General features: G+C 60.9%; 55 protein-coding genes, 1 tRNA gene and 1 other RNA gene (1 of these 57 only partly in view). 23 read left to right on the top strand and 34 right to left on the bottom strand.

The window, feature by feature from the left end; translation table 11 throughout:
• Together AC1DTQ_RS11450 and AC1DTQ_RS11445 are read left to right on the top strand one after the other, a co-directional pair.
• Window positions 1-924, top strand: the 3' portion of a protein-coding gene (locus AC1DTQ_RS11450; protein ID WP_477849755.1) for an electron transfer flavoprotein subunit alpha/FixB family protein. Its footprint begins 15 nt before the window's first position; 924 of the gene's 939 nt are visible here — the last part of the coding sequence; its start codon lies beyond the left edge, outside the window; the stop codon is at window positions 922-924.
• 115 nt (window positions 925-1,039) lie between these two features.
• The gene (locus AC1DTQ_RS11445) at window positions 1,040-2,446 is read left to right on the top strand and encodes a mannose-1-phosphate guanylyltransferase/mannose-6-phosphate isomerase (RefSeq protein WP_477849754.1); all 1,407 of its coding nucleotides are present in this window, start codon (window positions 1,040-1,042) and stop codon (window positions 2,444-2,446) included.
• Window positions 2,447-2,467: 21 nt separating this feature from the next.
• Here the strand turns inward: AC1DTQ_RS11445 and AC1DTQ_RS11440 are convergent, their stop codons facing one another.
• The 8 genes from AC1DTQ_RS11440 to AC1DTQ_RS11405 all read right to left on the bottom strand — a co-directional run bounded on the left by AC1DTQ_RS11440 (window position 2,468) and on the right by AC1DTQ_RS11405 (window position 11,562).
• On the bottom strand, window positions 2,468-4,054 hold the full coding sequence (locus AC1DTQ_RS11440) for an FAD-binding protein (RefSeq protein WP_477849753.1): 1,587 nt from the start codon (window positions 4,052-4,054) through the stop codon (window positions 2,468-2,470).
• Complete coding sequence (locus AC1DTQ_RS11435) at window positions 4,051-5,301, bottom strand: NAD-dependent epimerase/dehydratase family protein (RefSeq protein ID WP_477849752.1); 1,251 nt, start codon at window positions 5,299-5,301, stop codon at window positions 4,051-4,053. The genes AC1DTQ_RS11440 and AC1DTQ_RS11435 overlap by 4 nt, the downstream gene beginning before the upstream one ends.
• Window positions 5,294-5,692 carry a GtrA family protein gene (locus tag AC1DTQ_RS11430; RefSeq protein ID WP_477849751.1) on the bottom strand — a complete coding sequence of 133 codons (399 nt, stop codon included), beginning with the start codon at window positions 5,690-5,692 and terminating at the stop codon, window positions 5,294-5,296. The genes AC1DTQ_RS11435 and AC1DTQ_RS11430 overlap by 8 nt, the downstream gene beginning before the upstream one ends.
• 3 nt (window positions 5,693-5,695) lie before the next feature.
• Window positions 5,696-6,493 carry a class I SAM-dependent methyltransferase gene (locus AC1DTQ_RS11425; RefSeq protein ID WP_477849749.1) on the bottom strand — a complete coding sequence of 266 codons (798 nt, stop codon included), beginning with the start codon at window positions 6,491-6,493 and terminating at the stop codon, window positions 5,696-5,698.
• A gap of 42 nt (window positions 6,494-6,535) precedes the next feature.
• Window positions 6,536-7,570 (bottom strand): glycosyltransferase family 2 protein, encoded by a 1,035-nt coding sequence (locus AC1DTQ_RS11420; protein WP_477849747.1) that lies wholly within the window; start codon window positions 7,568-7,570, stop codon window positions 6,536-6,538.
• 122 nt (window positions 7,571-7,692) lie between these two features.
• A complete protein-coding gene (locus tag AC1DTQ_RS11415; RefSeq protein WP_477849746.1) occupies window positions 7,693-9,765 on the bottom strand; it encodes a glycosyltransferase family 39 protein in 2,073 nt (690 codons plus the stop codon).
• A gap of 228 nt (window positions 9,766-9,993) precedes the next feature.
• Window positions 9,994-10,542 (bottom strand): hypothetical protein, encoded by a 549-nt coding sequence (locus AC1DTQ_RS11410; protein WP_477849745.1) that lies wholly within the window; start codon window positions 10,540-10,542, stop codon window positions 9,994-9,996.
• Between the two features lie 93 nt (window positions 10,543-10,635).
• Entirely contained in the window at window positions 10,636-11,562 is a 927-nt protein-coding gene (locus AC1DTQ_RS11405; protein WP_477849744.1) for a class I SAM-dependent methyltransferase, read from the bottom strand.
• 208 nt (window positions 11,563-11,770) lie between these two features.
• On the opposite strand from AC1DTQ_RS11405, the gene AC1DTQ_RS11400 reads away from it, so the two are divergent.
• From AC1DTQ_RS11400 to AC1DTQ_RS11385, 4 genes are all read left to right on the top strand, one after another.
• Window positions 11,771-12,571 carry an ABC transporter permease gene (locus AC1DTQ_RS11400; protein WP_477850066.1) on the top strand — a complete coding sequence of 267 codons (801 nt, stop codon included), beginning with the start codon at window positions 11,771-11,773 and terminating at the stop codon, window positions 12,569-12,571.
• Window positions 12,561-13,934, top strand: a complete 1,374-nt coding sequence (locus AC1DTQ_RS11395; RefSeq protein ID WP_477849743.1) for an ABC transporter ATP-binding protein — start codon at window positions 12,561-12,563, stop codon at window positions 13,932-13,934. Before AC1DTQ_RS11400 ends, AC1DTQ_RS11395 begins: the two co-directional genes overlap by 11 nt.
• Before the next feature lie 4 nt (window positions 13,935-13,938).
• Entirely contained in the window at window positions 13,939-18,621 is a 4,683-nt protein-coding gene (locus tag AC1DTQ_RS11390) for a glycoside hydrolase family 99-like domain-containing protein (protein ID WP_477849742.1), read from the top strand.
• A 186-nt stretch (window positions 18,622-18,807) separates the two neighbouring features.
• A complete protein-coding gene (locus AC1DTQ_RS11385; protein ID WP_477849741.1) occupies window positions 18,808-19,758 on the top strand; it encodes a glycosyltransferase in 951 nt (316 codons plus the stop codon).
• A gap of 63 nt (window positions 19,759-19,821) precedes the next feature.
• Here AC1DTQ_RS11385 and gmd read toward each other — a convergent pair whose 3' ends face one another.
• The 7 genes from gmd to AC1DTQ_RS11350 form a co-directional block, all read right to left on the bottom strand.
• Window positions 19,822-20,796 carry a GDP-mannose 4,6-dehydratase gene (gene gmd, locus AC1DTQ_RS11380; RefSeq protein WP_477849740.1) on the bottom strand — a complete coding sequence of 325 codons (975 nt, stop codon included), beginning with the start codon at window positions 20,794-20,796 and terminating at the stop codon, window positions 19,822-19,824.
• On the bottom strand, window positions 20,793-21,722 hold the full coding sequence (locus AC1DTQ_RS11375; RefSeq protein ID WP_477849739.1) for a GDP-mannose 4,6-dehydratase: 930 nt from the start codon (window positions 21,720-21,722) through the stop codon (window positions 20,793-20,795). The genes gmd and AC1DTQ_RS11375 overlap by 4 nt, the downstream gene beginning before the upstream one ends.
• The gene (locus AC1DTQ_RS11370) at window positions 21,715-22,902 is read right to left on the bottom strand and encodes a cystathionine gamma-synthase (RefSeq protein ID WP_477849738.1); all 1,188 of its coding nucleotides are present in this window, start codon (window positions 22,900-22,902) and stop codon (window positions 21,715-21,717) included. Before AC1DTQ_RS11370 ends, AC1DTQ_RS11375 begins: the two co-directional genes overlap by 8 nt.
• Window positions 22,903-23,003: 101 nt before the next feature.
• Complete coding sequence (locus AC1DTQ_RS11365; protein WP_477849737.1) at window positions 23,004-24,374, bottom strand: pyridoxal-phosphate dependent enzyme; 1,371 nt, start codon at window positions 24,372-24,374, stop codon at window positions 23,004-23,006.
• A gap of 524 nt (window positions 24,375-24,898) precedes the next feature.
• Window positions 24,899-25,117, bottom strand: coding sequence for an HP1242/YdcH family protein (locus AC1DTQ_RS11360; protein WP_093286560.1), 219 nt, complete (start codon window positions 25,115-25,117; stop codon window positions 24,899-24,901).
• A 355-nt stretch (window positions 25,118-25,472) separates the two neighbouring features.
• A complete protein-coding gene (locus tag AC1DTQ_RS11355; protein WP_477850065.1) occupies window positions 25,473-26,357 on the bottom strand; it encodes an OmpA family protein in 885 nt (294 codons plus the stop codon).
• Window positions 26,358-26,374: 17 nt separating this feature from the next.
• Window positions 26,375-26,773, bottom strand: coding sequence for a DUF4398 domain-containing protein (locus AC1DTQ_RS11350; protein ID WP_477849735.1), 399 nt, complete (start codon window positions 26,771-26,773; stop codon window positions 26,375-26,377).
• Window positions 26,774-26,867: 94 nt separating this feature from the next.
• On the opposite strand from AC1DTQ_RS11350, the gene AC1DTQ_RS11345 reads away from it, so the two are divergent.
• A complete protein-coding gene (locus AC1DTQ_RS11345) occupies window positions 26,868-28,010 on the top strand; it encodes a PilT/PilU family type 4a pilus ATPase (RefSeq protein ID WP_477849733.1) in 1,143 nt (380 codons plus the stop codon).
• A 154-nt stretch (window positions 28,011-28,164) separates the two neighbouring features.
• Here the strand turns inward: AC1DTQ_RS11345 and maiA are convergent, their stop codons facing one another.
• From maiA to rplM, 6 genes are all read right to left on the bottom strand, one after another.
• A complete protein-coding gene (gene maiA / locus AC1DTQ_RS11340) occupies window positions 28,165-28,833 on the bottom strand; it encodes a maleylacetoacetate isomerase (protein WP_477849732.1) in 669 nt (222 codons plus the stop codon).
• A 101-nt stretch (window positions 28,834-28,934) separates the two neighbouring features.
• On the bottom strand, window positions 28,935-29,924 hold the full coding sequence (locus tag AC1DTQ_RS11335; RefSeq protein WP_477849731.1) for a fumarylacetoacetate hydrolase family protein: 990 nt from the start codon (window positions 29,922-29,924) through the stop codon (window positions 28,935-28,937).
• A 147-nt stretch (window positions 29,925-30,071) separates the two neighbouring features.
• Window positions 30,072-30,809, bottom strand: coding sequence for a 2OG-Fe dioxygenase family protein (locus tag AC1DTQ_RS11330; protein ID WP_477849730.1), 738 nt, complete (start codon window positions 30,807-30,809; stop codon window positions 30,072-30,074).
• Between the two features lie 123 nt (window positions 30,810-30,932).
• A tRNA-Gln gene (locus tag AC1DTQ_RS11325) sits at window positions 30,933-31,007 on the bottom strand.
• Window positions 31,008-31,022: 15 nt separating this feature from the next.
• Entirely contained in the window at window positions 31,023-31,415 is a 393-nt protein-coding gene (rpsI, locus tag AC1DTQ_RS11320; RefSeq protein ID WP_477849729.1) for a 30S ribosomal protein S9, read from the bottom strand.
• Window positions 31,416-31,417: 2 nt separating this feature from the next.
• Complete coding sequence (gene rplM / locus AC1DTQ_RS11315) at window positions 31,418-31,846, bottom strand: 50S ribosomal protein L13 (protein ID WP_477849727.1); 429 nt, start codon at window positions 31,844-31,846, stop codon at window positions 31,418-31,420.
• Window positions 31,847-32,048: 202 nt separating this feature from the next.
• Between rplM and coq7 the strand changes: the two genes are divergently transcribed.
• Window positions 32,049-32,690 (top strand): 2-polyprenyl-3-methyl-6-methoxy-1,4-benzoquinone monooxygenase, encoded by a 642-nt coding sequence (gene coq7, locus AC1DTQ_RS11310; protein ID WP_477849726.1) that lies wholly within the window; start codon window positions 32,049-32,051, stop codon window positions 32,688-32,690.
• A gap of 89 nt (window positions 32,691-32,779) precedes the next feature.
• On the opposite strand, the gene sugE is transcribed toward coq7, so the two are convergent.
• Together sugE and speD are read right to left on the bottom strand one after the other, a co-directional pair.
• On the bottom strand, window positions 32,780-33,097 hold the full coding sequence (gene sugE, locus AC1DTQ_RS11305) for a quaternary ammonium compound efflux SMR transporter SugE (protein WP_477849724.1): 318 nt from the start codon (window positions 33,095-33,097) through the stop codon (window positions 32,780-32,782).
• A gap of 170 nt (window positions 33,098-33,267) precedes the next feature.
• Entirely contained in the window at window positions 33,268-34,062 is a 795-nt protein-coding gene (gene speD, locus AC1DTQ_RS11300) for an adenosylmethionine decarboxylase (RefSeq protein ID WP_093286533.1), read from the bottom strand.
• A gap of 142 nt (window positions 34,063-34,204) precedes the next feature.
• Here speD and crp point away from each other — a divergent pair, with 142 nt between their 5' ends.
• Window positions 34,205-34,891, top strand: coding sequence for a cAMP-activated global transcriptional regulator CRP (gene crp / locus AC1DTQ_RS11295; RefSeq protein ID WP_477849721.1), 687 nt, complete (start codon window positions 34,205-34,207; stop codon window positions 34,889-34,891).
• Window positions 34,892-35,001: 110 nt separating this feature from the next.
• Complete coding sequence (locus AC1DTQ_RS11290) at window positions 35,002-35,376, top strand: TFIIB-type zinc ribbon-containing protein (RefSeq protein ID WP_477849719.1); 375 nt, start codon at window positions 35,002-35,004, stop codon at window positions 35,374-35,376.
• 24 nt (window positions 35,377-35,400) lie between these two features.
• Here the strand turns inward: AC1DTQ_RS11290 and AC1DTQ_RS11285 are convergent, their stop codons facing one another.
• The 7 genes from AC1DTQ_RS11285 to trpE all read right to left on the bottom strand — a co-directional run bounded on the left by AC1DTQ_RS11285 (window position 35,401) and on the right by trpE (window position 41,597).
• Window positions 35,401-36,144: a haloacid dehalogenase-like hydrolase gene (locus AC1DTQ_RS11285; protein WP_477849718.1), complete on the bottom strand. Its 744-nt coding sequence runs from the start codon at window positions 36,142-36,144 to the stop codon at window positions 35,401-35,403.
• A complete protein-coding gene (trpC, locus tag AC1DTQ_RS11280; protein WP_477849717.1) occupies window positions 36,137-36,934 on the bottom strand; it encodes an indole-3-glycerol phosphate synthase TrpC in 798 nt (265 codons plus the stop codon). The genes AC1DTQ_RS11285 and trpC overlap by 8 nt, the downstream gene beginning before the upstream one ends.
• A 169-nt stretch (window positions 36,935-37,103) precedes the next feature.
• Window positions 37,104-37,445, bottom strand: a complete 342-nt coding sequence (locus tag AC1DTQ_RS11275) for an antibiotic biosynthesis monooxygenase family protein (protein WP_477849716.1) — start codon at window positions 37,443-37,445, stop codon at window positions 37,104-37,106.
• A gap of 1 nt (window position 37,446) precedes the next feature.
• Window positions 37,447-38,484, bottom strand: coding sequence for an anthranilate phosphoribosyltransferase (trpD, locus tag AC1DTQ_RS11270; protein ID WP_477849714.1), 1,038 nt, complete (start codon window positions 38,482-38,484; stop codon window positions 37,447-37,449).
• A gap of 144 nt (window positions 38,485-38,628) precedes the next feature.
• A complete protein-coding gene (locus tag AC1DTQ_RS11265; RefSeq protein ID WP_477849712.1) occupies window positions 38,629-39,207 on the bottom strand; it encodes an anthranilate synthase component II in 579 nt (192 codons plus the stop codon).
• 3 nt (window positions 39,208-39,210) lie between these two features.
• Window positions 39,211-39,996: an SIMPL domain-containing protein gene (locus AC1DTQ_RS11260; RefSeq protein ID WP_477849710.1), complete on the bottom strand. Its 786-nt coding sequence runs from the start codon at window positions 39,994-39,996 to the stop codon at window positions 39,211-39,213.
• A 113-nt stretch (window positions 39,997-40,109) separates the two neighbouring features.
• Complete coding sequence (gene trpE / locus AC1DTQ_RS11255) at window positions 40,110-41,597, bottom strand: anthranilate synthase component I (RefSeq protein WP_477849709.1); 1,488 nt, start codon at window positions 41,595-41,597, stop codon at window positions 40,110-40,112.
• A gap of 170 nt (window positions 41,598-41,767) precedes the next feature.
• Between trpE and AC1DTQ_RS11250 the strand changes: the two genes are divergently transcribed.
• Window positions 41,768-43,525, top strand: coding sequence for a hypothetical protein (locus AC1DTQ_RS11250; protein WP_477849708.1), 1,758 nt, complete (start codon window positions 41,768-41,770; stop codon window positions 43,523-43,525).
• 144 nt (window positions 43,526-43,669) lie between these two features.
• Here AC1DTQ_RS11250 and rpe read toward each other — a convergent pair whose 3' ends face one another.
• Window positions 43,670-44,344: a ribulose-phosphate 3-epimerase gene (rpe, locus tag AC1DTQ_RS11245; RefSeq protein WP_477849707.1), complete on the bottom strand. Its 675-nt coding sequence runs from the start codon at window positions 44,342-44,344 to the stop codon at window positions 43,670-43,672.
• 45 nt (window positions 44,345-44,389) lie between these two features.
• Entirely contained in the window at window positions 44,390-44,722 is a 333-nt protein-coding gene (locus AC1DTQ_RS11240; protein WP_310095549.1) for a J domain-containing protein, read from the bottom strand.
• Window positions 44,723-44,824: 102 nt separating this feature from the next.
• Between AC1DTQ_RS11240 and AC1DTQ_RS11235 the strand changes: the two genes are divergently transcribed.
• The 5 genes from AC1DTQ_RS11235 to rpiA all read left to right on the top strand — a co-directional run bounded on the left by AC1DTQ_RS11235 (window position 44,825) and on the right by rpiA (window position 48,041).
• Window positions 44,825-45,763 (top strand): phosphoribosylaminoimidazolesuccinocarboxamide synthase, encoded by a 939-nt coding sequence (locus AC1DTQ_RS11235; RefSeq protein ID WP_477849705.1) that lies wholly within the window; start codon window positions 44,825-44,827, stop codon window positions 45,761-45,763.
• A gap of 123 nt (window positions 45,764-45,886) precedes the next feature.
• Window positions 45,887-46,071, top strand: a non-coding RNA gene (gene ssrS, locus AC1DTQ_RS11230) — 6S RNA.
• A 216-nt stretch (window positions 46,072-46,287) separates the two neighbouring features.
• Window positions 46,288-46,905 (top strand): 5-formyltetrahydrofolate cyclo-ligase, encoded by a 618-nt coding sequence (locus AC1DTQ_RS11225; RefSeq protein ID WP_477849704.1) that lies wholly within the window; start codon window positions 46,288-46,290, stop codon window positions 46,903-46,905.
• Window positions 46,898-47,365, top strand: a complete 468-nt coding sequence (locus tag AC1DTQ_RS11220) for an EVE domain-containing protein (protein ID WP_477849703.1) — start codon at window positions 46,898-46,900, stop codon at window positions 47,363-47,365. The genes AC1DTQ_RS11225 and AC1DTQ_RS11220 overlap by 8 nt, the downstream gene beginning before the upstream one ends.
• A gap of 22 nt (window positions 47,366-47,387) precedes the next feature.
• Complete coding sequence (gene rpiA, locus AC1DTQ_RS11215; protein ID WP_477849702.1) at window positions 47,388-48,041, top strand: ribose-5-phosphate isomerase RpiA; 654 nt, start codon at window positions 47,388-47,390, stop codon at window positions 48,039-48,041.
• A gap of 46 nt (window positions 48,042-48,087) precedes the next feature.
• On the opposite strand, the gene AC1DTQ_RS11210 is transcribed toward rpiA, so the two are convergent.
• Window positions 48,088-48,474 (bottom strand): hypothetical protein, encoded by a 387-nt coding sequence (locus tag AC1DTQ_RS11210; RefSeq protein ID WP_477849701.1) that lies wholly within the window; start codon window positions 48,472-48,474, stop codon window positions 48,088-48,090.
• Window positions 48,475-48,661: 187 nt separating this feature from the next.
• Between AC1DTQ_RS11210 and AC1DTQ_RS11205 the strand changes: the two genes are divergently transcribed.
• From AC1DTQ_RS11205 to AC1DTQ_RS11195, 3 genes are all read left to right on the top strand, one after another.
• Window positions 48,662-49,108: a hypothetical protein gene (locus AC1DTQ_RS11205; RefSeq protein ID WP_477849700.1), complete on the top strand. Its 447-nt coding sequence runs from the start codon at window positions 48,662-48,664 to the stop codon at window positions 49,106-49,108.
• A gap of 97 nt (window positions 49,109-49,205) precedes the next feature.
• The gene (locus tag AC1DTQ_RS11200; RefSeq protein ID WP_477849699.1) at window positions 49,206-49,652 is read left to right on the top strand and encodes a DUF192 domain-containing protein; all 447 of its coding nucleotides are present in this window, start codon (window positions 49,206-49,208) and stop codon (window positions 49,650-49,652) included.
• A 140-nt stretch (window positions 49,653-49,792) separates the two neighbouring features.
• Complete coding sequence (locus AC1DTQ_RS11195; protein WP_310095532.1) at window positions 49,793-50,638, top strand: SirB1 family protein; 846 nt, start codon at window positions 49,793-49,795, stop codon at window positions 50,636-50,638.
• A 104-nt stretch (window positions 50,639-50,742) separates the two neighbouring features.
• Here the strand turns inward: AC1DTQ_RS11195 and AC1DTQ_RS11190 are convergent, their stop codons facing one another.
• A complete protein-coding gene (locus tag AC1DTQ_RS11190) occupies window positions 50,743-50,934 on the bottom strand; it encodes a rubredoxin (protein WP_477849696.1) in 192 nt (63 codons plus the stop codon).
• A 67-nt stretch (window positions 50,935-51,001) separates the two neighbouring features.
• On the opposite strand from AC1DTQ_RS11190, the gene thiE reads away from it, so the two are divergent.
• The 4 genes from thiE to AC1DTQ_RS11170 all read left to right on the top strand — a co-directional run bounded on the left by thiE (window position 51,002) and on the right by AC1DTQ_RS11170 (window position 54,892).
• Window positions 51,002-51,694: a thiamine phosphate synthase gene (gene thiE / locus AC1DTQ_RS11185; protein WP_477849695.1), complete on the top strand. Its 693-nt coding sequence runs from the start codon at window positions 51,002-51,004 to the stop codon at window positions 51,692-51,694.
• Between the two features lie 162 nt (window positions 51,695-51,856).
• Window positions 51,857-53,149, top strand: a complete 1,293-nt coding sequence (gene hemL, locus AC1DTQ_RS11180; RefSeq protein ID WP_477850064.1) for a glutamate-1-semialdehyde 2,1-aminomutase — start codon at window positions 51,857-51,859, stop codon at window positions 53,147-53,149.
• Window positions 53,146-53,778, top strand: a complete 633-nt coding sequence (locus tag AC1DTQ_RS11175; protein ID WP_477849694.1) for an HAD-IA family hydrolase — start codon at window positions 53,146-53,148, stop codon at window positions 53,776-53,778. The genes hemL and AC1DTQ_RS11175 overlap by 4 nt, the downstream gene beginning before the upstream one ends.
• Window positions 53,768-54,892 (top strand): trans-sulfuration enzyme family protein, encoded by a 1,125-nt coding sequence (locus AC1DTQ_RS11170; protein ID WP_477849693.1) that lies wholly within the window; start codon window positions 53,768-53,770, stop codon window positions 54,890-54,892. Before AC1DTQ_RS11175 ends, AC1DTQ_RS11170 begins: the two co-directional genes overlap by 11 nt.
• The last annotated feature ends 281 nt before the right edge of the window (window positions 54,893-55,173 follow it).

Genomic DNA, 55,173 nt, shown 5'->3' with positions numbered 1-55,173 from the left:
GTCATCGCAGAACACCTGGACGGCAAGCTCAACGCCGCCACCGCCAAAACCGTCAGCGCCGCGCTGGCGTTGAAGCCGGATTCCATCGACATTGCGGTGCTCGCGGCCGATCCGGCTGCGGTCGCTGCCGAAGCCGCCCAGATCGCCGGCGTCGCCAAGATCTTGACCGTGGCCAACCCCGCCAACGCGCATGCCCTGGCCCAAGTGCTGGCACCGCAGATAGCGAAGCTGGCGGCTGGCTACACGCACGTGTTCGGCCCCTCCACCACCTTCGGCAAGGATTTGATGCCATGCGTGGCTGCCCTGCTGGGCACTGCCCAGGTTTCGGACGTGATGTCGGTGGAAAGCAGCCACACCTTCAAACGCCCGATCTACGCTGGCAACGCCATCATCACCGTCGAAGCCCCCACCGAGCATCCGGTGGTCGCCACCATACGCGCCGCCTCCTGGCCCGAAGCGGCCAAGGGCGGCAACGCGACCATAGAAGCCGCTTCGGTCGAAGCCACCCTACCCACTCACACCCGCTTCGTCGGCTTGGCCGCCGGCAAATCCGACCGCCCCGACCTGCAGAGCGCCAAGCGCGTGGTCTCAGGCGGGCGCGGCGTGGGTTCGGAAGAGAACTTCAAGATCATCTACGCATTCGCTGACAAGCTGGGTGCCGCCGTGGGCGCCTCTCGCGCCGCCGTCGACGCGGGTTACTGCCCCAATGAAATGCAGGTTGGACAGACCGGCAAAATCATCGCACCGGAGCTGTATGTGGCCATCGGCATATCGGGTGCGATCCAGCACTTAACCGGGATCAAGGACGCGGGCACCATCGTGGCTATCAATAAGGATGCGGAAGCCCCGATATTTGAAATCGCCGACATCGGTCTAGTGGGGGATTTGTTCAAACTGCTGCCCGAGCTGGAATCGGCAATGTAGGCACGGCGATTGGCTCGCTCTGCCCAGCATGGGCTGGTTGCGCGGTGCATGCATTCGGTTTCCCCGCCGAAACGCCCGTTGTCGCCAGTGTCAAATTGATCAAGGAACCGCCTTCATGAACCAAATAGTCCCCGTTATTCTTTCTGGCGGTTCCGGAACTCGTTTGTGGCCTCTATCGCGTGAGTCTTACCCAAAACAGTTCCTGCCGCTTGTTGGCGACGACACGATGTTTCAGGCGACTTGGAAGCGAGTCACCTCTCTTGCCACTACTCGCCCTATCGTAATTGCGAACCATGAGCACCGGTTCATGGCGGCCGAGCAGCTGCGCGAAGCAGGTGTGGAACCGGCGGCGGTGATCCTGGAGCCAGTGGGTCGCAATACCGCCCCGGCAATCGCGATCGCAGCGCTGCAAGCAGTCAAGAGCTGGGGCGATGCGATACTGCTCGTGCTGCCCAGTGATCACGTGATTCTCGATGAACAAGCGTTCCACTATTCAGTACGACAAGCTTTGCCAGCGGTGCAATCAGGAAAACTTGTCACTTTCGGAATCAAGCCGACTTCCCCGGAAATCGGTTACGGCTATATCAAGGCGGGGTCCGGCGATGGCGTGCGTAGGATCGAACGTTTCGTCGAAAAGCCGGACAAGGCGATCGCCGAAAGCTATCTCGCTTCCGGTGCCTACCTATGGAACAGCGGCATGTTCCTATTCACCGCAAAACGTTACCTCGAAGAACTACGCAGCCTGCAGCCCGCGATTCTCGCCGCCTGTGAGCAAGCATTCGCGAAATCCACGATCGATAACGATTTCGTGCGCTTGCATGCGGAATCTTTCGAAGCCAGCCCCGACGATTCAATCGACTACGCGGTGATGGAGAAAACCAAGCACGCCGCCGTCATTGCCTTGGACGCGGGATGGAGCGACGTGGGATCCTGGAACGCGCTATGGGCCGTTTCACCCAAAGACGTGAATGGCAATGCGCATCACGGCGACGTCATCGATATCGACAGCAAAAACACCTATGCCTATGCAACGCGCCTGATTGCGACGGTGGGGCTGAAGGACGTCGTAATTATCGAGACCGACGACGCGATCCTAGTGGGCGACCGTCATCGCATTCAAGAGGTGAAAAATATCGTCACGAACATCAAAAGCACGGGCAGAAGCGAAGCCTTTGCCCATCGCAAGGTCTATCGCCCCTGGGGCGCATACGATTCGATTGACAATGGCCCCCGTTTCCAAGTCAAACGCATTTCGGTGAAGCCTGGCGCATCACTCAGCCTGCAGATGCACCACCATCGCGCCGAACATTGGATCGTCGTAAGCGGTACGGCCGAAGTAACGCGTGGCGAAGACGTCGTATTGCTGGGTGAGAACGAAAGCACTTACATCCCCTTGGGCGTGGTTCATCGTTTGCGCAATCCCGGCAAGCTGCCTTTAGAGCTGATCGAAGTGCAGTCCGGCAGTTATCTGGGCGAGGACGACATTCAGAGATTCGAAGATGTCTATGGCCGAACCACTTGAAATGCCGGCAGGACGCAGACGTTAGGATTCGGTGACGCCTTTCAGTTCAAGCAACCCGCGCGCGATGCGATCAGCATTGGCGATAATGGTCAAAGTGTGCGCCTTCGCTGGCAGGACTGGCAGACTGGCCCCGTCGATGGCATAGACGCCTGGCAAGCCGGCTATTTCCCCGTTGACTCTGCATTCGTGCGCCGCGGGCTCGTCTTTTATGGAAAGTGTGCCGGCGTAGTGGATATCAGCGCCCGGCTGACCTGCGACAAAACTTCCCGGCAGCATCCACGCGCCGAGCTTCCTGAAACTACGACGCAGCCGTTTTTCGGTTGAACGATACACCTCAGGCAAATCAGCGCTACTCCCCGCTTGTATGGTCATGCTTCTGTCCTTGTTCAGCACTGCCCTATGCGCGGATAGCGAACCGGGAAGAAAGACATTTCCCACCACGGCCATCGGCAACAGCGTCCTTAATAGAGGCAACCCGGCACGTCGAGTAATGGGCAGATATTTGAGGAACTCGGATACAGGCAACCCGGATGTCGAGAACAAATTTCCGAATGCCGACTGGCCTTCACTCACGCGTTCGAGCACGTAAGACAGTTGCGCAAGACCGAACGAAGGCTGGTGAATCTTTCCAAACATGCGAGGTTGGACGACCAGGAATGCGGCCATCGGATTGGAAAGCAACCTGACCGACTTCGGCGGCGAGTCGAGTGCATCCAGCGCCAATCGGGTGGAGGCGACAGTACCGGCGGCCAGCAGGACTTTCTCAGCCCGATAAAGGCGCTCTTCCCCACCCGAACGTCCGCGCAGCAACCATCCTTCTGCTTCCCTGATCAGTTCGATGGCCACGACTCCCTCCTCCAAACGCACGTTCGGCATACGTTTAAGCCGACTCAGATCATGGCTTGCCGACCATGTCGCGCCGCGCCTGCATCCCCACAAGCACATTCCACGCAGATCGCAAGCCTGACGCTCCTCCTTGTCCCTTGCCAATACCGCTACTCGCGCCCTGCCGAGCAGAAAGTCGTTTCGATCAAGCCTGCTGCGACGATCCCATAGCGCTTGGTGCTGGCGATCTAAGAGCAAAGGAGGATCTGAAAAATCGTCCAGACCGAAGTAGCCACTGAGCGAATCGTCGCTGGAGCCGCTCAAACCAATTCGCGTGGCGACCCGTGCGTACGACGAATGCATTTGCTTCAAGTCTGCCAACGGCCCCAACTCGCTCGCGTCAAATCGGCCGACGCCGCAACCCCAGGCGTTCGATAATCCTCCGCCAGCGAGCGCGCCCAGCAATTGAAACCCGCCTTCTGCTTGCAACTGATTCGCTTCCGCGTAACCTTCGAAGGTTGCGGCCAGCCCAGGCACTCTAAGTTTCGGCGACACACTGCCGGATGCGCGTAGCGATTGGAAACCCCGACCCAATTGCCAATGCCACTGCGTCGTGTCGTTGAAGCGGAGATCCAAATATCGCCCCTCTGGCGGCAGGTCGATGCCTCGCATCCCCGCATCGATCAAATGGACCGCTTGCCCGCGCTCGGCAAGCGCCAGAGCAGCGCTAGTTCCAGCCGGACCAGCCCCAACAATCAAAACGGGAATGAGAGACGGGCTCATTTGCCGGCTTTCGCGATGATAGAGGCAATAGGCCGGAGCACGCACGAACAGGCCTCGCTGAGACCCACCATCAACAAAGCCACCGTGGACCGCGCAAAGCTGGGCCGGCCCGACGCAATGAACTTGGCTGCGTCTTCTGTGCTGGTTTCGCACAGTCGATACATCATGTTCATTCGCCCCATCAAGGTTGCGGCACGGACTTCGCTACGGCTCTTCGGAGAGTCGAGCGCGGAAAGCAGTCTTGGGAACCGCAGCAGCATAGCGGGCAGATTTAGCGCAAGTGCTTGGTCTTGGGACATCAGCATGCGCGGATAATTTCGTACGCTCCAGATTCCGTCGTATCCACCAACTAAGGACCGCCTCATCGCAGCACCTTCCCTTAGCAAACGCCTTGACGGTCGCCCGGATCTCGATAGACCATCGCGTAAGTCGCGTAAGCAAATACCCAATTCCTCTAAGTCCGAATCACATTCCATGGCCTTCAGGGAAGTCAATGACTTCAAGCGCTCCGCGCCGATCTTTGGACCGAACAACTTGCCCACAATTAGCAATACCAATCTCAACACGGCGACCGGAACGGGTACCGGAATCGTAGTCGCGCGCACTCGGTACGATGCGATCGTCTTCAAGAAAACGTTGAACTGCATGGGCGGGCCGGCCACTGCGAACCAGCGTCCCTTTGCCCTTGGCAAGAAGAGTGCGTTGGCAATCGCCTCACACACATCATCCACGTGTACAGCTTGCACAAGGGGCGATGGGAGTAGGCATGGCCTTAGCTTCGTGCGCCGCATGAATGATGCCAGCACGCCGAACAGCCCGCTCTCTTGGCCTCCATAAACTAGGCCGGGACGAATCGCGATCGCACCCAGGGGCAATATCTTGCGCTCGATCGCCGCTTTTGTACGGCCATACTGTGAAGGAGCGGACGCCGATGCGGCCTGGCTGGATACGAACAGCAGAGGGATACTGCGCCGGCTGGCCACCTCCGCGAGCGCTGTGGCGAAAGCAATTTCCGCCGCGTGCGAGTCGTTGCCGGAGTCGGTATTGGCAGCCAGATGGATGATGGCATCCAGACCATCGATCGCGGATTCCTGGAGCGGCTGGCCGATATCGACTGGCCGATGCTCGGATGCTCCGCTTACCGCGCTCCTTCCCAAGCTCACCACGCACCAACCCCGGACCTGCAATTTGCGCAGCACAACTGAACCGATGTAGCCCGATGCGCCCAGAATGCCGACCTTACGCATCGTCCTTCCCCTGCAGTTTGCTCACGAACACTACGTGCTTGGAGAGAAGAAAGGTCACGCCTATACAAATCGCATCGGATATCACTTTAGCAACAACTGGATACTCGATCACACGCATCAGTAACGAGAGTATCAGTGTGGCAAGAGGGGTATTGAGCGCCAACAGGATCACGTAACGAATCGCCTGTTCGTTGCCTCCGCGTCCGCCCTGCAATCTGAAGGTTATTTTCCGATGGGCGAAGAAGGCGAAAGCGCCTGCGAGGATTTTGCCGGCGACATTCGCATATAGGGGGTTGCCGCCGGCGACGCTCGAGATCAGGAAAAAAGTGCCGAAGTCGATCGCATAAGCAAAGATCTGCACGCCCAAATAGCGCGAGAATGTCGCTAGCACGGGCTAAACCGCCTTTCTTTTACGCAGCACGATCACGCGGTGCAGCCCGAACACTGAGCGAACTGGCCACAGCACGCTCTCGACCAGCTTCAGTACAGGAAACAAGAAATCCGGCATCAGTGGTCTGAAGTTCAACCCCCCCGAGAACAGGTAACGCAGATAGTTGGGCAGCACGTCGCGGTGGACAATCTCCAGCCCCGGATTCTCTCGCTCGAAGCGTTCTAGGTCGCGATCGAAAATAAGCGAGCTCAGTGCTTGGTTGGCCCCGCTCATCGGACCGCCGACTTCAGTTTTCCAGGACACGGCATTCTTGTCGAATCCCTCGGAGGCAAACAGTTTCGGGTAGATAAGGCTGGCCACTGGTCCCGATGCGGGCTCGATGAGGATCGCCCCGCCGCCGGGTGTCAATGTGCGCGCGATTTCCGCAAAAAACGCCGAAGGGTCGGGAAAATGATGGAACACGTTCTGCAGGTAGAAGGCGTGGACGCTTTCGTTCGGCAGGTCCATGGCTTGCGCATCGAGTTGCGCGTCCAAGTGCTGCGCCAAGACGATGTCGGTCGCAAGCACCTCGGGCAGGCTTTCCTTGACCGGAAACACGCCCGCGCCAAGTTCGATCCGCTTGCCTTGTCCAGAAAGGAATTTTTCGTCCAACTGACTGAAAATTCCGTGGAACTCGCGGAACACGTCGCGAATCGAGCGTTTCCGTTCCAACACCAAACGATGCGCGTGAAAACGCTCAGAACCATCAACCGGGCAGCCGCGAACTTCCGGCTCCTGGATCTTCTCAAGTATGCCGTTCATTGCGCTCCTTCAAGGGCCTAATCGATAAGGAACCGGTTGAGTTCACGAGCCTGTTTCCTGCAAGGTCCGCCGAGGCAGCGGAGCCATAAGGTCCCTTCTGGCCAATCTAGGATGCAATGCCTGTCTAGGCACGCTGGCCGTGTCGTAACCAAGAAAGGCCAAGAAGAACTGCAATCCTGCAACTAGGCAGACCATCACGATCATGAGAGTGCCGACCGGGGTGCTCATGTGATTGCTGGCTGAGTTCGACCAGTTCCATGCCCCGAACACGCTTCCGAAGCCTATGAGGACCAGCGCCGCCACCAGCTCTACGGAGGCGATCGACATATCGCGCAAAAAGTAGTTGTAAGCGATGCGCTTGAACAGGTTCCGTACGTGCTTGACCATGAACTCGCCGACGATCTTGGAAACCCGCAGACCACTGACTTCGTCGCCGTAGCGCGCGTCCATAGGAATGTCCATTACTACTGCGCGCAGCGTGTTGAGCCGGAAAAGCATGTCGGTTTCGAAGAAATAGCGCTTGCTGATGGAGGCCATCGGCAGCCTTTTGGCCACTTCGGCATGGATGGCGGTGTAGCCGTTTGTAGGGTCAAAAACGTCCCAGTAGCCGCTGGATGCCTTTGCCATGAAGGAAAGGCTCAGGTTGCCTATCCGCCTCAACAAGGGCATCGATCTGATTTCCCGCAAGTCGTAGAAGCGATTGCCTTTCGTATAGTCAGCGTCGCCGTATAGGATGGGTGCAGCAAAGTTCCCTACCAAAGCTGGATCCATCTGGCCGTCGCCGTCTATTTTTACGATGACTGAAGCGCCTTCTACTATTGCTTGCCGATAGCCAGTCATCACCGCGCCGCCAACGCCTTCGTTTACTTCGCTGCGGAGGACGATAACGCGGTCATCTCTTACTTCGCGCTCGATGAAATCGCCGCTACCATCGGGACACGCATCGTCCACACAGTAGATCGCGTCCACTTCCGCTCCGATGGCAGAAACTACTTGGAGGATATGCCGGGTCACGCGATAGCATGGAATCACTACGGCGATTCCTGATTTCCAGAGGATGGCATTGCGGTCGATCATCTATGTGTCCAGTTAGCTCGCAAATTTGCGTAAGGGTCAAAGACATAACAGTGCCCGCGGCAGAAACTCAGCTCCGCCGCACCGGTCGCATCTGGCGTAGGGCGGCGGTTAACGGCCTGCGACTACGGTGGTTTCCCCGCTTGCGGGCCGGTTTCTGAAGTCAGTCTTACTCTGCTCAACGCCACCCCTAGACCACGGGGATCCTGCGGCGCACGGACCACGCTTGTTTTGAAATAGATGCGCTCGGCCGGGATTCCAGTTTCAAGAACCGTACTGTAGTCCGCCCCTTTGCTAGTCAGCCGCAACTGTTTGCTGGCGTCGCCCACGCTGACGGTGACCAGAGCGTCGGGGTGTCGATCGACGACCCAACCGAAGAACTCAACGCCAATCCTACCCTCAACTTTGGCAGGAAGATCCACATAAGCGTCCTGAGTCGCGGACCAGCTGCCCCATTCTTCAGCGGGGTTGAATCCGTGTAAGGCCCCCGATCCAGCCACACTCATGCCGACCTCGATCGGCGCCTTGTCCCATCCGCGCTTTTCGCCCACCACCGGCCACTTATACTTGTTGTCGAGCAGGTAGAGTTTTTGGTTTCCGAAGCTGAGTTCCGCCGCATTCGGTAGGTGCAGGGTGGCCGACTGTGGGGCCACTATCCAGCCGACGCCTGGGGGCACTTGCTTGATGTCGAAGTTACCGTCGGCCGGCAATGGCATCACATACTGTAGCGAGTTCATTTCCATAAGCAGATAAGCGGTTTCGCCGTATCGATTCGACGCTAAAACCAGTCCGCTGGCATCGGGTACGGGGCCCAGAAAATCTCTCAACCCATCCGCGGCATCTACAGTCGGACCATTAGTTTGGTTGTGGTACTGGAGCCAATTGGACATCTGCACGTGCGATGCAGTGAAAACCGCCGACAGGTAAATCGCGTATGCCAAGACCTTTGCGCGCCCGAAGAATAGGCTGGCCCAGCAAAACAGCCCCACTACCAGAATGAACGCGCAGGTCCACGAGGACGCGCCTGGCAAACCCCAATGCGTCAAGGAAGGAGTGAAGAATCCGAAAACGTCCGGATAATCCCAAGGATAAAGCTTGTACAGGTGCCGGCCCTGCCAGGCAAAACTCGCCAGGGCGATCACACCCAGCACGGCCGGAATCTTTTGGCTGGCGCTCCTGCACCACCAAAACGAATATGCGAGCAGAAACGGCAGGAGCGACTCCAGATATCGCCCGTGCAGACGATACTTCTCGAACTCGCTGGTCGATCCAGCGGATTGTGTGAATGCGGCGATCATCGATATCAAGGCGATGGCGAGCAGTATCACGAACACGGCGAAGTACTGCGCGGACTCGGCGGAAGCCGGCGGTTCGTCGATCGGCACGTCGCGCACTTTTCTTAGCCATCGCGAACCGTTCATGCAAATTGCATACAAACCGGGTGCGAAAAGCGCGGTCAATACCCAGACGTGCCCACCGACGTAATCGAGCATGCCGTGCAGGTTCTCCCACAGATAGCCGGCGTTGCCCAGTCGTTGCAGATAGCTCGCATAGATGCCCGAAACCAAGGCTCCGCCCTGCGCGTCAGACGCTGTTCCTATCAACTTCTTGCAGGCAAGCACCACGGCGAAGCTGGTGGCGAAAAAAGCCAGTGAACGAGCGAATGCGTCGATAGCGCGTGCGGCAACCGATCCCCGCCTCGCGAAAAACCCGACGATCAGCACATACACGCCACCAGCGAGGATGGCCGCCACCCCGTGTGGTTTGAATAGATAGCCCAATCCCGCGAAGAGGGCACCCGTAACGACCCATCCGTAGCCAAATCTAGTACCGGCAACCACCAAGCAATAAGCAAGCAGGTAAAGGCAAAGCTGCAATTCAACTTCAGGCAACAACGTTGTCGAATAGAACGAAAATGGCATCGCCAGGTATAGCAGCGTTGAAACGAGCGCCGTGCCTCGATCGAACAAACGCAGGAAGGTCGCATGCAATACGAAGGCGCAAAGTACGAACAGCAGCGCGTTGAAGACCCTTCCCACGGTCTGTGCGCGCTGATTAGATACACTGGTCCAGAAATCATAAAAGAATGGGTATAACTTGGTGTCGAGCGACTGCAGGCCAGGATCCAGTCGATAAAGCTCGGTCTTCTCACTTACATGGGCGGCGTTGGCGAGGTATGCATATTCGTCGCTGGCCATGACAGGCGAGTCAACCGCCAGTATTCTGGCCAGCAACAAAATGAACGTGACAAAGACTGCCGCTATCAACAGCCTTGGTATCTGTTGCCCCAGGCGCAAGTCGGATAATGTCGTTATAGCCAGCATTGACCTTCTCACGCGTCCATTCTGGCGTGGCGCGCCTTCAAGGAGAAACGGAACGATGACAACCGCCGCACGCCTTGGCGCAACGGCTGTCGCAGCAACCAGTTAGTTCAAAACGATTGCACGCCCGTTGTCGCAAACCACCAAGGTGGAATCGCGCAAATAGGCAACAATCGCCGAGTAATCGCCGGCCGGCAGACCTGCCACGTCCACGTCGCCGCTGAAACCGGTCTTGACGAGCTCCGGAGCGCCGCCATAGAGGCTCTGCACGTCGGTGCGGTCGATGTTCTGGGCCAGTTCGTATTCCCACATCCTGGTTTGCGCTCCTTTAGAAATCAGGCGCAGGAAAAGCTTGGTCGGTGGCTTCTTAGTCGCATCGTCGAAGGCCCAGCCGCTGACCGTGAGCTTACGCCCAGCGATGGCGATCGGCTTGGCGTCGGGCACTAGCGTACTGCCGATCATCTCCAAGTTGCAGGTCGCCGAAGCCTGTGGCGAGCCGAATTCGTTGGCTGACAATTCCTTCAAACCGGTGGAGGTCGAGGCGGCGGTAGGCGTAGCCGCAGGTGTTGGTGCCACGGCGGTGCTGCCAGCAGGCTCGGGACGGTTACAGGCTGCCAGCGCCACGCAGAGGAGAACGGGGTAGATCGTACGCATAAATGCCTCGTTTACTTGGATTCGGGACTAGGCGGAGCCGGCGGCGCTGCCTCGTTTGGTGCTTGTGTTGACATACAGATTTCGACTCACGAACTACAACTTCCGCGCCGCGAAAATCACAGGCCAAGCATGTCCATCAGGAAAAGGACAACCATCCGACAACACGCCTTCAACCGGATTGAAGCAAAAAAGGATGCCAGCGCCCGGGAACCCGGCATCCCGGATCACGGGAAGGAAGTCCCAGCCGAACTGCGTGTACACCAGCGCCCCGCTTCCATCGACAGGATTGCCATGATAACAGGGCTCAAGTTCGTGAATTAATTCGCCGTCACGCAACCTGGCTCTCACAATTGACTCTTCGAGCTCTTCGTAGAACGGAGTAGAAAACAGCAGCCAGCCGCCCGGCTTCAGCACGCGATTGCATTCCCGAAGCGCTAGTGCAGGGTCAGGCACATGCTCCAGCACGTCGAAGTGCATGATCAGATCCAAGGATTGGTCCGCGAACGACAGGTCCAGCATGCTTTCGTGTCTGACATCCTGCCCCATTGACATCACCACCTCGCCCGGGACGTACTGGTGCCCCAGATACTCGCTGCCACTCAGATTCTCGATCCGAAGTTGCATCAGGGGAAACAAGGGCGTCACGCGCTCGAGGATAGCGGCCTCGCCCACGGCCGAATCGGTCGCAAGCAAGCCATCGACGGCGGCAAGAATTCCTCGCATTCGTCCATTCATTCCGCATTCACATATGAGACCTTCCAACGTATTTGCCCAATCACCGGGAGGCGTTTCAGGCTGCCGGAACCACTGCCAGCGCTGGCAGCCCCTACAATAACCATGGGCGCCGCCACGTTCGCGAACCGAAGTCTCCATAGCTTGGGCCAGAGACGACATGAACCCGAACACGTGCACCGCCTCCGTGCGATCGGCCAGCCATCTCACCCCGCCCGCTTCCCAGCGAAATGCCACCGGATCGGCAGAATTCTCCTTTGCAAAGTTGCCGCTGAGCTTGGATGTCATTTAGCTAGACCTTGCAAGGATCGTTATCGACCGGAAAAAGGACGCAAGCCTGAAGAACCCTTGTATATGGGTCCCGTGCGGCACGCTTCCTGCGAGCAAACGGTATCATATGGGGTTACCACAAACGAATCTGCCGACTCTCGAACCGAGCTGGCGCCGCGAACCCAAGAACGTGAAAACACTTTCCTCAGCGAACACTACCTATCCTATTGGAATCGCGTCCCTATGCCGGTCGGCCTGGAGCAACAGGAACCTCATAGTCACGCTGTGCCGGAGAGATGTAGTCGCCAGGTACCGAGGATCGGCGCTCGGCTTGTTCTGGTCCGTGCTGACGCCTTTGTTGATGCTCGCCATCTATACGTTCGTATTTACAGAAATATTTCGCATGCGGTGGGGCGAGGCTACCGGCTCGCGCGACTTCGCCTTGATGCTTTTCGCCGGCATGCTCGTTTTCGCATTCGTGTCCGAAGTAGTTTCGCGCGCACCATCGATGGTCGTGGGCAACCCAAATCTGGTCAAGAAAATCGTATTTCCTTTGGAAATACAGGCTTGGGTCGTGGTGGCTTCCGGCATGTTTCAACTGGCTGTCAACTTCCTGGTGTTGATGGCCGCGTTCGTGCTGGTCAAAGGATTTCCATATTGGACAGTGTTATGGCTACCAGCCCTGCTGGTGCCGTTATGTCTGCTCGGACTCGGGAGCGTATGGTTGCTTTCTTCGTTAGGTGTTTTTGTCAGAGACATCAGCCAAATCGTCGGCTTGGTGATAACCGCAACGATGTTTCTGTCGCCGTTGTTCTACCCGGTGACCGCTATTCCGGAACAGTACCGCATTTTCTTCTATTTGAATCCATTGACCTTTCTCATCGAGCAAGCCCGTCTGATCCTTGTTCTCGGTTCGCCGCCTGATTGGCCACGCATGGCGCTGTTCACGCTGGCCATGCTCGCTTTCGCGTGGATTGGATTCTGGTTCTTTCAGCGTACTCGCCGAGGATTCGCCGATGTCCTCTGAGAAAGCGATACTCGTCCAGGGAATCAGCAAGTGCTACAACATCTACGCAAACCCAATTGATAGATTGAAGCAATCCTTCTATCCGCGTGCGGCCGTGCTCGCCGGCAAGTTGGGCGGGCAGTCCCTTGCGGGCTCCTTACAAGGCAAGCAGCGTTACAGTGAATTCTGGGCGCTGCGGGACGTAACTTTTGACATCAATAGGGGAGAAACCGTTGGCGTTGTTGGGAAGAACGGCTCGGGAAAATCCACCCTCCTACAGATGATCGCCGGCACTCTGACTCCAACCTCCGGCGATATTTCCGTGCGTGGCCGGATCGCGGCGCTGCTGGAGCTCGGTTCAGGCTTCAATCCCGATTTCACCGGCATGGAGAACATCAGGTTCAACGCAGCCGTCCTGGGTCTCACACCTGCGGAAATAGACAGCCGCATGGATGCGATCATCGAGTTTGCCGACATAGGTGAGTTTCTTCACCGGCCGGTGAAGACGTACTCCAGCGGCATGATCGTGCGTCTTGCGTTCGCCGTACAAGCACAGGTCGAACCCGATATTCTGATCGTCGATGAAGCCTTGGCAGTAGGCGACGCGAAATTCCAGTCAAAATGCTTCGCGCGTCTGGATGCCTTGAAGGAAGCCGGAACTTCTATACTCTTCGTATCGCATTCCACTGAACAAATCGTCAGCCACTGCGATCGCGCGATACTTCTGCACGAAGGAGAAGTTAAGCAGCAAGGACGGCCTAAAGACGTCGTCCACACTTATCTCGAGCTGCTATTCGGCGGCAATCGTGTCGTACGATCGATCGCGATAGAGACGGAGCCGGCTCAGGACGATTCCGAGCCGCCGACAGTCGTGGGGGCGGAAAAAGCGGAGACCAGTGGCAATGCTTTCGCCAGCAGGCCCAATTACAATCCCTACGAGTTCCGTTGGGGCGATGGCGCAGCGCAGATCAACGATTTCCGTCTGATCGGTCCCAATGGCGCCTACCCCACCACGGTCGAATGCGGTGCGGCACTCAGGCTCGTACTGGGCGTCTCGTTCAACCAGAACGTATCGCGACCGATATTCGGACTGACAGTCAAGACCAAAGACGGCATCACTGTCTACGGAACCAACTCGGAGATGATCTCGACAGAAGCCGGATCGCAGGTAAGTGGCCGTGCTGGCACCGGCTGCCAAGTGGTCTTCGCATTCGATTGCTTGCTCGGCCCCGGCGATTATTTTCTCTCCGTCGGCGTTGCCAGCCGCGATGGTGAGGATGTGGCCCCTCATGATCGACGCTACGACTCGATACACCTAAACGTATTGGGAACCGGCTTCTTCGGTATGGCCATGCTCAACGTCAACCTACAAGCAAATGAGTAGACCTATGAATCACCGCGCGTTTTCCACGAACTACGATGATCTACTGCTGGTCGGCGGCTATGTAAAGGATCCTTCCCGCAGGCTTTGGTTGGATCCGAGCCAAGGGAAGTTCGATTATTCCGACGGCGACGAGGTGGAGCAGAGACTTGAGAGCGCGGTTCTGGCCAGCGCCGACGTTTCACTTTTCTCCAACGAACTATTGGCCCACCAGGTCGACTGGCCGTCCGTCTATCACCTGAGCCCGACACGCGCAAACCTGCTGAGGCCCATCGAGACGCACCTTGCCGGCAAGAACGTGTTGGAGATCGGTGCGGGCTGCGGCGCGATCACCCGGTTCTTGGGCGAGCGCGGGGCCAACGTCCTGGCGCTCGAAGGCAGCCCCAGGCGCGCCGCAATCGCCGCTTCCCGTTGCCGCGATCTGGAAAATGTCACCACGTTGAACGCCCGTTTCGACACATTCTCGACTACGGTAAAATTCGATGTTGTGACCTTGATAGGGGTGCTTGAGTACGCGCGCATATACGCATCCGGCATCGATCCAATCCAAGAAATGCTTGAGCAAGCTCGCTCGCTGCTTAAGGAAGACGGAATTCTCTTGATTGCGATAGAGAACCAGTTGGGGCTGAAGTACTTCGCCGGAGTCAACGAAGACCATCTTGGCCGCCCTATGGCCGGCATCCAGGACCAGTACGACGCTAAAAGCGTGGTCACGTTCGGAAAATCGGAACTGGAAGGCAGAATCCTGAGCTCGGGATTCGCGTGCGTCGAAACGGCGTTGCCGTTTCCCGACTATAAACTTCCGCAGGCGGTCGTACTCCCGATGGGTTATGCCGCAAACAGCGCTATCGATGCGGCATCCCTCGCTGGACAGGCGGCGCGCAGCGATCGCCAGATGGTCAACCCACCGCATTTTTCCTTGAAGCAGGCATTCAAGGTCGTGGGCAGGAACGAACTCTTGGCCGATCTTTCAAATTCGTTTCTGATCCTAGCTGGAAAATCTGTGGCGTCGCCTGGTTTTGGCGATCTGGCCAAAGCGGTGCTGGCGGAACACTACGCGACTGAGCGTCAGCCCCGTTATACGAAGCGGGCCCGGTTTGTGCAGAAACCGAATGGAATCGAGGTGCTCAGAGAGCTGCTTTGTCCGGAAGCCCCGCCGCTCGGTTCTAAATTGATCGCCCATTCCGTGAACGACGAGCCGTACTGGCCTGGTGAGAACTGGGGCGATCGCCTGGAATCAATCGTCTCCAAGGATGGCTGGAGTGTCGACCAAGTGGCCGACTGGTTGGCCGTCTGGCGCGACGCGCTCGGCGCAAGGACCAGCAGAGACATCGCCACGGACCCATTCGCGCTGGACAGCCAACTCGATGGCGAACTATTCGACGCCCTAGCAGCAAATCTTGTCATTGGCAAAGATGGACCGTCCTTTTTTGACTTGGAGTGGTCTGCCAAAAATCAGATCACTTTCGGTTTTCTTGCGTTCCGTTGCCTTTCGGTGTCGATGACATCGGTTTCAATGCTCGCAGCACCCGACGACCCGAATCTGCTGCATCTTCCCACGCTGATGCGAGCAATATTCAGAAACTTCGGAATACTTCTGACCGGAACCGAAATCCAGTCGTTCATCGACATGGAGGCTTCGTTCCAGGACGAGATCAAGGGTCAGGTCCGCAGAGCGCCGGGCCAGACCACGGTAGATCAGTTCTCCGTCGTGCCGACTTCGGAGTCGGCGTTGATCGCCGAAGACCAAGCTGCGCTTTCTCTGGCGCAGCTGCGGGAACAGAACGAACAACTCAAACAACGTCTTGCCGCCGAAGGCCAACATGTCTACGACCTAGAAGTGCGCGTAGGCGACTTGGAAAGAATATCGGAAGCGAACGATAGGCAATTCGAAGCGAAGAAGGAGGAGCTTCAATCGATGCTCTCTGAGGCCGCCAATCGGGCCTCGCAAGTGCAATCCCGCCACGATGATCTCCTTAGCGATGCTTTTCGCAGTACAGCCCAATTGTCAGAAATAGCCGCGGCCCTCTCTCTGGAACAGGCGAGGTCGAACTCGCTGGCTACCCAACTTCAGGCCGCCGAACAGCGCGTCGCCGCAGGGGAACAAGCGCTTTCTGTTTTTGAGGCCTCGGTGAATGAGTCCGGGGAAAACGGGCGCAGCTTGTCCCGCCAATTGGAGGTCCTTGGTGCGGAGATAGTGGAGAAGGACAATGAGATACACAGATTGTGGGCTCATGCCGAAGAACTTGCAGCACAAATCGAAAGCGGGAACGCGAACCGGTCGGAACTGGATTTTGCGCTCAATTATGCACGCACTTTTGAAATCTCCGCCGGGCAATTGCGGGCGGAACTCGACCTGATCAAGGGTTCCACCAGCTGGGCGCTTACCTCGCCACTGCGTGCGTTGTCCGCCGCCGCAAGAGCCGCACGTCTTGCGGTGGTGCGGACGAGCGGCCGATGGTTGGAGAAAATCTATCGTGCGGCACCCATTTCATTCGCAAACAAGAGAAAGTTGAAGGGATTTTTCTTCTCCAGAAGCGGATGGCTCTTCAGTGGGACAAATGCATACCGCCGCTGGGATGCGGACATTCGTACGCGTGGGGCCGCGGTTGATTACACTGCCCTGGGCGCACCCGTTCAGACTGACTACTTGCAAACAAGCTGGGCGCCTGCCGATGCGCTTTGGATGGCTGACGGTATTCGCGAATGGAGCGACTACGGGCCAATTCGCGACCGGATCAAAGACGCATTGGCATTGAAGTCCCAGAACAAGCAGACTGCACCGGTCTCGCTTTTGGATTTCAACGGCGGCAATCTTGAGAAGATCGCCCGTTCAATCCGCCTGCCCGAGCCTCCGGCCGCGCCGGAAGTTACCATACTAGTTCCGGCTTACAATCATTTGGCCACTACGCTGGAGTGCTTGAGCTCCATCGCCGCAGCGGCCGAAACTGCGGGACCGAGCTTCGAAGTTCTGGTTGCCGACGACGCGTCCACCGACAGCAGCGCTACTGTGCTGGCGCATGTCGCCCATCTTCGCTTATTCACTCAGCCGCACAATCTCGGCTTCCTCAAGAACTGCAACAGCATGCTGGGGCATATTCGCGGCCGCTATCTGCTTTTGCTCAACAACGATGTGCAGGTTACCAAAGGTTGGCTGAGCGCTCTGGTAGAGAGCATAGCAGCCGATTCTTCCATAGGCGCCGTCGGTCCGAAGATTGTCTATCCTTCGGGCTGGTTGCAAGAAGCCGGCACCCGCTTGCGTCGCGATGGCTCGGCGGAAATGATCGGGCTCAACGACCTTCCTTCCATGCCGCAGTTCTCTTATAGCCGCGACGTGGACTATTGCAGCGGCGCTTGCTTGTTGCTGCGCAGCGAAGATTTCAGGTCCATGGGTGGGTTCGACGAGAGCTACGCACCCGCGTACTGCGAAGATTCGGATCTTTGCATGCGGCTGCGCAAGCTAGGTCGACGGATCAGGTATTGCGCAGATGCAACGGTGTTCCATCACCTCAGCGTGACTTCCGACGACCTCCCCAGCGATTACAAGCTAGAGTGCATATCGCGCAATCTGGCCACTTTCTCCAGCCATTGGCGTGCGGATTTGGAAACGCTGGACCAAGTGCGCACTATTGCCTTCTACCTTCCACAGTTCCACCCCATTCCCGAGAACGACCTCTGGTGGGGCCAGGGTTTCACCGAGTGGACCAACGTCAGCAAAGCGCAGCCGAACTTCCAGGGGCACTATCAACCGCGCCTGCCAGCGGACCTGGGCTACTACGACCTCCGTCTGACTGAAGTGATGGAGAAGCAGGCCGACCTCGCGCGTCGCTACGGGCTTGGCGGATTTTGCTACTACTACTATTGGTTCGGCGGCCAGCGCCTACTGGAGCGTCCGATCGAACAGATGCTGCAGACACAACGTCCCGACTTTCCTTTTTGCCTATGCTGGGCAAACGAGAACTGGACCCGGCGCTGGGATGGCCAAGAGCACGACGTACTCATGGCCCAGAGCCATTCGGACCAAGACGACCTCGCGGTCATCCGCGATCTGATGCGATTCTTCCGTAGTCCGAACTATATCCGGATCAACGGCCGGCCACTGATCCTGGTCTACCGGGTCACTCTGTTCCCCAACTTCGCTCGCACGGCGGCATTGTGGCGGCAGGTCTGCCTCGATGAGGGCATCGGCGAGATATACATCGCGCAAGTCGAATCGTTCGAACTGGTCACCGCGGGCATCCACCCTAGCCAAATGGGCTGCGATGCGGCGGTGGAATTCCCGCCGCAAGGCATGGCCGAGCCGCACGAAGTAACCGCGCCTTTGCTCAACCCCAACTTCAACGGAGTGGTCGCGGACTACCGCGATCTGGCGGTGCGATACGCCACGCGCGATCTGCCCGCCTACAACCGGTTCATGGGTGTCATGCCAGGCTGGGACAATACCGCGCGCCGTCAGAACAGCAGCTACAGCTTCGAGCATGCCTCGCCTGGGGCGTTCCAGGCTTGGCTCGAAACGGCGGTCTCTCGCACCAAACAGCAATACAGCGGCGGCGAGCGGCTTGTCTTCATCAACGCCTGGAACGAATGGGCGGAGGGAGCGTACTTGGAGCCCGACCGTAGATTCGGACACAGTTTCCTGCAAGCCCACGCCAACGCTCTCGATGCAGACTACTTGCTACGGCGCGGCTAAAAGCCTTTTTAAGAGATCCCAATGCACTCAGATCCAGTACTGATTGGCCACCCGTTCGCCCCGATTGGATGCGGCGAGAGTCTGCGTTGTACGTACCGAGCATTGCGTTCGGTTGCAGCCAGGGCAGCATTGCTGGACGTTTACCAAATACACGACAGGGAACAGGACTTCCAGAACGAGTTCGGGATGGATCTCACGCAAAGACCCGGAAACATCAACATCTATCACCTCAACGCCGATGAGGTGGACGGCGCGTTGGCGGCCATGGGGGGTGAGCCCCTACAGAAGGGCTACAACATCGTCTATCCCAATTGGGAGCTTTCGCGCTTTCCGAGCGAATGGGTCGAAGTGGTCAACCGGTTCGACGAAGTATGGGCGCCGTCGCAGTTCATCGCCGATGCGCTGCAAGGGCACTGCGACAAGCCGCTGCTGCATATGCCCGTCGCTTGCGAGGTCGATTTGAGTTCGCTTTTATCGCGCCGCTACTTTGGGATTCCCGAGAGCTCCTACGCGTTCGTTTTCTTCTTCGACTTCAGATCCTACGCGACACGCAAGAACCCGCATGCGGTTATCGCTGCATTCCGACAGTTGCTTGAGCAACGGCCCACCAGCGATTGCTGCCTGGTGATCAAGGTCAACGGCAGCGAAAACGCCCCGCAAGCCCTATCGCTGCTCGAAGAGGAGATTAGACCTTTTCGAAACAGGATATTGCTGATCAACCGCACCGTGACGGACAACGAAGTCAAGAATTTGATCAGGTGTTGCGACAGCTTCGTTTCCCTGCATCGATCCGAAGGATTCGGCAGAGGACTTGCCGAGGCGATGTATCTGGAAAAGCCGCTCATCGCCACGGGATACTCCGGGAACATGGACTTCATGGACCAAGATTCGGCATTGCTCGTCGATTACGCCTTAGTGCCGGTGCTCGAAGGACAGTACCCACACCATGAAGGCCAAGTGTGGGCGGAAGCGAACGTCAATCATGCTGCGGCCCACATGATCAGGCTTGTCGACGACCCGCAAGGGGGAAGACAACTTGGCAAGCGTGCCAGCAGGACTGTCAGAGACCGCGTGGGCTACCGGACGATCGGCATGCGCTACCGGAACAGGTTAGCGCAGATAGAAGCAAGCCAATAGCTTCGGTCCGCCGCCTGCCTTGAAGCAGGCGGCGCCTTCGAAGTCTTAGACTGAGCCTTCCAGTCAGCTCAGACGTCGCAGATCGGCCTCCACCATCATCGCAATGAGCTCCGATATGCTGGTCCGTGGCTCCCAACCTAGCTTTTCTTTGGCCTTGGCTGGATTTCCAAGCAGCACGTCGACTTCTGCAGGCCGCATGAATCGCTCGTCGATCACCACGTGATCCATGTAATTCAAGCCGGCATGCTTGAACGCCAATTCGCACATGTCGCGCACGCTGACCGTTACGCCAGTCGCGATGACGTAGTCGTCCGGGATCTCCTGCTGAAGCATCAACCACATGGCTTCCACGTAGTCGCCTGCGAAACCCCAATCGCGCTTGCTGTCGATGTTGCCCAGTCTTAGCTCTTTCTGGAGACCAAGCTTGATCGAGGCGACGCCATGGGCGACTTTGCGGGTTACGAACTCAATTCCGCGCAATGGAGATTCGTGGTTGAAGAGTATGCCGCTGGACGCATGCATGCCGAAGCTTTCCCGATAATTGACCGTGGCCCAGTGCGCCATCAGCTTAGCCACTCCATAAGGACTGCGCGGATAGAACTGCGTTTGCTCATCCTGCTTTTCGGCTTGGATGAGTCCAAACATCTCGCTCGTCGATGCTTGATAGAAGCGTGCGCCGGGATTGACGATGCGCAAGGCCTCGAGCACGCGCAGAGCACCCACACCGTCTAGATCGGCCGTGAGCAATGGCTGTTGCCACGAGGTGCCCACGAAACTCTGTGCTGCAAGGTTATAGACTTCGACCGCTTTTGAAACCTCAGCCGCCCGAATGAGCGAAGAGAGATCGGCCAGATCGCCCGAAATCAGCTCGACCTGATCCCTTATCCCCAGTTCCCGCAAGCGCCAAAGCGTGTCTGTGCTGCGACGCGCCAGCAATCCATGAACTTTATATCCCTTCTCCAACAGCATCTTTGCAAGGTACGCGCCATCTTGGCCGGTAATACCCGTGATCAATGCCGATTTGCTTGCGTTACTCATTTGGTGTTCCTTGCATATTCAAGAATGTCTTCCAGCGTCTTGCGAATGGGAATACTCGGCATCCACCCGGTGGTTTCGGTCAGCAGTGCGGGACTAGCCACCATTCGCCTCTGTTCCGCGGGACGCATCCGCGTGGGGTCTTGCTGGATCTCGGGGTCCACGCCTTCCGCCTCACACATGAGCCGGAGAAGTTCACGAATAGAACTTTCCACACCGCTAGCCACGACATAGACCTGCCCGGCGCGACCGCTTTTCAACAACGCGGCGTAGGCGGCCACGATGTCTCTGACGTCGGTCATATCGCGCGTCACGTCTATGTCGCCGACTTCCAAAAGGAACGGCGGGCCTGAGCTTTTCATCGCAACTATCTGCTTGGCGATAGACGGAATAACGAAATCGTCCCGCTGGCCGGGGCCGATGTGATTGAACGGCCGTGCAATGATCACGTCGAGATCGTGGGCCCGGTGCCATTGCAGGCATAGCTGCTCCGCTGCGACCTTGCTGACTGCATAAGGATTGCGCGGCTCGGGAATCCGGGATTCGTCTACCGGCAAATGCGAGTCCGGCACACGTCCATAGATGTCGCCTGAACTGACGTACAGCATGCGGCCGGAAAACCCCGCGTCTCGCAGCGCTTGCAGCAAGTTCAGCGTGCCCAGAAGGTTTATCTCGAGCGTTTCTCGCGGGTCTTCGAACGAGCGTGGCACGAAGCTTTGCGCTGCAAGGTGCAGCACATAATCGGGGGCCGATGCGGATACAAATTCCTTCACTGCGCTCAAGTCGCGGATGTCGAAACCTTCCGGGGTAGCAACCAGTTCAACGCTTCCGAACAATCCGTTCCGAACGGCATCGATCAGGTGATGTCCGACAAATCCAGAGGCTCCGGTGACTAGCAGCCGCGCTCCGACGTCAGCCTCATCAGACATGTCGCAGCGCCACCCTGATGTCTTCGAGCAGGTCTTTCTTTCCCTCGACGCCGACACTGAGTCTTACCAGACCGTCGACAAGGCCCAGGGCAGTCCGGCGTTGCGGCGGTACGGATGCATGCGTCATGACCGCCGGATGATTGACGAGACTTTCCACGCCGCCCAGCGATTCGGCCAGAGTGAACAAGTGCGTGTTCTCGCAGAAGCGTTTGGCCGACTCGAAACCACCCTTTAACACGACTGAAACAATCCCGCCAAACCCATCCATCTGCCGCTTCGCCAGTTCGTGCTGCGGATGCGAAGCCAGGCCGGGATAGATGACTTTCTCAATGGCTTGATGGGTGTCCAACCATTCCGCCAATGCCATCGCATTTTCGCAATGCGCCTTCATCCGCAAATGCAACGTCTTCAACCCACGCAGCGCCAGGAAACTGTCGAACGGCCCCTGCACCGCACCGATCGAGTTTTGCAGGAACGCCATCTGCTCGGCCAACTCGGTGTCGGCGCCTACTACCACCATGCCGCCAACCATATCGGAATGACCATTCAGATATTTGGTGGCCGAATGCATGACGAGGTCGGCGCCGAGTTGCAGCGGGCGCTGCAGGATGGGTGAGGCGAAGGTGTTGTCCACGACGACGCGCAAGCCGTGCTTGCGGGCGATGGCGCAGACCGCTTCGATGTCGACGATCTTCAGCATCGGATTGGTCGGGGTTTCTACCCAGACCATTTTCGTTTCGGGGCGGATGGCGGCCTCGAACGCGGACAGGTCGGTCAAATCCACGAAGCTGAAATCCAGACCGGCGCTGCGCCTGCGCACGCGCTCGAACAGGCGGTAGGTACCGCCGTAGATGTCGTCCATGGCGATGATGTGGTCGCCGCTGTCCAGCAGCTCGAGAACCGTCGAAGTCGCGGCCATGCCCGAAGCGAAGGCGAAGCCGCGGCTGCCACCTTCCAAAGCGGCCACGCAGCGCTCGTAAGCGAAGCGGGTCGGGTTATGGGTTCGCGAGTACTCGAAGCCCTGGTGCACGCCAGGACTGCTCTGGGCGTAGGTGGAGGTGGCGTAGATGGGCGGCATGACCGCGCCGGTGCTGGGATCGGGCGATTGCCCGCCATGGATGGCCAGCGTGCCGAGGGCCAGAGACTCTCCAGCGGCGGGATGGGTGGGGGATACCGACATGGCCTAATCCTTTTAGACAGCCGGCGATTTTAGCAGCTGGGGCTTAACCAATCGTCCATCCGGCGAAAACGTGACACGCCCGTCTCAATTTGACGTGCGACTTACTGCACCCTGCGCCGCAGGAAGTTCAGCAGGTCGATGCGGGTGATCAGGCCCAGGAAGGCCTCCCCGTCGGTGACGATGGCGACCTGGCCACGGTCGAATACCGGCAAAAGCGCCTCGATGGGCGATTTCATGTCCAGCCGGTCCAGCTTGCTGACCATCGCGGTGGAGACCGGATCGCGGAAACGGGCTTCGTCTCCGTAGACATGCAGGAGTACGTCGCTTTCGTCGACGATGCCGACCAGCTTCTCGCCCTCCATCACGGGCAATTGTGAGACGTCGTACAACTTCATGCGCTGGTAGGCGGTGGTCAGCAGGTCGGTCGGGCTGACCACCACGGTGTCCTTCTGGCTGTAGGGACGCAGGATCAGGTCGCGTAAGTCGCCATGCTGGGCGCGTTCGATGAAGCCGTTGTCCAGCATCCAATAGTCGTTGTACATCTTCGACAGGTACTTGTTGCCGGTATCGCAGACGAACACCAATACTTTCTTCGGCGTGGTCTGCTCTTTGCAATATTTCAACGCCGCCGCCAGCAGGGTGCCGGTGGAGGAACCGCCCAGGACGCCCTCCTTGGCCAGCAATTCGCGTGCGGTCAGGAAGCTTTCCTTATCGCTGATGGAGTAAGCCTTCTTTACCCGAGTGAAATCCGAGATCTGCGGCAGGAAGTCCTCGCCGATGCCTTCCACCATCCAGCTACCCGACTTCTCGCTGAGGGTGCCTTCGTTGATGTACTGGGTGAGGATGGAGCCGACTGGGTCGGCCAATATGAGTTCCACTTCGGGGGCATGTTCCGCGAAAGCACGGGACAGGCCAGTCATGGTGCCGGAGCTGCCGCAACCGAACACGATCGCATCCAACTGTCCGTCCATCTGCCGCAGGATCTCCGGACCCGTGCCGAACTCATGTGCGGCCGGATTGTCAGGATTGCCGAACTGGTTGATGAAGTAAGCACCCGGGGTTTCGCTAGCGATGCGCGCGGCCAGATCCTGGTAGTACTCGGGATGGCCTTTGGCCACATCCGAACGGGTCAGGATGACCTCGGCGCCCATGGCCTTGAGATTGAAGATCTTCTCCCGGCTCATCTTGTCCGGGACCACCAGCACCAGTTTGTAGCCCTTCTGCTGGGCCACCAGGGCGAGGCCGATGCCTGTATTGCCGGCGGTGCCTTCCACCAGGGTCGCGCCGGGTTTCAGGTCGCCGCGCTGTTCGGCCGCTTCGATCATGGACATACCGATGCGGTCCTTGATGGAGCCGCCCGGGTTGGCGCTTTCCAGCTTCAGGTACAGCTCGCACACGCCGGTATCCAGCCGTTGGGCCTTGACGATGGGCGTCTCGCCGATGAGTTCCAGGACAGAAGAATGGATGGCCATGCGGAGATGCGCTCGCGTGCAGCTTGGAGAGGAACCGGATTATCGCATTGCTGGAAGCCTGGGACTTTGGGCTTTGGCTTGCTCAATCAGTCCCGTGAGTCGCGACAAGCAGGCCGGGACAAACCCCGCAGGGGCGGCGCACACGGATGTGCGCCGTTTCCGGAGGCGCAGGATGCGCCTTACGGTTGTCCCGGTCTGCTTGCGGACCCGGCGGCGTCATCGCCGGGCGCGACGTTAAGGCGGCTTTCTTTTGGTTACTTTTCTTTGCCGTTCAAAGATAAAGTGACTCGCGCAAGGCGCGAAATGCTCTTGGCTCAAAGGCAGAAGAGCCAAAGTCGCTGGGTCCCCGCCTTCGCGGGGATGACGGCAGAGGCGTTGAATCTCGGCACCCACTAGGTTTCGCGTGATACAGCCACAAAAAAGCCCACGAATCGCTTCGCGGGCTTTCATGTTTCGAGTGGCGCGGACGGCGACAGCCGACGAGGAGGCTGTCGCCGCCCGCGACAATGGAACAGGGGGAGACGTCAGTGGGGTTTGGCGTCGTAGATTCGTATAAGTCGTTCTTTCGCAGCGAGTTTCTCGCGTTTCATCTGACCCAGAGTGGTGTCGTCGATAGGCAGCACGCCCAGCTCGGCGTCGGTCACCTTCTTGTTCAGTTCGCGATGTCGCTGATAAAGCTGCTTGAACTCGGGGTCAGCCTTCATAAGTGCGTCGATTTCGGTTTGCGGTTGTCCTTCGAACATTTCGTAACCTCCTTCAGCAGAAATACGAACGCCCCGACCTCTGCAGGCACGGGGCGTTGGCTTGGGAGCGGAATATCGGGTTGCGGCGGGCTGCGCATTCTCCAGAATCACCCGCACTGACCTGTCGGCCTGGCGTGAGGTCCTCTGGATTGTGGGTCAGCGTCATCGGCTCGATTCTCCGGTGAGCCAAGCGACGGAGGTCGCTTGGGTATACGACCCTACTCTTCGAAATCGAACCCGGCAACCCTCTGTCCAAGTGCTTGATCGGATTGAAAAAGAAGGGAGGCAAACCGGGTAGCGCGGGAGCGCCGGAACGCAGAAGAACAGGTGCAACTAACTGTTTTTAAATGATTTTCTACTGCGCGATCACCACATCGACAGCACGACTTTTGCTGCCTTCGCCCTTCCCTGAGGACTGAATCCTCGCCTTGGGAATGCCAGCCGCCAGCAGGGCGTCGCGAACCGCGTCGGCACGGCGCTGACCAGGTGTCTGCTTGTCGCCGAAACCTTCGATCCTGGCCTTGGCCTTGGGGTTGGCCTGCAGGTAGGCGGCCAGTGCAGAGACGTTTGCGGACCCGGCGCTGGAAAGGTTCGCTTGACCGGCGTTGAAGGCGGAGCTGGCCAAGGTGAACACCTCGCCCCGATCCTCGAATTTGGAAGTCGGCAACTTGGCCCCGGACATCAATTCGGCTTCCTGACGGGCTAGTCGCGCTTCCTTCTGGCGCGCGGCGCTGAGTTTTGCAGTCTGTTGGCCCGTGATCGAGCCCAGCATGTCTTCGGCATCCTGGCGGGCCAGCGTCTCGGCTTCGGCGGCCACGCGCAGGCGCTCGGCCTCTTCGGCCTGGATCTGCGCCTGGACGCGCAATCGCTCGCTTTCCTGGCGCGCACGCGCGGCATCTCGACGGCTGGCTTCCACCAACAACTCGCTACGGGTGCGGTCCAACCGGTCGGCTTCGCGTCGTGCCGCTTCGGCGCGCGCGGCGGTCTCGGCAATCTCGACCCGACGGTCGGCCAGATACAAGGCGCCGTCGCGCTGCTTGCCGCGCGCCTTAGCCAGCACGGCCACGGCCTGCTGTGCCTGCAATTTTTCGTAGGCAGCGAATTCGACCAGTTGCGGGTCGGATTGCAAGGCAACCAGCCGCTGGTTCAGTGCGACCACTTCAGGACGTTCGGCGGCCAGTGCCGGCAGCGAAACCAGCAGCAGCGCGCAGGTGAGCGTCTTGATGCTCATCGTGCGCATCCTCATCGTGTGGGGGCTCATCGCGCGGGCTCCTCGCCCAGCGTGCGTTGGAGTTCGCTGATTTCCTGCCGCCTTTGCTGCAACTGCGCATTGGCCACCGCCTCATTGCTGCGCGCGCGGGCCAGGTCGGCATCGGCCGTGGCGCGCGCGGCAAGCTCGGGCGCCAGTTTGCGATCGCGGCGCGTGGCGGCGGCTGATTGCGCCTGGGCCAACGCACTGCGCGCCGAATTCAGCAGATCGGGGGCGTACTGGTCCGCATCGGCCTGGTCGGCGCGATTGACCGCCTGCTGTGCGACGGCCAGTTCCGGCACGGCCGCCACTTGGGCCTGCAACGGTGCAGCGAGCCCGGCCAGCAGCATGAATGCGCCAACTATCACACACAGGGAGCGGCGGAATTGTGCGAAGCTACGATGCATAGGAGTGCCGTGGCGTGAGGGGAAAGCGCGGCCATTGTCGGAAGCCTGCGTCGCACTTGCAACGGTGCGATGCCAATGTTGGGGAACATCGCACATGGATATCGGCTACTTCCTGAAGCTGATGACGGAAAAGAACGCCTCGGACATGTTCCTGACCACCGGGGCGCCTGTCTATATCAAGATCGAAGGCAAGCTGTATCCGCTTGGCAACACCGGCCTGCCCGCCGGCATGGTGAAGAAGATCGCCTATTCGCTGATGGACGAAGGCCAGGTGCCGATCTTCGAGCGCGAATTGGAACTGAACATGGCCCTGGCCCTGCAAGACGCCGGCCGCTTCCGCATCAACGTGTTCAAGCAGCGCGGCGAAGTAGGCATGGTGATCCGCGCGATCCGCAGCGTGATCCCGTCCATCGAAGAGCTGAACCTGCCGCAGGTGCTGAAGGACATCATCATGACTCCACGCGGGTTGGTGCTGCTGGTCGGTTCCACCGGCTCGGGCAAATCCACCTCGCTGGCGTCGATGATCGACCATCGCAACAGCACCACTACCGGACATATCCTCACCATCGAGGATCCCATCGAGTACCTGCACAAGCACAAACAGTCGATCGTCAACCAACGCGAAGTCGGCCTGGATACGCACGCCTTCCACAACGCGCTGAAGAACGCGATGCGCGAGGCGCCGGACGTGATCCTGATCGGCGAAATCCTCGACGCCACCACCATGGAAGCGGCCATCGCCTTCGCCGAAACCGGTCACCTGTGCCTGGCCACTCTGCACTCCAACAACGCCGATCAGACCATCGAGCGCATCCTCAACTTCTTCCCCGAGACCGCGCATAAGAACGTGCTGATGAATCTGGCGCTGAATCTACGCGCGGTGGTGTCGCAGCGCCTGGTCAAGGGCGTGGACGGCCGCCGTCTGCCGGCAGCCGAGGTATTGATCAACACGCCCATGATCCGCGACCTGCTGCGCCGCGGGCAGGTGCACGAGATCAAGGCCGCTATGGAGGCCTCGCTGGAGGACGGCATGGAATCCTTCGACCAGTGCCTGTTCCGGATGGTCAAGGAAGGCCGTATCGAGCAGGAAGAAGCGCTGCGTGCGGCCGATTCCCGCGACGGCCTGGCGCTGAAATTCCGCTTGTCCGAGGGCAGCAGCGGAGAGCACGATCCCTATGCGGATTACGACTCGGCATCGGCCGGCAGCTCGCCGCGGATCACTCAGGGCTTCGGCTGATTCTGTAATTGCTCTTGCTCTGCCCCCTTTGGAAAAGGGGCACCGGGGACCTTCTTGCACTGCGCGAAAAGCAAATCCCCCTCAATCCCCCTTTTCAAAGGGGGAAGCTGTGAGTGCAGCGAATATGGAGCTACCAAGCTAATCGACTAGCCGGCTAGACGTTCTGCAACTGCGCATCCGGCTGCTTGTCCGGCCGCGCTTCGATGAAGGCAGGCAGCTCTAGGCAAACTTTTTCAATACGGGAAATAGTCGGGAATGCCGTCATGTCCACGCCGAAACGGCGCGCATTGAACACCTGCGGAATCAGGCAGCAATCCGCCAGACCCGGCGTCTGTCCATGGCAGTACGCACCTGTTGCCGGGTCGCCTTCCAGCAATGCCTCCATCGCGGCGAAGCCTTCTGCAATCCAGTGCTTGACCCAATCGTCGCGTTCGGACTGCGGCACCCGCCAGGTGTGCTCGAAATAACGCAGCACGCGCAAGTTGTTGAGCGGATGGATGTCGCAGGCCACCAGTTGCGCCAGGCTGCGCACGCGGGCGCGGTCGCGTGCGGTCATCGGCAACAGGCGCGGCGAAGGCCAGGCCTCATCCAGGTATTCCAGGATCGCCAGCGACTGGCGGATCACGCGCACGCCATGCATCAGCGTGGGCACCATTTGCTGCGGATTCATCGCCACGTAGTCGGGTTGGTGCTGTTCGCCGCCGTCGCGGACCAGGTGTACCGGCAAGGTCTCGTAGCTCAGGCCTTTCAGATTCAGGCCGATGCGCACGCGATAGGCCGCGCTGGACCGCCAGTAGGAATAGAGACGCAGCTGTTCGCTCATCCGCGGCGGATCCGATGGTTCAAGGCAATGGATGAGGTGCGTTGCTGCATGGGTTCAAGCCTGCCGGACCGCGTACCCCACATTTGTGCCCGCGCCGACGGTCAGGGCAAGGGCTGCTGTTCGATCCGCTGCTCAATCGCGCCGAATATGTGACTTCCATCACTATTTTTCATTTCGATGCGGACGACATCGCCGAATTTCATGAAGGGCGTACTGGGTTTGCCGTCGCGCAGCGTTTCCACCGTGCGCTTCTCCGCGAAACAGGAGGCGCCCTTGGAGGTGTCCTCGTTGGCGATGGTGCCCGAACCGACGATGGTGCCCGCCGACAGCGGCCGGGTCTTGGCCGCGTGCGCCACCAGCTGCGAGAAGTCGAACTGCATGTCGACTCCGGCTTCGGGCGCGCCGAACCATTCGCCATTGATGTGCGTGAGCAGCGGTAGATGCACTTTGTTGTCGCGCCAGCTAGCGCCGAGCTCATCGGGGGTGACGAAAACCGGCGACAACGCCGAACGCGGTTTGGACTGCAGAAAACCGAAGCCCTTGTTTAATTCTCCCGGGATCAGGTTGCGTAGCGACACATCGTTGACTAGACCGATCAGCTGAATGTGCGCGGCAGCCTGTTCCGGGGTCACCGCCATCGGCACGTCGTCGGTAATCACTACGATCTCGGCCTCCAAATCGATGCCGTAGTCCTCACTGATCACGCGCACCGCATCGCGCGGACCGTAGAAGGCGGCGCTGGTGGCCTGGTACATGAGTGGATCGGTGTAGAAACTTTCAGGCACTTCCGCCCCACGCGCACGGCGCACGCGTTCGACATGCGGAAGATAAGCGCTGCCATCGACGAACTCGTAGGCGCGCGGCAGCGGCGCCGCCAATACGTTGAAATCCAGGTCGAACACGCCGTCGGCATCGCCGCTGTTGAGCGACTCGGACAGGGCATTGAGGCGCGGGGCAAGGTTGGACCAGTCCTCCAGCGCAACCTGCAGGGTTGCGGCTATGCCGGTGGCACGGACGGCGCGGGAAAGGTCTCGCGAGACGACGATCAGGGTGCCGTCGCGGCCGCCTTCCTTCAAAGATCCCAGCTTCATCCAAACCTCCAGAGTGACTGCATTGACTATATGGTTTCAATTGTAACTAAAACTTGGACGGCCCCGTCCTTGTAGAGCCGAGCTTGCTCGGCTGCTCTATTACTCCCACAAAGCCAAAGCAGCCGAGCGAGCTCGGCTCTACAAGGCTTATTCGTCACCCTGGAAATTGCCGGCGCGATAAGTCAGGACCAGGGTATCGCGGTAACCATAGTCGCCCAACGGCTGGATCGGCGTGGATTCATGGATCACGCGCGCGTCGTCGAGCAGCATCAGCGTCCAGGGCTCGGTTAGGGTGAAGCGCTGGCCGTCGGGGCCAGTGGCAGCGAAGACGCGCGTTTCGCCACCACTGATCTCATGACGTCCCACCAGCAGCACGGCCACGAAATCCACGCCATCGCGATGCGCGCCTTCCGGGGTGGGACGGCCGATGCCGTCAGCGGTGTCGATACGGAACTGGTGAGCCTCAACGAACCAAGGTTGCGCGCCCTTCAATGCAGTGCAGACTTCGGCCAAGCCCTGCAACAACTTGATCCAGGCCGGATGCGCGACCGTGTCGGACCGCATCGGCTCGAACCAGCGGCGCATGCCGCCATGCAGCGCGTTGTATTCCTCGGACTGCCAGTGGGCGCGGTGCGGCGCCTGGGTAAGCCGCCCATGCTCCGACACGAAACAGGAATGGCGGCGTTTGCGATAGCTGCCGCCGTCCTTGAGGTAGCGGTCCGGCTGCAGATCGTCCCAGCCCGGCTTCAGTTCATCCAGCAAGCGGATGTCGAAGCCGCATAGCGCGCCGACGGTCGCCGGAGCCAGCACCGCATAGCCGCGCTCGCGCAGCTGCGGCAGCAGCGCGTCGGGTTCGACGAAAGGGGGAAGGAAGGTGGCGACCATCTTTCAATTCACTCCCTGCGGATCACTAACCGGTCGGACTTGGCTAAAACGCAAAAACCCGCACGGGGCGGGCTTTTGCTGCTGGGGCGGGTTCTGCTCCAGCGATTGCTTGCGACTTTGATGTGGCTGCCCCGGATGGATTCGAACCACCGAATGCCTGAGTCAGAGTCAGGTGCCTTACCGCTTGGCGACGGGGCAATATTACTTTTGCGATTAGCGCTTCGAGAACTGGGTGGCGCGGCGTGCTTTGTGCAGACCGACCTTCTTACGCTCGACTTCGCGGGCGTCGCGGGTCATGAAACCGGCCTTGCGCAGCTCCGACTTCAGGGTTTCATCGTACTCCACCAGCGCGCGGGCGATGCCCAGACGGATGGCGCCGGCCTGGCCGGTGGTGCCGCCGCCAGCGGCGGTGACCTTGATGTCGAAGCTTTCGGTGTTCTTGGTCAGCTCCAGCGGCTGGCGCACGATCATGCGCGCGGTTTCACGGCCGAAGAACTCGTCCAGCGGACGGTCGTTGACGGTGATGTTGCCGGTGCCCTTGCGCAGGAACACGCGGGCGGTGGAGGACTTGCGACGGCCAGTGCCGTAATTCTGAGTAATTGCCATGATCAGATATCCAGGACTTGCGGCTGCTGGGCGGCGTGCGGGTGATTGGGGCCTGCGTAGACCTTGAGCTTGCGGTACATCTCGCGGCCCAGGGTGTTCTTCGGCAGCATGCCCTTGACGGCGATCTCGATCACGCGCTCGGGGTGACGCTCCAGCGCTTGCGCCAGGGTCTCGCTTTTGAGGTTGCCGATGTAACCGGTGAAACGGTAGTACATCTTGTCGGCCAGCTTGTTGCCGGTCACGTGGATCTTCTCGGCGTTGATCACCACCAGGTAATCGCCGGTATCGACGTGCGGGGTATAGACGGGCTTGTGCTTGCCGCGGAGGCGACGGGCCAGCTCGGTAGACAGGCGACCCAGGGTCTTGCCTGCTGCGTCGACGACGTACCAGTCACGCTGGACGGTCTCGGACTTGGCGCTAAACGTATTCATGAAGGAGCTCGATGTTGTTTGGTCGGGCGGATTGCGCGGGGGAAATCCCCCTGCGGAACTTTGCCACGCGTTGTAAGGGTGGAACGAAAGAGGCGGGATTGTACGTACCGCCGTGCTGCATTGCAAGCAAACCCAGGCCTTTCTGAATAGCCGAATCCGCTGTGCGGCAGACTCCATCGCCGCCAGCCGGCACAATACGGCCATGACCACGCGCGCCCTCACCCCGCTTGACCGGCTGCTGATCGATGCCCAGAACGCCCTCGGAACCTTGGCCGGCAGGCCCGTCGCGCGTCGCCCCAACCCGGCCGCCGACACCGCCGACGTTGAACTCGACGCAAACGAGCGCCGCCACGCCGCCGGCCTGATGCGCATCAACCACGTCGGCGAGGTCTGCGCCCAAGGCCTTTATTTCGGCCAGGCCGCGGTCGCCCGCGACCCGCAGACCCGGGAACACCTGCTGGAGGCCGCCCAGGAAGAGACCGACCACTTGGCTTGGTGCGCGGACCGGCTGGAAGAACTCGACAGCCGTCCCAGCCTGTTCAATCCCTTCTGGTACGCCGGCAGCTACTCATTGGGCGTACTGGCCGGCCTGCGCGGCGATGGCTGGAATCTGGGTTTCGTGGTGGAAACCGAACACCAGGTCGAGGCCCATCTGGACGAGCACCTGGAGAGCTTGCCGGAAGCGGACCTGCGCAGCAGAGAGATCATCAAAGTGATGAAGGCCGATGAGGCCCGCCACGCCGATCACGCCGAACAAGCGGGCGCACGAATATTGCCGCAGCCTATTCCGACGTTGATGACGGCAGCCTCCAATCTGATGAAGGCCGTGGCCTACCGGCTCTGAGGCCAGTGCCTTTGTAGGAGCGACGCGAGTCGCGAGGCCCTCAACTCTCGAACCTCAATGGTTTCGCGACTCGCGTCGCTCCTACACGGTCAGGCCGAGGTGAGTTTCAGGCCGATTACACCGCTAACGATCACCGCAATGCAGAGCAGCCGCGCTGGCGAAGCGCTTTCCGAAAACAGGGCGATGCCCAGAATCGCAACGCCCACTGCACCGATACCGGTCCAGATCGCATAGGCCGTGCCGACCGGAATCGCACGCAAAGCTTGAGTCAGCAGCCACAAGCTGATCGCCGCGGACACTACGGTGCCCACGCTAGGCCATAAGCGGGTGAAGCCTTCGGTGTACTTCAGGCCGATGGCGAAGCCGATCTCGAAAACGCCGGCCAGCAACAGATAAATCCAGGGCATGTTGTTCTCCTCGAACGGGTGCATGAAACGAAAAACGGCCCGGGGCTTTCGCCACGGACCGCCGTCGGTCTTGGTAGCGCAGGTAATGGATGCCTGCGCGCGGGTCGTCCCGCCTTTGTCTGATGCCGCTCAAGATAGCGGGGAATTCCCGAATCCAGTGTAACCAGGGCTTACTCGACCAGATTGCGCCCGTGGAACAGCTCTTCGATCTCGCGCTTCAGCAGCGCTTCGATCTTCATGCGTTCCTTGAACGAGAGGTTCTTGGCCTTTTCCTCGAACAGGTATTGGTCCAGGTCGAAGTCCTTCAGGTGCATCTTGGTGTGGAAGATGTTTTCCTGATAGACGTTGACGTCGAACATCTCGTAACGCGACTTGATGTTCTTGGCCAGGAAGTCCTGGATCGAATTGATCTTGTGGTCGATGTAATGCTTCTTGCCCTTTACGTCGCGAGTGAAGCCGCGCACGCGGTAGTCGGCCACCACGATGTCGGACTCGAAGCTTTCGATCAGGTAATTCAACGCCTTCAGCGGCGAGATCACGCCGCAGGTGGCCACGTCGATATCGGCGCGGAAGGTGGCGATACCGTGCTGGGGGTGCGTTTCCGGATACGTATGGACGGTGATATGGCTCTTGTCCAAGTGCGCGACCACGGCATCGGAAATGATCTCCTTGCCGGCCAGCTTTTTGTCGATCACCGGTTCCTCGGAGATCAGGATGGTCACCGACGCGCCCTGAGGATCGTAGTCCTGGCGGGCCACGTTGAGGATGTTGGCGCCGATGATTTCGGCCACATCGGTCAGGATCTGGGTCAGGCGATCGGCGTTGTATTCTTCGTCGATATAGGCGATATAACGCTGGCGCTCCTCTTCCGAGACCGCGTAGCAGACGTCATAGATATTGAAACTCAGCGCCTTGGTAAGGTTGTTGAAACCCTGGAGCCTGAGACGCGGGAGTGGTTTGACCACAGCGGTGATCCCTCTGGGGGAAGCGGCGAGGGGCGCGATTATGAGGCAAACCGGGTGACAACGAAATGTCGGCCTGGCCGGCGTTTGCCGTTGCGCACATATTCAGACTAAGCTTGCTGAACTCACATTTGAATTCCCCCGAATGAGCCTAGGTACACCGATTTCCAACCCTGCGCGTATCGCGGCCAGCCCCCTGACGCCCGATGCCGCCACCATTGAACGCTTCCTGGCCCACTGCCATCGTCGCCGCTACCCGGCGCGGGCGGACGTGTTCCGACCGGGCGACCCTGCCGGCACCCTGTATTACGTGGTCAGCGGCTCGGTCAGCATCATCACCGAGGAAGAAGACGACCGCGAGCTGGTGCTGGGCTATTTCGGCGCCGGCGAATTCGTCGGCGAGATGGGCCTGTTCATCGAATCCGACCGCCGCGAAGTGATCCTGCGTACCCGCACCCAGTGCGAACTGGCCGAAATCAGCTACGAGCGCCTGCACCAGCTGTTCGCCGGCACCCTGGTCGCCGACGCGCCGCGCCTGCTCTATTCCATCGGTTCCCAGCTTTCGCGCCGGCTGTTGGACACCAGCCGCAAGGCCAGCCGTCTGGCGTTCTTGGACGTCACCGACCGCATCGTCCGCACCTTGCACGACCTGGCCCGCGAGCCAGAAGCAATGAGCCACCCGCAGGGCACCCAACTGCGCGTCTCCCGCCAGGAGCTGGCCCGCCTGGTCGGCTGTTCGCGCGAGATGGCCGGCCGCGTACTGAAGAAGCAGCAAGCCGACGGCGTACTGCACGCCCGCGGCAAGACCGTGGTGCTGTACGGCACGCGCTGAACCCACCGGTTTGGGGATTGGATCAGGCGGGCTGCGGCCCGCCTTTTCTTTGCCCATCGATGGCACGAGGTTATCTTTAGCTACTCCCCTCCCGAGCCCGAGGTCCATCCATGCAATGTCCCAAGTGCGCCGGCACCATGGAACGCGTCACCCACCTGGCCTGGCACGCCCACCGCTGCACCGAATGCAAGGGCCTGTGGTTCGACATGGGCGAATACGAACGCCTGAAGGACTACGCCGAAGAAATCGACACCGGCGACGCGCACCGCGGCGAAACCACCAATGAGATCGACCACATCGACTGTCCGGTCTGCGCCGGCAAGCGGCCGCTGATCCGCATGGTCGACCCGCAACAACCGCATATCTGGTTCGAGAGCTGCAAGAACTGCTACGGGCGTTTCTACGACGCCGGCGAGTTTCGCGATTTCGCCGAACACGACTTCCACGACCTCATTCTGGACTGGAAAGCCAAGCCCCGCGATTGATCGTAGGGTGGGCCTTGGCCCACCCTACAAAGGCGAGGCGACCGGCTCGCCGGCGCGCCCCGCGCATCCCCAGTTGAGGATCGGCGTGCCCGGCGGCAGCAGCCGGCGGAACATCTCCACGCGCTTGGCCTTGGGATTCACCACCACCGGCGCGCGCGCAGCTAGCAACAACGGCAAATCGGCGCTGCTGTCGGAATAGGCCGCAGCGATCTCGCCATAACCGCGTTCCTGCAGCATCCGTACTTTCTCTTCATTGTGGCAATGGCGTCGTGCGCCCATCGCCCCGAAGCGCGGACCGACCGCGGTACCGATCACCGGCACGTCCTGATGGGCGACAAAGGCCAGAATGGCGCGCGCCAGCTCCGGCGGCGCGCCGGTGGCGATGACCACACGGTCGCCGGCGGCGCGATGGCCGCGCAGGACTTCCAGCGCCACCGGCAACAGTCGCCGACGGATCTCGCCCTGATGCGTGGCCACGTACAGATCGAGCATGGCGTCGAAACTGCGGCGTCCGTGCAGACCGAAGGTGCCGATCCAGACATAGCCGGAAATGCCACGGCGGCGGGTCGGCAGAAAAGCGACCATCGGCCCCAGCAAGGGTGTGGCGGCCAAAGCTACCAGCGTGCGCAGGGGATTTCGCTTCAGCAACCAGCCCAGCACGTGGCCGAAGGAATCGCCGTCGTATAGGGTGTGGTCGAAATCGAAAACCACTACCGGCGCGTCGGCTCGCGGCACGGGGAAAGTTTGCGTTGAATCAGTTTCACTCATAAGGGAAGAATAACTGACGCAACGCCTCGCCCGGTTCATCGGCACGCATGAAGGTTTCGCCGACGAGGAACGCATGCACGCCCGCCGCGCGCATCCTGGCGATATCGTCGGCCACCACGATGCCGCTCTCGGTGACCAGCAGGCGGTCCTTCGGCACCGCATCCTTCATCGCCAGGGTGTTCTCCAGCGACACTTCGAAAGTGCGCAGATTGCGGTTGTTGATGCCGATCAGCGGCACCGGCACCTGCAGCGCGCGTTCCAGTTCGTCGATGTCGTGCACTTCCACCAGCACGTCCATCTCCAGCTGCATGGCTAGGCCGGAAAGTTCGACCAGTTGGCTGTCGTCCAATGCGGCGACGATCAACAAAATGCAGTCGGCTCCTAGCGCGCGCGCTTCGTACACCTGGTAGGGATCGATGGTGAAATCCTTCCGCAGCACCGGCAAGGTGCAGGCATCGCGCGCCTGCTGCAGGTAGGCGTCGGCGCCCTGGAAGAAATCCACGTCGGTCAGTACCGACAGGCAGGCCGCGCCGCCGAACTCGTAGCTCATGGCGATCTCGGTGGGTCGGAAATCCTGCCGGATCACGCCCTTGGACGGGCTGGCCTTCTTGATTTCGGCGATCACCGCCGCGTCGCCGGTGCCGATACGTTCGTGCAAGGCATCGGCGAATCCGCGCACGGGCGAAGCGTCGTTCGCGCGCGCGATCACTTCGGCCAACGGCGCACGGGCGCTGCGTTCGGCGATTTCCTCGGCCTTGCGGGCGAGGATGGTATTGAGGATGTCGCTCATTCAAAGTCCTATTTGTGCCCCTCCCCTTGCGAAGCCCCCCAAGGGGACTTCCTTCGGGGCGCAGGGGAGGTTGGGAGGGGGTGCTCTTGGCGGAATGTTTAAAAGCCAAGATCAGGATCAAGAGCAACCCCTCCCCAACCCTCCCCTGCTTCGCAAGGGAGGGGGTAATCTACTGCCTGTCCCATCCGTACGCGCGTTCCACCTTGGCCACGCGCAATTCGAAATGCTCGTACCAATCGCTACGTCCACGTTCACGCGCAGCGGTGTGCTCCGCATGACGACGCCAAGCCAGGATGGATTCCTCGCTTTCCCAATACGCCACCGTGATGCCGAAACCGTCGGCGCCGCGCGTGGACTCCACACCAAGAAACCCCGGTTGCTCTTGCGCCAGCTCGACCATGCGCTGCGCGGTGCTTCCGTAGCCTTCCTCGTCGTGCGCGTTGCGCTGCGAAGAAAAGATGACCGCGTAGTACGGCGGTTTGGGAAGTTGCGCGAATCCGCTGTCGCTCATTTCAAGCTCCTTTGGCCAGTAAACGGGTGCTGGCGACGAATTCCTCGAGCTTGGCCAACGCCGCGCCCGTGGTGATGGCTTCGCGCGACATCTCGATGCCCGCTTCGATGGAATCGGCGACACCGGCGACGTACAGCGCGGCGCCCGCATTCAATACGACGATCTCGCGCGCTGGGCCTGGGCGGTTGTCCAGCACGCCGAGCAGCATCGCCTTGGATTCGGCGGCATCGGAGACGCGCAGGTTTCGGCTGGCCGACATGGCGATGCCGAAATCCTCAGGATGCAGTTCGTACTCGGTGACCACGCCATCGCGCAATTCGCCGACCAGGGTGGCCGCGCCCAGCGAGAGTTCGTCCATTCCATCGCGGCCCCACACCACCAGCGCACGCTCGGCACCGAGTTCTTGCAGTACACGCGCCTGGATGCCGACCAGATCGGGGTGGAACACGCCCATCAGGATGTTCGGCGCGCCGGCCGGATTGGTCAGCGGGCCCAGAATGTTGAAGATGGTGCGCACGCCCATCTCGCGCCGCACCGGTGCGACCACTTTCATCGCCGGATGGTGCACGGGAGCGAACATGAAGCCGATGCCGGTGTCGGCGATGGATTGGGCCACCTGTTCCGGCTGCAATTCGATGTTCGCGCCCAGCGCTTCCAGCACGTCGGCGCTGCCGGATTTGGAAGACACGCTGCGGTTGCCGTGTTTGGCGATGCGCGCGCCGGCGGCAGCGGCCACGAACATGGAAGCGGTAGAGATATTGAAGGTATGCGAGCCGTCGCCGCCGGTACCGACGATGTCGACCAGATGGGTCTTGTCGGCTACGTCCACGGTGCGCGAGAACTCGCGCATGACCGTGGCGGCACCGGCGATCTCGCCGATGGTTTCCTTCTTCACCCGCAGGCCGGACAGGATGGCGCCGGTCATGGTCGGCGAGACTTCGCCACGCATGACCTGGCGCATCAGGTCGACCATCTCGTCGTGAAAGATCTCGCGATGCTCGATGGTGCGTTGCAGGGCTTCTTGTGGGCTCAGGGGCATGGTTGGCGCTCTTGTTCGGAAACCGGGATTCCGGCTTTAGCTTTTGTCGTCATTCCAGCGAAAGCTGGGATCCATCTTGATCTTGGAGGTCAACGCACACATCAAAATGGATTCCAGCTTTCGCTGGAATGACGACACTGTTGTTTACTGTTCCAGGAAGTTTTTCAGCAGCGCGTGGCCATGCTCGGTAAGAATGGACTCGGGATGGAACTGCACGCCCTGCACCGGGAACTCCTTATGGCGCAGGCCCATGATTTCCTCGAAGGAACCGTCTTCCAGTTCGGTCCAGGCGGTGATCTCCAGACTATCAGGCAAGGTGGCACGATCGACGACCAACGAATGGTAGCGCGTGGCTTCGTAGGCGTCGGGCAGATGGGCGAACACGCCCTTGCCTTGGTGACGGATGCGCGAGGTCTTGCCGTGCATGATGGTCTTGGCACGGATCACATCGCCGCCATAGGCCTGGCCGATGCTCTGGTGGCCCAGACACACGCCGAGGATAGGCGTGCGCTGGCCGAGACGCTCGATCAGCTCCAGCGAAACGCCCGCTTCGTTGGGCGTGCACGGACCGGGCGAAATGACGATGCGCTCGGGGGCGAGTTTTTCGATCTCATCCACCGTCAGCGCATCGTTGCGCACCACTTTCACCTCGGCCCCCAGCGATTGCAGGTATTGCACGAGGTTGTAGGTGAAGCTGTCGTAGTTGTCGAGCATCAGGAGCATGAATTAGTCCGCCAGCAGGAATACTGCATAGATCTTGTCGTCGAAAGACACATAGCCCGTTTGCAAGGATTCGGGGGCGGCAGCGCCGCGATCCATCCGACTGCCCGTCACTTGTAGGCGGTCGAGGGATCCCCCCGAAAACCCGTCGGACGTTCTCCACTCGTATAGCGCGGGCCAGCTTCCTTCCTGGATGCCGTACTGGAATTGCGGCGCCACATCGGAGACGCTGTATACGCCGGCGATTCTCGCCCCATAGGCCTTGGCAATCACCTCGGCCTTTTCACGCGAAGACTCGATGCTTTTCTGACGAAGCGCGGCACGCAGTTTCTGTTCGTCGGAAAGCTCAGTCGTAACGGCCGAGATCGTCAGCTCTTTAGATGTCTTGATACTGGCAAGAAAGGTCTGCAGATCGGATTGTTTGTCGAACCTCGCGGTAAGCGACCTGGCAACACCCGTCCCGATGAAAACCTGATCTTGCTTGCTTTGGTCGTAACGATGGCGTGGCCCGATCTGCAGAGAAGTCGCCACAACCTCATCCTCTAGCACGTTTGCTGCCTTCAATTGGCTGAGTACTTCTTTCACATCAGCCTCGACACGCTGCCGCGCGATCTCCGGCGCAAGATCGACTGCCTCGAAATTCAACGAAATCTTGAAGCGATTGGGAATGGCGCGCGCCTTGGCGTCGCCATAAACCAGGATATGGCGGGTAGGCGGCAAGGCGTTCACTTGCGCGAACGCATTGGTTGCCAGCAACGAAAGCAACAGCAGTCCTGCGGTCTTGATGGTCATGGAGCGATCTCCTGGAGATGAGCGGGTCGATAACGGGCGATCCGCTTTCGGAGCGCCTCCCTGCTTCGAACGACTCAACCCGGCCGACGGGGTTTGGAATATCGAACCTTCCATCACAATCCCTTCGCAGCTTCCGCCACCGCACGGAACAATGCCCTGCCCTTGTTCATCGTCTCGTCCCATTCCTTCTGCGGGTCCGAGTCGTAGACGATCCCCGCACCCGCCTGCACGTGCAGCCGCCCATCTTTGATGACGGCTGTGCGGATGGCGATGGCGGTGTCGGCGTCGCCGTGCCAGCCGATGTAGCCGATGCTGCCGGCGTAAACGTTGCGCTTGATCGGTTCCAGCTCGCGGATCACTTCCAGGGCGCGGATCTTGGGCGCGCCGCTGACCGTGCCGGCCGGGAAAGTCGCCCGCAACACGTCGGCGTAGCTCAATCCCGGCAATAGCTTGCCGGTGACCTCGCTGACGATGTGCATCACGTGACTGTAGCGTTCGATCACGAACTGCTCGCCCACCTGCACCGTGCCCGCTTGCGATACACGGCCCGCATCGTTGCGGCCCAGATCGATCAACATCAGGTGCTCGGCGCGCTCCTTGGGGTCGGCCAGCAATTCCGCTTCCATCGCCAGGTCTTCGGCATGCGTATGCCCGCGCGGGCGCGTGCCGGCGATGGGCCGCACGGTGACTTCGCTCTCGCCTTTGTCGTTGTGTTCGAGGCGAACGAGGATCTCCGGCGACGAGCCCACCACCTGCACATCGCCTACATCCAGGAAATACATGTACGGCGACGGATTGAGCGCGCGCAGCGCGCGGTACACATCCACCGGCCGCGCATGGAACGGCACGCTGAGGCGCTGCGACAGCACGACCTGAAAGATGTCGCCGGCGCGGATGTATTCCTTGGATTGCTCCACCGCGGCGATGAACCCCTCGCGGGTAAAGCCGGAAACGAAATGGCTTTCGTCCAGCACGTTGCTGGTGATGGGCGCGGGGTACGAGCCGGGCTGGCGCAGTTTGGCAGTCAACGCATCCAGCCGGGATTGCGCATTTTCCCATGCACCGGTTTCGCGCGGGTCGGCGTGGACGATGAGATACAGGCGGCCCTTGAGATTGTCGAAGACGGCGAGCTCTTCGGACAGCATCAACAGGATGTCGGGCGTGTTTAGTTCATCAGGCTTGTCGCCACCGGCCAGGCGCGGCTCGATGTAGCCGATGCACTCGAAGCCGAACCAGCCCACCAACCCACCGGTGAATCCCGGCAGGCCTTCCAGCTTGGGCACCGAATGTTCGGCGCGCATGGCTTCGACTTCGGCGAAGGGATCGGCAACTTCACGACTCTCGACCAGTTCGCCGTTATCGCAGATTTCCATGGTGTGGCCGCGGAAAGTGACCACGCGCCTGGCCGGCAGGCCGATGATGGAATAGCGGCCGAAACGCTCCCCGCCTTCCACCGATTCCAATAGGTAGGTATGCGGCGCATCGGCGAGTTTCAGGTAGACCGACAGCGGCGTGTCCAGATCGGACAGCACCTCGCGCACCACCGGGATGCGGGTATGGCCTAGCTCAGCGTGTTGCAGGAATTGCGGGTGCGTGATCAAAACGGGTTTCCTTCCGGATCGCGGGGGTCAGGCAGACGATGGCAACAGGCCACCATCGCCAACTGCGAGCGGAAGGAACGGCGCGGGAGAGCGTCTGCGTGATCACGCGGCTACTTTAGCGTGAAAGCGCCTGCGCGCGCACCCGCCGGCCGCACTGCAGGCGCTCCTTTATGATGCCGGACCGCCAGGACCTTGAGATCGCCCACGGCATGAATGCCGCCTCTTTTCCGATACCCGCTGGCCAGCGATGGCTGGTCGCACTGCTTTTGCTGGTCGCCGCCGCCTTTGCCGTTGCCGGACTGGCGGCCATGTTCGTCCTGTCGCCCAAGGTGCTGTACGCCGATCCGTGGCGGTTCATTGCCCATTTCCTGACCACCCCCTGGCCCTGGAACGTGCTGGAAGCGGACAACGGGCACCGCGAACTCTTCCCCAACTTGGTGCGCGTGCTGGAACTGAATTGGTTGCAAGCCAATCAGTGGCTGCAGATCACGGTCGGTGCGGCTCTGGCCAGCGCCACGGGAGCGGCGCTGGCGTGGGGGATCCGTCGCGAACCGGTCGGCGCCGCGACCAAGGCGGCGGCCCTGCTCTTCGCCGTGGTCGGTATTTTCTGGCTGGGCAATGAAAGGTCGCTGGCCCATGGCAACGAATCGGTGCATGTCTACCTGGTGACGCTGTGCCTGGCGCTGGGCTGCTGGCTGCTGTCGGACCGGTCCGCCGACGTCTCGCCGAAACGGCTGGCGATAGTGGTGCTGCTGGGAACGGTGGCCGCGTTTTCCTTCGGTAGCGGCATTGCGTGCTTCGCTGGCTACGTCATGGTGCTGCTGTTGCGGCGCGCGCCCTGGTCAAGCGTCGGTGCGGTCGCCGCAGGTGCGGTCGTGGCCGCGGCGCTGCATCTTTCGCTCGGCAATACAGGTCTGGGTAATGCCGGCGGCGGCCCATCCTTCCAATTGGTCCCACAACTGTTGCGCTGGTTGTCGGCTCCTTTCGTGTACGCGGCCTGGCCGCTGCTGGACAGCAATGCCGCCGCGCAAATTCCGGTGGCGAGTGCGCGGGACGCGTGCCTGTTTCTGGCCAGGGGATTCGAGGGCCTTTTCGGGCCGGCGCACACGGCGGTCTGGCCGAATGCATTGCTAGGAATCGGCGGTGCGTTCTGGCTGCTGCAATCGAGTCATGCGACATGGCGCCGACCGCAAGCTCTGCGCATGGAACGGGTAGCGTTGGGCATCGCGTGGTTCGCGCTGACGGTGGGCGTGCTGGTCTGTGTCTCGCGCTCCGGCTACTTCGTCCAGTATCCGCAACAGCTGGTCGCGCCACGCTATGTGCCCTGGTCCAGCCTGTTCTGGAGCGGTCTGGCGATGACGACCGTGCTGCGTTGGCGACCTTCCAAGCCCGTCTATTGTGCGGTGTGGACCTTGTTGGCAGCTGTGCTGCTGGCGCCCAGCCAAGCGTGGATGGCGATGCTGGCATATCGCACCCAATCGCTGGCGGAACTCAACGCGGTAGGCGCCGCGGTGGGTGTGATCGGCGAGAACGCGGAGCTGGGCGAGAACGTTGCCTCCGAAATCGTCACCGCGCTGCCCCTGTTGCGGCGATCGGGCACGGCCATGTTCGCCTGGCCCGAGGCCCGCGCGATGGGCCAATCCCTGCCCGCCGACGCGCATGCGGTAGGGGTGGAAAATCTGCAGCTCGCGCCCGTGGCCAATCGCTTGGGTTCGCCGGGCTATGCGGTTGCATTTGAACTGGAAACGTCCGCATGTCCGCGGCTGGTGCTGGTCGGCGAGGCAGGCAAAGTTGTCGGCATGGCGGTACGCCGTGGCCGAAGCGCCTATTGGCAGGGCTGGACGCGACAAGCGTCAGGGCCGAAAACAGGGGTTTTCGCGACATGCGAATCCCGAATTACGTCAGCGATTCCTCGACGCAACAGCTGACTTCCTGAGGACACCTGCCACCTCAGCGAGTGTAACGATCGCGTCACATCCAGCGCCTAGCATCAAAGTCCATAGCAGGGACGACTGGCGGAGGCAGGATAAGCCTCCAATTAATTCTTGGGGCGTTCGCGAAAGCGGACGCCCTTATCTTTTGGCCGCAACCACGGCCTCACGCATCTTCGCGATCACCTGCCCGTAGTCCGGCGCATTGAAGATCGCCGAGCCGGCCACGAAAGTATCCGCGCCGGCTGCGGCGATTTCGCCGATGTTGTCGGCCTTCACCCCGCCGTCGATTTCCAGGCGGATGGCTTTCCCGCTCGCATCGATTTTCTTGCGTACCGCGCGCAGCTTGTCCAGCGCCGAGGGAATGAAAGCCTGGCCGCCGAAGCCGGGGTTCACCGACATCAACAGCACCATGTCCAGGTCTTCCAACACCCAGTCCAGCGCGTCGACCGGCGTAGCCGGATTCAGCACCAGTCCGGCCTTGCAACCGTGCGATTTGATCAATTGAATGGTGCGGTGCACGTGGTTGCTGGCTTCCGGATGGAAGCTGATCAGGGTGGCGCCTGCTTCGGCGAAATCGGGAACGATGCGATCCACCGGCTTCACCATCAGGTGCACGTCGATCGGCGCGGTCACGCCGTGCTTGCGCAGCGCGCTGCAGACCAGCGGGCCGATGGTCAGGTTGGGCACGTAGTGATTGTCCATCACGTCAAAGTGCACCCAGTCGGCGCCGGCCTTCAATACGTTGTCCACTTCCTCGCCCAGGCGGGCGAAATCGGCCGAAAGGATGGAAGGGGCGATGATGCAGTCGGACATGGAGGGAGTTCCGTTATGGATCGGTGTGGTGGCCGGTATCGAAAGTCAGCGCTTGCGTAGCTTCCTGATGCGGTCGTAGGCGGCGTTGATTTCACCGGCCTTCTTCTCGGCCTGGCGGCGCAGGTCGTCGGCCGCGCCGCTCATCTTGTCGGGGTGGTACTGGGAAATCAGCCGGCGATAGGCCTGATCGATTTCCGCATCGCTGGCCTCGCTGGTCAGATTGAAGACGCGATACGGGTTGTCGCGGCTCAGTTTGAACCAGTCCTGGTCGAAGGCATGACCGATGATCAGGCCTATCAATGCACCGAAAACGGGATTCGGGCGGAACAACAGCGCGCCGGCGATCAGGCCCAATAGTTTTCCGTACCAGCGGTTCATCGGCGACCTTGCTTCCTCATTGCCTGCATTTTACGGCACGGCAGCGTCCGCGCGCCGTAAACTAGGCGGCCTGCTCCCTTTCATCCGGCGGACCCAGGCTCCATGCCCACTACCCTGCTTCAATCCGATCTGCCCGGCCTGACGCTGCGCCATCGCGGCAAGGTACGGGACGTCTTCGACCTGCCGCGCGAGCGTCTGCCTGCCGATGCGATGGCGGGCGGCATCAATGGGGACTATCTGTTGATGGTGGCCACCGACCGTCTGAGCGCGTTCGACGTGGTGTTGCCCGACCCTATTCCCGGCAAGGGCGAGATGCTCTGCCAGATCTCCAATTTCTGGTTCGAGAAGACTGCGCACCTGCTGCCGAATCACCTGACCGGCATCGAGGTGGCTTCGGTGTTGCCTGAAGGCGTGGATCCGGCGTTGTACGCCAAACGCAGCGTGGTGACCAAGCGCCTGAAGCCGGTGCCGGTGGAAGCCATCGCCCGCGGCTACCTGATCGGTAGCGGCTGGAAGGACTATCAGCGCACCGGCGCGGTCAGCGGCATCGCCCTTCCCGATGGTCTGCGCCAGGCGGAGAAGCTGCCGGAACCGATCTTCACGCCTTCGACCAAAGCGGCGGTGGGCGATCACGACGAGAATATCGACTTCGACACCATGGTCAAAGCCGTGGGCCCCGAACTGGCCGAACGCGTGCGCGATGCGACCTTACGCATCTACACCTTCGCCGCCGACTACGCCGCGCAACGCGGCATCCTGCTGGCCGACACCAAGTTCGAATTCGGCACCGATGCCGACGGCCGCCTGTATGTGATGGACGAAATGCTGACGCCCGATTCGTCGCGCTATTGGCCGGCCGATGAATACGAAGTGGGCACCAGTCCGCCGAGCTACGACAAGCAGTTCGTGCGCGACTATCTGGAGACATTGGATTGGGATAAGACCGCGCCCGGACCAATGCTGCCGGCGGAAGTGATTGAACGCACGCGCGCGAAATACGCCGAAGCGCTGCAGAAACTGGCCGGTATCGTGGTGGAATGAAACTCCGTGCGTCCGGATTATGTTTGCGTGGAACATTCGGAATCACAGCGATGCATACTGCAGAATGAATTTCGACCGACGAACGGACTTTGAATTTCCGTCGGCGTCGCTATACTGACTCCACATCCTCTGCTGTGAACGACGGCGTGCAAAACATTCGCCTTGTCCCTTAAATACGACCACGGGAAGGGAACGGAAGCCAGGAGCGCAAGTCCGCCTTGTAGCGGAAAGCCCGAAGGCCCCCAACTCTTCCCACTTGAACCCCGGGTTCAAGGTCGTTTCGCAAGCATCGTCATGGCGGAGGATGTATTTTTTTCCTGCGCTCGCAGCGGCGCCTCGATTCATCGGCCCTGTTCATCGGGCTCGATCCGGAATTCCCCGTCGCGTCTACGCGACGCGCTCCCCCTTATCCGTTCTCGCCCTTAGCCGACCCTTCCGCCACGCCATTCGGCCGTTCGGCCCTGCTTGGCTTAGCCCGCTTGGCTTAGAATCCCGCACATGAAATCTCCTGCGCGGTTTTTCCAATGATTCCGGACCGCGCCAGCCTGCGCAGCGGATTGCGCTCGCAGCGTCGCGCCATTCCCGCGCCGCAACGTATCGCTGCGGCCGACGCGCTGGCCAATCGCCTGCTGTCCCTGGCTTTCGCGCCCGAATCCGGCTACGTCGCCGGCTACTGGGCCATGGACGGCGAGATCGCGCTGCACAGCTGGCAACTGCGCCTTCCACGTGAACTGATCTACTGCCTGCCCGTGCTGTACCACGAAAACCAATTACGTTTCGCGCCGTGGCGACCGGGCGACGCGCTGGTGACCAATCGTTTCGGCATTCCGGAACCGGAGGTGGAAGCCGATTCCGCCCTCGCGCCCGAAGCCATGTCGATGGTGGTCATGCCCCTGGTCGGGTTCGATGGCGCCGGCCGCCGTCTCGGCATGGGGGGCGGCTGGTACGATCGCAGTTTCGCGTTCCGCAATGCCTCGATGCCGCCGCCCTGGCTGGTGGGCGTGGGCTTCGATGCGCAACGGGTCGACACGCTCGCTTCCGAAGCGTGGGACGTAATGCCCGATGCGATCTGCACCGAAAGCCAAACCCTGCTGTCCGAGCCCCGTGAATACGAGCCCCGTGAGCACAAGCCCCATGAGTAGCCGCAAACGCTATTGGCTGATGAAGTCCGAACCGGACGCCTTCTCCATCGACAACCTGCAGAAGGTGGGCGTGGAACCCTGGAACGGCGTGCGCAACTACCAGGCGCGCAACCACATGCGCCAGATGCAGGTCGGCGACGGCGTGCTGTTCTACCACTCCAGCTGCGCGATACCCGCCATCGTCGGCATCGCCAAGGTGGCGAGCGTGGCGTATCCGGACCCTACCCAGTTCGATCCCAAGTCGGACTATTTCGATGCCAAGAGCACGCGCGAGGAACCACGCTGGTCGCTGGTCGATGTCGCTTTCGAGCGCAAGCTCAAGCGCGCGATTCCGCTGGAAGAGATCAAGCAACACGCTGATGCGCTGGGCGAAGGCTTCGCGCTGACCCAGCGCGGCTCGCGCCTGTCGGTATCGCCGGTCAGCGCGGCGCAATGGAAGCTGCTGCTGTCCCTCGAATAACTCAACCACCGGAACCAATCCCGTGTCGCAGAACGAAGCAAAGCGCCTGGCCGCCGAAAAAGCCATCGAGTACGTGGAAGACGGCATGATCGTCGGCGTCGGCACCGGTTCCACCGTGGCTTTCTTCATCGATGCGCTGGCCAGGATCAAGCACCGTATCGCCGGCGCGGTTTCCAGTTCCGACCAGAGCACCGAACGCTTGCGCGCGCACGGCATCGAGGTGATGGAACTCAACAACACCGGCGACCTGGCCCTGTACGTCGACGGCGCCGACGAATGCGATCCGCACAAACGCCTGATCAAGGGCGGCGGCGCGGCGCTGACCCGCGAGAAGATCATCGCCGAGGCCAGCGAGAAGTTCGTCTGCATCATCGACCCGGCCAAGCTGGTGCCGGTGCTGGGCAAGTTCCCGCTGCCGGTGGAAGTGATCCCGATGGCGCGCAGCCTGGCCGCGCGCCAGATCCTGGCCCTCACTGGCGGCCAGCCGGTCTGGCGCGACGGCGTGGTCACCGACAACGGCAACGCGATCATCGACGTGCACGGATTGTCGATCGTCGACCCGGTGGCGATGGAACGCGAACTGTCGCAGATTCCGGGGGTGGTCTCGGTGGGACTGTTCGCGCGTCGCCCGGCGGATGTGGTGATCATCGGCGGTGAACCGCCGCGGCTGCTGTAAGCGCGGATGCGGTAAGCCTGCGCTTGCGGGCCCCGCCGACAACGCCTCAACCGGCGGACAGGGCCTTCACCAGTTCGCCCACCAGCTCGCGCCGTTTGGGCGGAAGCGCCAGGAACGCCTCGATCACATGCCGCTCGCGGACGCCCGCGCCCGCCGGCCAATTGGCTTGGGTTTCGGCCACCTTGTTCTTTGGGGAGCCACCGAAACGCAGGACATGCGGCGGCACGCCGAACACATCCGCCAGTACCTGCAGCTTGTCCTGCTCCGGCATGGAGCGGCCCTTCAACCAGCGCGAGGTGGTCTGGAAACTCACCGACCGGCCGCGGTACTTGGCATTGAACAGACGGAACAGCACAGCCGGACGCGGCTCATAGCCGAGCGCCCGCATCGCCGCCACCAACCGTTGGGAGAATTCGTAACGCTCGTCGCTCATGACCCGGGAAGTTACTGGCGCGCAGGACCCCCTGATTCACTATTAATGTTCATTGACATGAACTTATGTGGTTCATAGAGTGATTCCAAAGGCTGTCCCACAAGGATTGGACGCCGAACGCCTTGCTGCCGGAACGCCTTATCGCGAGGCCGGTCGGCATCGTTTTCATGACATGGAGAGATTGCCAATGAGCCTGTCGTTGCCGAGTGAACCGGAAGAGGAAGCGCCCGAAGAAGCCTCGCCGCCGGGCGCCGCCGTCCCAGCCGATCCGCATACCAGCCTCGAGCGCCTGATCCACCTGCTGCAGGGCAGCGCGGAATCGTGCGTGGCCGATGTCGGTATCACTCCGCTGCCTTATGCCCAGTTGGACAAGCTTTCCAGCAGCGCCAAACAGGAAGCCGAGCTGTGCCAGGACCGCTTGGAACTGTTGCTGGAACTACTGGAATGCTGCGTGGACCACAGTGCCATGCCCGAACCGCACACGCTGGTGCGCATGACCCGGCAGCTGTTGCGATTGGCGCGCGACCAGCGCCGCTGGCATGACCTAGCCGACAACGCCGCGTACTACCGCGATAACGCCCAGGTCGCCGCGCGCATCTCCCAATACCTGTCGGGCCGCCAACGCGAGAGGTGAATCACCCCAGCACGATGCGCAACCATGCCAGTCTCCGGCCTCTTGACGCCATCGGCTGCTTGCCGGAAGGTGCGGCATCTTCGTCGGGAACCCCTCCATGCCCTCTCTTCGCGCCAGCCTCCTCGTGCTTTTGACCTTGCTCAGCGGCTGTGCGAGCGCAGGTAGTTGGGTGGAGCTGGGCGGCCAGCGCTATCGGGTCGAAATAGCCGACGACGACGCCGAACGTGCCCGCGGGCTGATGTTCCGCGATGAACTGGCGGCCGGTACCGGCATGATCTTCCTGCACGACCGCGAAGAACCGCAGGCGTACTGGATGAAGAACACCAAGATCCCGTTGGACATCCTGTACTTCGACAACGCGCGCAAGCTGGTGGCGCAACAACGCGACGTGCCGCCGTGCACCGCGGGCAACGCCTGCCCGCCGTATCCCAGCAACGCGCCGGCGCGCTACGTGCTGGAACTGAACGCGGGCGAAGCGGCGAAACTGAAACTGCAGAACGGTGCCGAGCTGAAATTCAGCGACGATATTCCCAAGCTGCCGTGAAGGTGGGAGCGGCTTCCAGCCGCGAGCTTTTGCTCGGATTGGCTCACACCTAGTAGGCAAGAGCTCGCGGCTGGAAGCCGCTCCCACTAAGGCACACGCCAGGGCTTGATTGTCGCGGCGATTAACCCCAATCTTGGGCCATGGGGGTACGACTGACATTGCCGGACTGGAGTTCGCTGGCGGCGCAGGCTGACGATACCGTGCCCCTGCTGGAAACCGCGCTGCTGATCGCGCGCGACGAATACCCCAACCTCGACGCCGACCTCTACGACACCTTGGCGCAAAGCCACGCCGAGCACCTGCGGCCGGAGATCGAGGCCATCGACGCCTGGCCGCTGAAGATGGCGGCCATCAACCGGCACCTGTTCGACGAACTGGGCTATACCGGCAATCACGACGAGTATTACGACCCGCGCAACAGCTATCTGAACGAAGTGTTCGAGCGCCGGCTGGGCAATCCGATTTCATTGGCGATGGTGCAGATCGAAGTCGCGCGCCGCCTGGGCGTGCCGTTGGATGGCGTGTCCTTCCCCGGCCATTTCCTGGTGCGCCTGCCGGTGGACGACGGCATCCTGGTGATGGACCCGTTCAACGGCGGCCGCCCGTTGGGCGCGGACGAACTGCGCGAACGCGCCAAGCCGCATCTGGGTGGCGACATTCCCGACGACAACGCGCTGATGCATATCCTGGACCCGGCTTCGCACCGCGCCATCCTGATCCGCATGCTGCGCAACCTGCATGGCGTGTACGCCGAACGCGACGAATGGGATCGCGCCGCGCGCAGCGCGGACCGCGTACTCAAGCTGTCGCCGGAACAACCGGAAGCCTTGCGCGACCGCGGGCTGGCCTATCTGAAGATGGACTACAAACAGGGCGCGCGGCACGATCTTGCGCGTTACCTGCACGTGGCGCCGGAAGCGGCCGACGCGCACGCCCTGCGCGAGCGCCTGGTGGAACTGAACACCAGCAAATCACGCATGCACTGACCCGCTTTTTTGTAGGAGCGCCCCATGGGCGCGAGCTTTTTGTGCGGATCTGCGTTAACAGCTACTAGGAGTTCGCGCCCATGGGGCGCTCCTACAGGGATTGTTTAGTCGACTTCGACCATCTCGAAATCGTCCTTGGTCACGCCGCAATCCGGGCAGGTCCAAGTGTCGGGAATGTCCTTCCAGCGCGTGCCGGGCGCCAGACCTTCTTCCGGCAGACCCTTAGCCTCGTCGTAGATGAAGCCGCAGACGACGCACATCCAGGTCTGGTAACGGCTGTCGTCGGAATCGGTCATCGGAGGATAATGGCGGGGAAGCGGGCGCCTATTGTCCCATTCCCCACCCCGCACCGGAAGTTTGCCGATGAATTCCCGCTGGCCGCATCGCGGCCCCGCGCCCTCAGGGCCTGCTGTTACTGCTGTTACGGGGTCTGCTGTTACGGGGCCTGCTGTTACGGGGCTTTATCTGATTACGCCGGACGAAGCCGACACCGCAAACCTGCTGGCGCGAACGGCGCCGCTGCTGGCGGCGGGCGCGACCTGGTTGCAATACCGCAACAAGACCGCGGGCGACGCACTGCGGCACGAGCAGGCGACCGCATTGCAGTCGCTGTGCCGGCAGGCCGGCGTGCCGCTGATCGTCAACGACGACGTGCGCCTGGCCAAGGCGATCGGCTCGGCAGGCGTGCACCTGGGCGAAGACGACGGTGATATCGCCGCCGCGCGCGCACTGCTGGGCGCGGAGGCGATCATTGGCGCCTCCTGTTACGACCGTTTCGAATTGGCCGAAGCCGCAGTCGCGGCGGGCGCGGACTATGTGGCTTTCGGCGCCTTCTTTCCCACTCGCAGCAAGACCGGTACACGTCAGGCCACACTGGATCTACTGTCGCAAGCCGCCTCGCTGGGCGTGCCGCGGGTGGCGATAGGCGGCATTACCCCGGACAATGCATGTTCGCTGATCGAAGCCGGAGCGGACCTGGTGGCGGTGATTTCCGGCGTCTACGACGCACTGGACCCCGCAGCCGCCGTGCAGGCCTACCGTCGATGTTTTTCGTAGAAGCGAGCGGCCCGCCGCGACGCTTCCCGCTTTTGTAGATCCGAGCTTGCTCGGATGCTTTTCGCGAAAATCAAGAGCATCCGAGCAAGCTCGGATCTACAAGTCATAAGAACAAAACATCGCTCCATGAACCCCGCCACGCAGTCCCAGACAAAGAACGCCATGAACCACGAAAAATCCCACGCTCTGTTCACCCGCGCCCAGGAACTGCTGCCCGGCGGCGTCAATTCGCCGGTGCGCGCCTTCAAGTCGGTGGGCGGCGAACCGTTTTTCGTGCAGCGCGCGGACGGCCCCTATCTGTTCGACGTGGACGGCAACCGCTACATCGACTATGTCGGCTCATGGGGTCCAATGGTCGTCGGCCACAACCACCTGCAGGTACGCGACGCCGTCCAGCGCGCGATCCAGGACGGCCTGTCGTTCGGCGCGCCCTGCCCGGCCGAGGTGACCATGGCTGAAACGCTCACCCGGCTGGTGCCGTCCTGCGAAATGGTGCGCATGGTCAATTCCGGCACCGAGGCCACGCTGTCGGCGATCCGCCTGGCCCGCGGCGCGACCGGCCGCATGCGCATCGTCAAGTTCGAAGGCTGCTACCACGGCCATGGCGATTCGTTCCTGGTCAAGGCCGGCTCCGGCATGTTGACGCTGGGCGTGCCCACTTCGCCCGGCGTGCCCAAAGCATTGGCCGACCTGACTTTGACGTTGAGCTACAACGATTTCGATGGCGCCACCGAATTGTTAGACTCGCTGGGCGGCGAAATCGCCTGCGTGATCGTGGAACCGGTGGTCGGCAACGCCAACTGCCTGCCGCCGCGCGAAGGCTATCTGCAGCACTTGCGCGAGCTGTGCAGCAAGCACGGCGCGTTGTTGATCTTCGACGAAGTGATGACCGGTTTCCGTGTCGCGCTCGGCGGCGCGCAGGCGCTTTATGGCATCACGCCCGATCTCACCACCTTCGGCAAGATCATCGGCGGCGGCATGCCGGTGGGCGCTTACGGCGGACGTCGCGATCTGATGACGCAGATCGCGCCCAGCGGACCGATCTACCAGGCCGGCACGCTCAGCGGCAATCCGGTGGCGATGGCGGCGGGCTTGGCGATGCTGGAACTGGTGCAGGCGCCGGGATTCCACGACCAATTGAGTGCGGCCACCCACGCGCTGTGCGATGGACTGGAAGCGGCCGCGCGGGAAGCCGGTGTCGCCGTCACCACCAACCGCGTCGGTGGCATGTTCGGCCTGTTCTTCACCACCGAGAAAGTGGATACCTATGCGCAGGCCATCGCCTGCGACACAGCCGCGTTCAACCGCTTCTTCCACGCCATGCTGGAACGCGGCGTTTATCTGGCGCCTTCGGCGTACGAAGCCGGATTCATGTCCAGCGCGCACGACCCAGCGATCATCGCGCAGACCCTCGTGGCAGCGCGCGAAGCCTTCCAGGTAGTCGCCGCCGGATGAGTGTGCCGGCGCTGGTTCTGTTCGACCTGGACGGCGTACTGGCGCACTACGATCATGCACCGCGGCTGCGCGTGCTGGCCGAACGCACTCGCAGCAGCCAACGCGCGATCTCGCGGGCCTTGTTCGAGTCCGGCCTGGAACTGGAAGCCGATCTGGGTGTCCACGATGCTCAGGGCCACGCGGACGAACTGGCGAAAAGACTGGGGTCTCCGGTTAATCCAGCGGATCTGATCGCAGCGCGCGCGGCGGCGATGACCGTCAACGCAAACGTGCTGGCGTTGGCCCAGCGGGTGGCACGGAAGGCGCGCGTCGCCATCCTGACCAACAACAACCTGCTGTTGCGGGACAACCTGCCCGCCATTTGCCCGCCTCTGTTTCCGCTGTTCGAGCAACGCGTGTTCTGCTCGGCGCAGTTCAAACTCGGCAAGCCCGACCCCAAGGTGTTCCTGCGTTGCCTGGAAGCGCTGGAGACGCCGCCCGAGGCTTGCTTCTTCATCGACGACAAGCCCGAGAACCCGGAGGGCGCGCGCGCCGCCGGGCTTTCCGCGCACCACTATCTCAACGACACCCTGCTGCGCGCGGAATTGTTCCAGCGCGGCCTCCTGGAGGATCGACCCGATGCGCCTTGAAACCCTCGCCATCCACGCCGGCGGCGAAAGCGACCGCGAAACCGGCGCGTTGACGCCGCCGATCCACCTGGCCACCACCTTCAAGCATGGGCCTACGGGCGAACGTGTCGCGGGTTACGAATACCAGCGCGAGAGCAACCCGACCAACGAGCGTCTGCGCGCAGCGATCGCGGCCCTGGAAGGCGGCGAAACCGCGCTCACCTTCGCATCGGGCATGGCCGCGGTCACTACGCTGCTGGAATCGCTGCCGTCCGGCACGCGGATTCTGCTCCCGGACGACTGTTATTCCGGCGTGCGCATGTTGGCGACGGAATTCCTGCCCGAACGCGGCATCGCGGTGCAGCGCCTGGATATGGCCGATCTGGCGGCTGTGCGCAGCGCCTGCGCCAACGGCGTGGATCTTATCTGGGCGGAGACGCCTTCCAATCCGCTGATGAAGGTCACCGACGTCGCCGCCCTCGCCGCGCTTGCGCACGAACACGGCGCGCTGCTGGTCTGCGACAACACCTTCGCGTCGCCGGTCCTGCAGCAGCCGCTGGCGCTGGGCGCGGACATCGTCATGCATTCCACCACCAAATACTTCGGCGGCCACAGCGACGTGCTGGGTGGCGCGCTGGCGTTCAAGCGCAATGATGACGTCTGCAAGCACGTCGCCCGCCGCCTGCATATCACCGGCGCGGTGCTGGCTCCGTTCAGCGCCTGGCTCACGCTGCGCGGCTGTCGTTCGCTGCCGGCGCGCATGGCCATGCACTGCGCCAACGCGCGCAAGATCGCCGAATTCCTGTCAGCACAACCGCAGGTGGAACGGGTGAACTATCCGGGTCTGCCTTCGCATCCGGGACACGAGGTTGCGGCGCGGCAGATGCGCGATTTCGGCGGCATGCTCAGCGTGCAGTTCCGCGGTGGCCGCGACGCGGCGCTGGCCGTGGCCGGCGGGTTGCGACTCTTCAGCAACGCGACTTCGCTAGGCGGCTGCGAGTCGCTGGTGGAGCACCGCGGTTCGGTCGAAGGTCCGCATACGACCACACCGCAGAACTTGCTGCGCATGTCGGTGGGGTTGGAGCATGTGGATGATCTGATTGAGGATCTGCGGCAAGCTTTGCAAGAGGCTTGAAGAGCGCGCTGTCTTAACCCTTCTCCCCTCGGGAGAAGAGCCTGCCCCGTACTTGATACGGGGTGCCCGCAGCGCCGGATGAGGGTACGGCGAAGTCCATGATGGTGAACTATTTGGACTTCGCCGCACCCTCACCCCAACCCCTCTCAGCCTTGCACACCCTTCGGGCGCCGCAGGAGAGGGGCTTTAGCTGGAGAGGGGCTTCAGGTCGACGGAATCTTCTTCGCGAAACTCGACAAAGCCGAACGCAAGCGTGCTAAACCGTCAGCAACTTCGACGTC

The sequence above is a fragment of the Pseudoxanthomonas sp. P4_B2 genome, from assembly GCF_056402315.1.
Note: the sequence above shows the minus strand (reverse complement) of the source record. Positions and strands in the feature narration are given on the sequence as shown.

Excerpts from the sequence above, each read along its gene's own strand:
- AC1DTQ_RS11195 (WP_310095532.1), top strand. The coding sequence starts at position 49,793 with ATGGGGGTACGACTGACATTGCCGGACTGGAGTTCGCTGGCGGCGCAG.
- coq7 (WP_477849726.1), top strand. The coding sequence starts at position 32,049 with ATGACCACGCGCGCCCTCACCCCGCTTGACCGGCTGCTGATCGATGCC.
- AC1DTQ_RS11385 (WP_477849741.1), top strand. The coding sequence starts at position 18,808 with ATGGATCTCACGCAAAGACCCGGAAACATCAACATCTATCACCTCAAC.
- AC1DTQ_RS11200 (WP_477849699.1), top strand. The coding sequence starts at position 49,206 with ATGCCCTCTCTTCGCGCCAGCCTCCTCGTGCTTTTGACCTTGCTCAGC.
- AC1DTQ_RS11425 (WP_477849749.1), bottom strand. The coding sequence starts at position 6,493 with ATGAACGGCATACTTGAGAAGATCCAGGAGCCGGAAGTTCGCGGCTGC.
- AC1DTQ_RS11395 (WP_477849743.1), top strand. The coding sequence starts at position 12,561 with ATGTCCTCTGAGAAAGCGATACTCGTCCAGGGAATCAGCAAGTGCTAC.
- rplM (WP_477849727.1), bottom strand. The coding sequence starts at position 31,846 with ATGAATACGTTTAGCGCCAAGTCCGAGACCGTCCAGCGTGACTGGTAC.
- AC1DTQ_RS11440 (WP_477849753.1), bottom strand. The coding sequence starts at position 4,054 with ATGAGCCCGTCTCTCATTCCCGTTTTGATTGTTGGGGCTGGTCCGGCT.
- rpe (WP_477849707.1), bottom strand. The coding sequence starts at position 44,344 with ATGTCCGACTGCATCATCGCCCCTTCCATCCTTTCGGCCGATTTCGCC.
- AC1DTQ_RS11225 (WP_477849704.1), top strand. The coding sequence starts at position 46,288 with ATGATTCCGGACCGCGCCAGCCTGCGCAGCGGATTGCGCTCGCAGCGT.
- AC1DTQ_RS11260 (WP_477849710.1), bottom strand. The coding sequence starts at position 39,996 with ATGACCATCAAGACCGCAGGACTGCTGTTGCTTTCGTTGCTGGCAACC.
- AC1DTQ_RS11190 (WP_477849696.1), bottom strand. The coding sequence starts at position 50,934 with ATGACCGATTCCGACGACAGCCGTTACCAGACCTGGATGTGCGTCGTC.
- AC1DTQ_RS11240 (WP_310095549.1), bottom strand. The coding sequence starts at position 44,722 with ATGAACCGCTGGTACGGAAAACTATTGGGCCTGATCGCCGGCGCGCTG.
- AC1DTQ_RS11290 (WP_477849719.1), top strand. The coding sequence starts at position 35,002 with ATGCAATGTCCCAAGTGCGCCGGCACCATGGAACGCGTCACCCACCTG.
- trpD (WP_477849714.1), bottom strand. The coding sequence starts at position 38,484 with ATGCCCCTGAGCCCACAAGAAGCCCTGCAACGCACCATCGAGCATCGC.
- AC1DTQ_RS11365 (WP_477849737.1), bottom strand. The coding sequence starts at position 24,374 with ATGGCCATCCATTCTTCTGTCCTGGAACTCATCGGCGAGACGCCCATC.
- AC1DTQ_RS11220 (WP_477849703.1), top strand. The coding sequence starts at position 46,898 with ATGAGTAGCCGCAAACGCTATTGGCTGATGAAGTCCGAACCGGACGCC.
- maiA (WP_477849732.1), bottom strand. The coding sequence starts at position 28,833 with ATGAGCGAACAGCTGCGTCTCTATTCCTACTGGCGGTCCAGCGCGGCC.
- AC1DTQ_RS11355 (WP_477850065.1), bottom strand. The coding sequence starts at position 26,357 with ATGCGCACGATGAGCATCAAGACGCTCACCTGCGCGCTGCTGCTGGTT.
- AC1DTQ_RS11205 (WP_477849700.1), top strand. The coding sequence starts at position 48,662 with ATGAGCCTGTCGTTGCCGAGTGAACCGGAAGAGGAAGCGCCCGAAGAA.
- trpC (WP_477849717.1), bottom strand. The coding sequence starts at position 36,934 with ATGAGCGACATCCTCAATACCATCCTCGCCCGCAAGGCCGAGGAAATC.
- AC1DTQ_RS11275 (WP_477849716.1), bottom strand. The coding sequence starts at position 37,445 with ATGAGCGACAGCGGATTCGCGCAACTTCCCAAACCGCCGTACTACGCG.
- AC1DTQ_RS11170 (WP_477849693.1), top strand. The coding sequence starts at position 53,768 with ATGCGCCTTGAAACCCTCGCCATCCACGCCGGCGGCGAAAGCGACCGC.
- AC1DTQ_RS11345 (WP_477849733.1), top strand. The coding sequence starts at position 26,868 with ATGGATATCGGCTACTTCCTGAAGCTGATGACGGAAAAGAACGCCTCG.
- thiE (WP_477849695.1), top strand. The coding sequence starts at position 51,002 with ATGAATTCCCGCTGGCCGCATCGCGGCCCCGCGCCCTCAGGGCCTGCT.
- AC1DTQ_RS11285 (WP_477849718.1), bottom strand. The coding sequence starts at position 36,144 with ATGAGTGAAACTGATTCAACGCAAACTTTCCCCGTGCCGCGAGCCGAC.
- AC1DTQ_RS11410 (WP_477849745.1), bottom strand. The coding sequence starts at position 10,542 with ATGCGTACGATCTACCCCGTTCTCCTCTGCGTGGCGCTGGCAGCCTGT.
- AC1DTQ_RS11445 (WP_477849754.1), top strand. The coding sequence starts at position 1,040 with ATGAACCAAATAGTCCCCGTTATTCTTTCTGGCGGTTCCGGAACTCGT.
- gmd (WP_477849740.1), bottom strand. The coding sequence starts at position 20,796 with ATGAGTAACGCAAGCAAATCGGCATTGATCACGGGTATTACCGGCCAA.
- AC1DTQ_RS11330 (WP_477849730.1), bottom strand. The coding sequence starts at position 30,809 with ATGGTCGCCACCTTCCTTCCCCCTTTCGTCGAACCCGACGCGCTGCTG.
- AC1DTQ_RS11415 (WP_477849746.1), bottom strand. The coding sequence starts at position 9,765 with ATGGCCAGCGACGAATATGCATACCTCGCCAACGCCGCCCATGTAAGT.
- AC1DTQ_RS11175 (WP_477849694.1), top strand. The coding sequence starts at position 53,146 with ATGAGTGTGCCGGCGCTGGTTCTGTTCGACCTGGACGGCGTACTGGCG.
- AC1DTQ_RS11250 (WP_477849708.1), top strand. The coding sequence starts at position 41,768 with ATGATGCCGGACCGCCAGGACCTTGAGATCGCCCACGGCATGAATGCC.
- AC1DTQ_RS11235 (WP_477849705.1), top strand. The coding sequence starts at position 44,825 with ATGCCCACTACCCTGCTTCAATCCGATCTGCCCGGCCTGACGCTGCGC.
- AC1DTQ_RS11335 (WP_477849731.1), bottom strand. The coding sequence starts at position 29,924 with ATGAAGCTGGGATCTTTGAAGGAAGGCGGCCGCGACGGCACCCTGATC.
- sugE (WP_477849724.1), bottom strand. The coding sequence starts at position 33,097 with ATGCCCTGGATTTATCTGTTGCTGGCCGGCGTTTTCGAGATCGGCTTC.
- AC1DTQ_RS11350 (WP_477849735.1), bottom strand. The coding sequence starts at position 26,773 with ATGCATCGTAGCTTCGCACAATTCCGCCGCTCCCTGTGTGTGATAGTT.
- AC1DTQ_RS11390 (WP_477849742.1), top strand. The coding sequence starts at position 13,939 with ATGAATCACCGCGCGTTTTCCACGAACTACGATGATCTACTGCTGGTC.
- hemL (WP_477850064.1), top strand. The coding sequence starts at position 51,857 with ATGAACCACGAAAAATCCCACGCTCTGTTCACCCGCGCCCAGGAACTG.
- AC1DTQ_RS11210 (WP_477849701.1), bottom strand. The coding sequence starts at position 48,474 with ATGAGCGACGAGCGTTACGAATTCTCCCAACGGTTGGTGGCGGCGATG.
- AC1DTQ_RS11405 (WP_477849744.1), bottom strand. The coding sequence starts at position 11,562 with ATGACATCCAAGCTCAGCGGCAACTTTGCAAAGGAGAATTCTGCCGAT.
- AC1DTQ_RS11360 (WP_093286560.1), bottom strand. The coding sequence starts at position 25,117 with ATGTTCGAAGGACAACCGCAAACCGAAATCGACGCACTTATGAAGGCT.
- AC1DTQ_RS11420 (WP_477849747.1), bottom strand. The coding sequence starts at position 7,570 with ATGATCGACCGCAATGCCATCCTCTGGAAATCAGGAATCGCCGTAGTG.
- rpsI (WP_477849729.1), bottom strand. The coding sequence starts at position 31,415 with ATGGCAATTACTCAGAATTACGGCACTGGCCGTCGCAAGTCCTCCACC.
- crp (WP_477849721.1), top strand. The coding sequence starts at position 34,205 with ATGAGCCTAGGTACACCGATTTCCAACCCTGCGCGTATCGCGGCCAGC.
- AC1DTQ_RS11265 (WP_477849712.1), bottom strand. The coding sequence starts at position 39,207 with ATGCTCCTGATGCTCGACAACTACGACAGCTTCACCTACAACCTCGTG.
- AC1DTQ_RS11370 (WP_477849738.1), bottom strand. The coding sequence starts at position 22,902 with ATGTCGGTATCCCCCACCCATCCCGCCGCTGGAGAGTCTCTGGCCCTC.
- AC1DTQ_RS11375 (WP_477849739.1), bottom strand. The coding sequence starts at position 21,722 with ATGTCTGATGAGGCTGACGTCGGAGCGCGGCTGCTAGTCACCGGAGCC.
- AC1DTQ_RS11435 (WP_477849752.1), bottom strand. The coding sequence starts at position 5,301 with ATGCGTAAGGTCGGCATTCTGGGCGCATCGGGCTACATCGGTTCAGTT.